This window comes from Fimbriimonadaceae bacterium (assembly GCA_019638795.1).
Lineage (GTDB): Bacteria > Armatimonadota > Fimbriimonadia > Fimbriimonadales > Fimbriimonadaceae > JAHBTB01.
Map to the genome: position 1 here is coordinate 169654 of JAHBTB010000003.1, position 57671 is coordinate 227324.

At 65.1% G+C, this 57671-nt stretch carries 50 protein-coding genes and 1 tRNA gene (1 of these 51 running past the window's edge); 15 read left to right on the plus strand and 36 right to left on the minus strand.

The window, feature by feature from the left end:
* Positions 1-2 precede the first annotated feature (2 nt).
* From KF857_05820 to KF857_05840, 5 genes are read left to right on the plus strand one after another with little or no spacing between them, the layout of a single operon-like run.
* The gene (locus KF857_05820) at positions 3-641 is read left to right on the plus strand and encodes a VanZ family protein (protein ID MBX3111509.1); all 639 of its coding nucleotides are present in this window, start codon (positions 3-5) and stop codon (positions 639-641) included.
* The gene (locus KF857_05825) at positions 619-1776 is read left to right on the plus strand and encodes a hypothetical protein (GenBank protein MBX3111510.1); all 1158 of its coding nucleotides are present in this window, start codon (positions 619-621) and stop codon (positions 1774-1776) included. The genes KF857_05820 and KF857_05825 overlap by 23 nt, the downstream gene beginning before the upstream one ends.
* Complete coding sequence (locus KF857_05830) at positions 1773-2228, plus strand: hypothetical protein (protein ID MBX3111511.1); 456 nt, start codon at positions 1773-1775, stop codon at positions 2226-2228. Before KF857_05825 ends, KF857_05830 begins: the two co-directional genes overlap by 4 nt.
* Before the next feature lie 49 nt (positions 2229-2277).
* Complete coding sequence (hisI, locus tag KF857_05835; protein MBX3111512.1) at positions 2278-2754, plus strand: phosphoribosyl-AMP cyclohydrolase; 477 nt, start codon at positions 2278-2280, stop codon at positions 2752-2754.
* A gap of 38 nt (positions 2755-2792) precedes the next feature.
* Positions 2793-3050 (plus strand): hypothetical protein, encoded by a 258-nt coding sequence (locus KF857_05840; GenBank protein MBX3111513.1) that lies wholly within the window; start codon positions 2793-2795, stop codon positions 3048-3050.
* Positions 3051-3059: 9 nt separating this feature from the next.
* On the opposite strand, the gene KF857_05845 is transcribed toward KF857_05840, so the two are convergent.
* From KF857_05845 to KF857_05870, 6 genes are all read right to left on the minus strand, one after another.
* Positions 3060-3731, minus strand: coding sequence for a hypothetical protein (locus KF857_05845; protein MBX3111514.1), 672 nt, complete (start codon positions 3729-3731; stop codon positions 3060-3062).
* A gap of 308 nt (positions 3732-4039) precedes the next feature.
* Positions 4040-4903 carry a nucleotidyl transferase AbiEii/AbiGii toxin family protein gene (locus tag KF857_05850; GenBank protein MBX3111515.1) on the minus strand — a complete coding sequence of 288 codons (864 nt, stop codon included), beginning with the start codon at positions 4901-4903 and terminating at the stop codon, positions 4040-4042.
* The gene (locus KF857_05855; GenBank protein MBX3111516.1) at positions 4900-5517 is read right to left on the minus strand and encodes a type IV toxin-antitoxin system AbiEi family antitoxin domain-containing protein; all 618 of its coding nucleotides are present in this window, start codon (positions 5515-5517) and stop codon (positions 4900-4902) included. The genes KF857_05850 and KF857_05855 overlap by 4 nt, the downstream gene beginning before the upstream one ends.
* A gap of 264 nt (positions 5518-5781) precedes the next feature.
* Positions 5782-5858 (minus strand) — tRNA-Met (locus KF857_05860).
* A 55-nt stretch (positions 5859-5913) separates the two neighbouring features.
* Complete coding sequence (locus KF857_05865; GenBank protein MBX3111517.1) at positions 5914-6276, minus strand: hypothetical protein; 363 nt, start codon at positions 6274-6276, stop codon at positions 5914-5916.
* 71 nt (positions 6277-6347) lie between these two features.
* Positions 6348-8930, minus strand: a complete 2583-nt coding sequence (locus KF857_05870; protein MBX3111518.1) for a hypothetical protein — start codon at positions 8928-8930, stop codon at positions 6348-6350.
* Positions 8931-8966: 36 nt separating this feature from the next.
* On the opposite strand from KF857_05870, the gene KF857_05875 reads away from it, so the two are divergent.
* Positions 8967-9662, plus strand: coding sequence for a hypothetical protein (locus tag KF857_05875; GenBank protein MBX3111519.1), 696 nt, complete (start codon positions 8967-8969; stop codon positions 9660-9662).
* Here the strand turns inward: KF857_05875 and KF857_05880 are convergent.
* Genes KF857_05880 through gcvPA form a run of 4 tightly spaced genes read right to left on the minus strand, consistent with a single transcriptional unit; the run spans position 9659 to position 13708 of the window.
* On the minus strand, positions 9659-10312 hold the full coding sequence (locus KF857_05880; protein ID MBX3111520.1) for a hypothetical protein: 654 nt from the start codon (positions 10310-10312) through the stop codon (positions 9659-9661). The two genes, KF857_05875 and KF857_05880, sit on opposite strands and share 4 nt — an antisense overlap.
* Complete coding sequence (locus tag KF857_05885) at positions 10312-10884, minus strand: hypothetical protein (GenBank protein ID MBX3111521.1); 573 nt, start codon at positions 10882-10884, stop codon at positions 10312-10314. Before KF857_05885 ends, KF857_05880 begins: the two co-directional genes overlap by 1 nt.
* Before the next feature lie 11 nt (positions 10885-10895).
* Positions 10896-12377, minus strand: a complete 1482-nt coding sequence (gene gcvPB, locus KF857_05890; GenBank protein MBX3111522.1) for an aminomethyl-transferring glycine dehydrogenase subunit GcvPB — start codon at positions 12375-12377, stop codon at positions 10896-10898.
* Positions 12377-13708 (minus strand): aminomethyl-transferring glycine dehydrogenase subunit GcvPA, encoded by a 1332-nt coding sequence (gcvPA, locus tag KF857_05895; GenBank protein ID MBX3111523.1) that lies wholly within the window; start codon positions 13706-13708, stop codon positions 12377-12379. Before gcvPA ends, gcvPB begins: the two co-directional genes overlap by 1 nt.
* A 76-nt stretch (positions 13709-13784) precedes the next feature.
* On the opposite strand from gcvPA, the gene KF857_05900 reads away from it, so the two are divergent.
* Complete coding sequence (locus KF857_05900) at positions 13785-14240, plus strand: OsmC family protein (GenBank protein MBX3111524.1); 456 nt, start codon at positions 13785-13787, stop codon at positions 14238-14240.
* Positions 14241-14396: 156 nt separating this feature from the next.
* On the opposite strand, the gene KF857_05905 is transcribed toward KF857_05900, so the two are convergent.
* From KF857_05905 to KF857_05925, 5 genes are all read right to left on the minus strand, one after another.
* Positions 14397-15224, minus strand: a complete 828-nt coding sequence (locus KF857_05905; GenBank protein ID MBX3111525.1) for a hypothetical protein — start codon at positions 15222-15224, stop codon at positions 14397-14399.
* 7 nt (positions 15225-15231) lie between these two features.
* Complete coding sequence (locus KF857_05910; protein ID MBX3111526.1) at positions 15232-16107, minus strand: DUF488 domain-containing protein; 876 nt, start codon at positions 16105-16107, stop codon at positions 15232-15234.
* A 732-nt stretch (positions 16108-16839) separates the two neighbouring features.
* A complete protein-coding gene (locus KF857_05915) occupies positions 16840-17733 on the minus strand; it encodes a hypothetical protein (GenBank protein MBX3111527.1) in 894 nt (297 codons plus the stop codon).
* 67 nt (positions 17734-17800) lie between these two features.
* Positions 17801-18085 (minus strand): acylphosphatase, encoded by a 285-nt coding sequence (locus KF857_05920; GenBank protein MBX3111528.1) that lies wholly within the window; start codon positions 18083-18085, stop codon positions 17801-17803.
* Positions 18082-19134: a hypothetical protein gene (locus KF857_05925; GenBank protein ID MBX3111529.1), complete on the minus strand. Its 1053-nt coding sequence runs from the start codon at positions 19132-19134 to the stop codon at positions 18082-18084. Before KF857_05925 ends, KF857_05920 begins: the two co-directional genes overlap by 4 nt.
* 104 nt (positions 19135-19238) lie before the next feature.
* Here KF857_05925 and KF857_05930 point away from each other — a divergent pair, with 104 nt between their 5' ends.
* Positions 19239-20495 (plus strand): NAD(P)/FAD-dependent oxidoreductase, encoded by a 1257-nt coding sequence (locus KF857_05930; GenBank protein ID MBX3111530.1) that lies wholly within the window; start codon positions 19239-19241, stop codon positions 20493-20495.
* On the opposite strand, the gene KF857_05935 is transcribed toward KF857_05930, so the two are convergent.
* The 5 genes from KF857_05935 to KF857_05955 all read right to left on the minus strand — a co-directional run bounded on the left by KF857_05935 (position 20461) and on the right by KF857_05955 (position 26813).
* Positions 20461-21321, minus strand: coding sequence for an NAD+ synthase (locus KF857_05935; GenBank protein MBX3111531.1), 861 nt, complete (start codon positions 21319-21321; stop codon positions 20461-20463). The two genes, KF857_05930 and KF857_05935, sit on opposite strands and share 35 nt — an antisense overlap.
* 30 nt (positions 21322-21351) lie before the next feature.
* The gene (locus KF857_05940; GenBank protein MBX3111532.1) at positions 21352-22947 is read right to left on the minus strand and encodes a DHA2 family efflux MFS transporter permease subunit; all 1596 of its coding nucleotides are present in this window, start codon (positions 22945-22947) and stop codon (positions 21352-21354) included.
* On the minus strand, positions 22944-24482 hold the full coding sequence (locus KF857_05945) for an HlyD family secretion protein (GenBank protein ID MBX3111533.1): 1539 nt from the start codon (positions 24480-24482) through the stop codon (positions 22944-22946). The genes KF857_05940 and KF857_05945 overlap by 4 nt, the downstream gene beginning before the upstream one ends.
* Entirely contained in the window at positions 24475-25068 is a 594-nt protein-coding gene (locus KF857_05950) for a TetR/AcrR family transcriptional regulator (GenBank protein MBX3111534.1), read from the minus strand. The genes KF857_05945 and KF857_05950 overlap by 8 nt, the downstream gene beginning before the upstream one ends.
* A 110-nt stretch (positions 25069-25178) precedes the next feature.
* Positions 25179-26813, minus strand: a complete 1635-nt coding sequence (locus tag KF857_05955) for a ribulokinase (GenBank protein ID MBX3111535.1) — start codon at positions 26811-26813, stop codon at positions 25179-25181.
* A gap of 163 nt (positions 26814-26976) precedes the next feature.
* Between KF857_05955 and KF857_05960 the strand changes: the two genes are divergently transcribed.
* Positions 26977-28572: a DUF2961 domain-containing protein gene (locus KF857_05960; protein ID MBX3111536.1), complete on the plus strand. Its 1596-nt coding sequence runs from the start codon at positions 26977-26979 to the stop codon at positions 28570-28572.
* Positions 28573-28745: 173 nt separating this feature from the next.
* Positions 28746-31289 carry a hypothetical protein gene (locus tag KF857_05965; GenBank protein ID MBX3111537.1) on the plus strand — a complete coding sequence of 848 codons (2544 nt, stop codon included), beginning with the start codon at positions 28746-28748 and terminating at the stop codon, positions 31287-31289.
* A 10-nt stretch (positions 31290-31299) separates the two neighbouring features.
* Here the strand turns inward: KF857_05965 and KF857_05970 are convergent, their stop codons facing one another.
* Positions 31300-32871 (minus strand): acyl-CoA dehydrogenase family protein, encoded by a 1572-nt coding sequence (locus tag KF857_05970; GenBank protein ID MBX3111538.1) that lies wholly within the window; start codon positions 32869-32871, stop codon positions 31300-31302.
* 60 nt (positions 32872-32931) lie between these two features.
* Here KF857_05970 and KF857_05975 point away from each other — a divergent pair, with 60 nt between their 5' ends.
* A complete protein-coding gene (locus KF857_05975; GenBank protein MBX3111539.1) occupies positions 32932-33672 on the plus strand; it encodes a hypothetical protein in 741 nt (246 codons plus the stop codon).
* A gap of 21 nt (positions 33673-33693) precedes the next feature.
* Here KF857_05975 and KF857_05980 read toward each other — a convergent pair whose 3' ends face one another.
* Positions 33694-34515, minus strand: coding sequence for a hypothetical protein (locus KF857_05980; GenBank protein MBX3111540.1), 822 nt, complete (start codon positions 34513-34515; stop codon positions 33694-33696).
* A 203-nt stretch (positions 34516-34718) separates the two neighbouring features.
* Here KF857_05980 and KF857_05985 point away from each other — a divergent pair, with 203 nt between their 5' ends.
* Positions 34719-35411 carry a PEP-CTERM sorting domain-containing protein gene (locus tag KF857_05985; GenBank protein MBX3111541.1) on the plus strand — a complete coding sequence of 231 codons (693 nt, stop codon included), beginning with the start codon at positions 34719-34721 and terminating at the stop codon, positions 35409-35411.
* An 80-nt stretch (positions 35412-35491) separates the two neighbouring features.
* On the opposite strand, the gene gyrA is transcribed toward KF857_05985, so the two are convergent.
* The 10 genes from gyrA to KF857_06035 all read right to left on the minus strand — a co-directional run bounded on the left by gyrA (position 35492) and on the right by KF857_06035 (position 49684).
* Entirely contained in the window at positions 35492-37960 is a 2469-nt protein-coding gene (gyrA, locus tag KF857_05990; protein MBX3111542.1) for a DNA gyrase subunit A, read from the minus strand.
* Positions 37961-38059: 99 nt separating this feature from the next.
* Complete coding sequence (locus KF857_05995; GenBank protein MBX3111543.1) at positions 38060-39367, minus strand: S41 family peptidase; 1308 nt, start codon at positions 39365-39367, stop codon at positions 38060-38062.
* The gene (locus tag KF857_06000) at positions 39364-40623 is read right to left on the minus strand and encodes a PDZ domain-containing protein (protein MBX3111544.1); all 1260 of its coding nucleotides are present in this window, start codon (positions 40621-40623) and stop codon (positions 39364-39366) included. The genes KF857_05995 and KF857_06000 overlap by 4 nt, the downstream gene beginning before the upstream one ends.
* A gap of 24 nt (positions 40624-40647) precedes the next feature.
* Positions 40648-41091: a ribose 5-phosphate isomerase B gene (gene rpiB / locus KF857_06005; protein ID MBX3111545.1), complete on the minus strand. Its 444-nt coding sequence runs from the start codon at positions 41089-41091 to the stop codon at positions 40648-40650.
* Between the two features lie 22 nt (positions 41092-41113).
* Complete coding sequence (locus KF857_06010; GenBank protein MBX3111546.1) at positions 41114-43585, minus strand: HEAT repeat domain-containing protein; 2472 nt, start codon at positions 43583-43585, stop codon at positions 41114-41116.
* A 23-nt stretch (positions 43586-43608) separates the two neighbouring features.
* Complete coding sequence (locus KF857_06015) at positions 43609-44445, minus strand: S-methyl-5'-thioadenosine phosphorylase (GenBank protein MBX3111547.1); 837 nt, start codon at positions 44443-44445, stop codon at positions 43609-43611.
* Positions 44442-45305, minus strand: a complete 864-nt coding sequence (locus tag KF857_06020) for an ABC transporter substrate-binding protein (GenBank protein MBX3111548.1) — start codon at positions 45303-45305, stop codon at positions 44442-44444. Before KF857_06020 ends, KF857_06015 begins: the two co-directional genes overlap by 4 nt.
* A gap of 47 nt (positions 45306-45352) precedes the next feature.
* The gene (locus KF857_06025; GenBank protein MBX3111549.1) at positions 45353-47011 is read right to left on the minus strand and encodes a site-2 protease family protein; all 1659 of its coding nucleotides are present in this window, start codon (positions 47009-47011) and stop codon (positions 45353-45355) included.
* Between the two features lie 7 nt (positions 47012-47018).
* Complete coding sequence (gene dxr / locus KF857_06030; protein ID MBX3111550.1) at positions 47019-48125, minus strand: 1-deoxy-D-xylulose-5-phosphate reductoisomerase; 1107 nt, start codon at positions 48123-48125, stop codon at positions 47019-47021.
* Positions 48125-49684 carry a M28 family peptidase gene (locus KF857_06035; GenBank protein MBX3111551.1) on the minus strand — a complete coding sequence of 520 codons (1560 nt, stop codon included), beginning with the start codon at positions 49682-49684 and terminating at the stop codon, positions 48125-48127. Before KF857_06035 ends, dxr begins: the two co-directional genes overlap by 1 nt.
* Before the next feature lie 86 nt (positions 49685-49770).
* Here KF857_06035 and KF857_06040 point away from each other — a divergent pair, with 86 nt between their 5' ends.
* Together KF857_06040 and KF857_06045 are read left to right on the plus strand one after the other, a co-directional pair.
* Positions 49771-50664 (plus strand): FHA domain-containing protein, encoded by an 894-nt coding sequence (locus KF857_06040; GenBank protein MBX3111552.1) that lies wholly within the window; start codon positions 49771-49773, stop codon positions 50662-50664.
* A gap of 2 nt (positions 50665-50666) precedes the next feature.
* Entirely contained in the window at positions 50667-51488 is an 822-nt protein-coding gene (locus KF857_06045) for a serine/threonine-protein phosphatase (GenBank protein MBX3111553.1), read from the plus strand.
* On the opposite strand, the gene deoC is transcribed toward KF857_06045, so the two are convergent.
* From deoC to KF857_06065, 4 genes are read right to left on the minus strand one after another with little or no spacing between them, the layout of a single operon-like run.
* On the minus strand, positions 51485-52201 hold the full coding sequence (gene deoC / locus KF857_06050) for a deoxyribose-phosphate aldolase (GenBank protein MBX3111554.1): 717 nt from the start codon (positions 52199-52201) through the stop codon (positions 51485-51487). The genes KF857_06045 and deoC overlap by 4 nt on opposite strands.
* Positions 52202-52203: 2 nt before the next feature.
* Positions 52204-54864, minus strand: a complete 2661-nt coding sequence (locus KF857_06055; GenBank protein ID MBX3111555.1) for a hypothetical protein — start codon at positions 54862-54864, stop codon at positions 52204-52206.
* A gap of 55 nt (positions 54865-54919) precedes the next feature.
* Positions 54920-55408 (minus strand): hypothetical protein, encoded by a 489-nt coding sequence (locus KF857_06060; protein ID MBX3111556.1) that lies wholly within the window; start codon positions 55406-55408, stop codon positions 54920-54922.
* Positions 55409-55444: 36 nt separating this feature from the next.
* Complete coding sequence (locus tag KF857_06065) at positions 55445-56266, minus strand: universal stress protein (GenBank protein ID MBX3111557.1); 822 nt, start codon at positions 56264-56266, stop codon at positions 55445-55447.
* A gap of 165 nt (positions 56267-56431) precedes the next feature.
* On the opposite strand from KF857_06065, the gene KF857_06070 reads away from it, so the two are divergent.
* On the plus strand, positions 56432-57671 hold the 5' portion of the coding sequence (locus KF857_06070; protein ID MBX3111558.1) for a S8 family serine peptidase. The gene runs 485 nt beyond the window's last position; the window shows 1240 of its 1725 coding nt (coding positions 1-1240); the start codon lies at positions 56432-56434; the stop codon falls past the right edge of the window.

Below are 57671 nucleotides of genomic sequence, written 5' to 3' on the forward strand. Positions count from 1 at the left end.
TTGTGGACCAGCCGACCCTCACCGCCGTCACGGCCGGCGCCGCCGGCGGTGTCGGTGTGTGCTGGGCGCTGGTCTGGGGTAAGCGGGCCTGGTACGTCGCCCCGCTGGTCGCGCTGGTCGTCCTGTCCACCCTCGCGGTATGGTTTCCCTTAGGCCTGGGATGGCTCGTTCTCATCGGGGTCGGCTTCGGGATAGCCGTGGTCCGGGCAAGGCAAGGCGAGGCGAGGGGATCCCACCTCTGGCTCATGGTCGCCAGTGCGTTCGCCGTGTTTGTGGCCGGGCTGAGCAACTCGACGGGGTCGCCTGGCCACCTCCACGAAGTGGTCGCCGCCTGGCTCCATATCTCGCCTCAACAGGCCTGGCATTTGATCGTCGGTCTGCGTAAGTGTGTCCACTTCTCCGCCTATGGGCTTGCCGCCCTCGCCGCCTACCGATGGAGCACGGCCGTCGGTGCACCTGGACTGTGGCGAGGTGTCGCCTTCACCCTTCCGCTCGCGTGTTTCGACGAGTTCCGCCAACATTTCGCCGCCGGCCGCGAAGGATCGGCGTGGGACGTCGCCCTCGACATGGCCGGGGCCGTCACCTTTCTTGTCGTCGTGTGGCTGATCGACCGGAGGCGTGGTGCGACCGCTTCGGCCTGACCGACTCGTCGTCGTCGCCCCCCACCTGGTGGCGGCGGAAGGGCGCGACCAGTTCGCCGTGCCCTTGCCCACCGCATTGGCGCAGATGGCCGGGCGGGCCGAGGTCTGCCGCCTCGACCCCTTGCCTGTCCAGCCCACGCCTGAGTCGGCGTTTCTGGGCCTTGCCCCCGGGGAAGTCAAACTGGCACCCGGCCCGCTCACCGTCGCCGCCTTGCGGCGGGACCCACCGGGCGACAGCGTCCAGTTCCACCTGAGCTTGATGTCGGTGGACGCCGACGGCGTGGCCTCGACGGTGGCGACGCCACTCGACGAAAGGGACGTCCGCGAAGTGATGGAGGCCGCCCGACGGCTGGACACGGCCCGGCTCACCGTCCTGCCCGGTGAGCAGACCGACCACGCATTGGTGTGGGAAGAAGGCTCGCTGGACCTTGGGGTGGCAAGCCCCGCCGATGTCGCCGGCGACCAGGTGCGCCGGCACCTCCCGGAAGGAGACGGTGAGACTCTGCTTCGGCGCTTCATCGACGACTCGGTCAACCTCTTGGACGGCCTTGAGGCCAACCGTCGACGGGAGGGTGAGGGGGCCCCGAAGCTCAACCTTCTCTGGCCCTGGGGCTTCGGGTTCCGTACCGCCGTGCCGAACCTGGGCCTTCGCCGTGGCGAGCCTGCCGTCGTCCACAGCGCCAGCATCCGCCTTGACGGTCTCGCCCGCCTGGTCGGGTACCAGCATGCCCACCGCGCCGCCTTTCGGCGCGGCCTGTTCGCCAGCGAGCTTGCATTGCGGCAGGTGCGTCCCGACGGCAGGCTCCACATCGTGGTGTTCCCCGGCTTCGACGAAGTCCAGCGTCACGGTCGGCTCGACGAGGGTGCGTGGGCTCTCGACATGCTCTCACGGGAGCTTGCCGACGCCTGGACAGGCACGCCAGAGTCACCGACCGAGGTCGCGTTCCTCGCACCGGGTGGCCATACCTCGCCAGACACGCCCCCGGCCGATGCCTCGCCGCTGGGCCTCGCCTTCCACTACCGGTCTTGGGACACCGCGTCAGCCCGGTCCCCGTTCGACCCCAAGGTCCTGGACGACCCCCGAGTCCCACGGAAGGCGACATGGGACGCGGCCCGCGCCATCATGGAACCATGACCACCGCCATCCATCGCTTTGTCGAGGCCTGCGAAAACGGCACCCACCCCAGCCTGGTGGCCCGGGTGCCCAGTGGATGGGTGGTGATGGGCGAGCAACAGGTCCTGCCCGGCTATTGCCTGCTGTACCCCGAGCGGGTCGTGCCCGACCTGAACGCCCTCACCGGCGACGAGCGTGCCCGGTTCCTGGCCGACATGGCCCGCGTCGGCGACGCCCTCCTCGCCTGCACCGACGCTGTCCGGATCAACTACGAAATCCTCGGGAACCTGGAGCCGGCCCTCCACGCCCACATCGTCCCTCGCTACGCCGACGAACCGGCCGAGCTGCGGACGAGGCCGTTCTGGTTTTATGACTGGCCATCCGCCCGCCGGTTCGACCCCGAGACCGACGACGCCCTCCGCCAGGCCCTTCGCCGGCGGCTGTCCGGCGAAGGCCTGAGCCCCGAAGACTGACGGGTGGCCTTAGGCCGACGGCCCCGGCGCGAGTACTCTCTTCGGCCAGATGGACACCCAGCCAGGCCTGTTCCACCCGCGCACGACGGTGGAGGAAGTGGAAGAAGGGCGCACCCTTGCCCCGAAGTTCGACAAGGACGGACTGATCCCCGTCGTCACGACCGACCACGCCAGCGGCGAGCTCCTCATGCACGCCTATATGAACGCGGAGGCGTTGCGGAAGACCATCGAACTCGGCGAAGCGGTCTACTGGAGCCGGAGCCGGGGCGTCCTCTGGCACAAGGGGGCGACGAGCGGCCTCGTCCAAATTGTCAAGGAGATCCGGATCGACGACGACCAAGACTGCGTCTGGTTGCGCGTCGATGTGCAGGGCGGGGCCAGTTGCCACGTCGGCTACCGGTCATGCTTCTACCGCTCGGTGCCGTTCGGCTCCAAGACGGGTGGCGAATTGGCCTTTGAGGAGACCGAAAAGGTGTTCGACCCCAAGGCCGTCTACGGTGACGCGCCGAATCCGACCAAGCTCTGACCCGGGCTTGGCACGGTTTGTGTAGGTTGTCAGACAGGATGTTCTGGTTCGTCACCCCAGTGCCCGCCTCGTCCGTCACCCCGGACCTCACCGTCGTCGCCGTCAAGGAGACCAAGGTCTTTACGGGAAGGCTGGGCAACCGTGTCTTCACCGACGTCACCCTCCGGGCCGCCGACGGGCGGACTCTGTCTGTCCGCATCGACGATATTAGGCACGACCGGTTCCGCCCGCTGAGGCCGGCCTACCAGGTCGGCGACACCGTCCGCATGGTCGACGGTCGCCTGTCCCGCCCCTGACCGGCCCGGCTAGATCCGGAACCCATAGGACACGACGAGGCTGTGCTGGATGCCGGTGGCTTTCTGCCCCGGGAATCCCACGCCGACCATCGCCGACAACCCGGGCACCTGCTTGACCGGGACACTGAGCGAGAACCACGTCTGCGACCCCTCGCCCGATATGTGCTCGACCGACCAGGTGCAGTCGGCCATCCGCTTCCAGGGCACAGGGCCGTCGGCCCCGGCGATCAACCGGTTGTCGCCCGTTTGCATGTACCCGGCGTGGAGGCGGCACGTGGGGCTGAGGTTGTACCGACCGACCAGGTACATGTCGCCCGAGCGGTCACCCAGGTTGAGGAGGCCGAAGCTCAGGGCGTACCGACCGTCCTTCTTGTCGTCGAGCAGCAGCACCTTCGCGTTGAGCGTCGTGGCTCCCCGCAAGTCGTTGTCAAACCCAACCTCGAACCGGTCGGCCAAGCCGATTTCGACACCGTGGCTGTGCAGGTACCCCTTGTCGATGTTCCGCTCGTTGCCCACGAAACCGTACAGGTAGAGCACCTCCCCATGGCCCAAGATGTCGGCGATCGGGATGACCATCAGACCGGTGGGAAAGGCACATGCCACCCCCGTCGCCGCCCCCGCCAGACCGGTCAGGACACCCTTGACCCACTTTCGCCCACCCATGTACCTGTTGGATTCCACATAGGGGTTTTGCCGGGGTCGTTAGAATTACCAGATGCTGGTGTGCGTGCTGGCACTGGCAATCGGTCGGCAAGTGCCGGCGATAAAGAGAAAGCCGCCTTTCGGCGGCTTGGAAGATGGGTGCCCAAAGTTCAACTGCTCCGAACTATCGCCCCATCGTGCTGGAGGTTCAGATTCCGCGGTTCGGTGACGAGCGGCGCTTGAAAGGCCATCGAAGCAACCGAATTCGACGAAACGAATGATACTCCTCTTCACGGCGCTGATGGCTGCCCGTCGTCTTTTGGGGACGCCTGAGACAGAGCCGAGCCTCAATGGTCAAGGGTTGGCAGCAGCAGTCCACGCATTTGGGATTGAATGAAATCAAGATCGTCAAAGGGCGCGGTGATGTCGTTCTTTCGGACGAACGCGCGCCATCGAATGCTCACTTGAGGATCGCTTGCAAACTCCTGCTTGAAGCAGATCGGCACCTCGGTGGGAAGTTCAGTCTTGCGGCAGCGAAATGTAGCCTCAACAGCCCTTCGGAGAGTGTCTGCATCGATGGCCATAGAACTAGCCAGCATGGCCACGTCGAAGTAGTCCTTCATGCGACTGTTGTTCAATCCAAGCACCACGATCGCGTGAAACTTCTCTGCAATGGCTGTTTCGACAGGGTAACCGTGAATCCGTGCCTCAGGCACCGTAGAGACAATGCCTGGGATGATGATCTCCACTGGGCCAGGCGTCACAGCATCGCCTAGGCCAACGTCGATTTGAAGCGGAATACGGGCGGTGCCCAGGTAGCCAACCAACTTGATTCTCGCCCCCACATATGCCTGCTCTTCGCGAATCAGCTCGGAAGTAACCGAATGTGAATCAAAGACGACTCCGTCCTCAGCGCAGTCAATTTCGCAGATATTTACGAAGAGGTCTCGGAGCTCGTCAAGGTCAGAATTTGTGAGAGATAGGAGGTCGAGATCGCGTGTTGGACGATGTGCAGAGCCTGTCCAGAACAGGAACATCGTTGCGCCTTTGACAAGGAACTGATCGCGATACGGTGAGATCGACAGCCTGTAAAGCAGCCGAAACCCGACATATCTCGCGAGCAGTGGGTTGAACGGCTCCGAGTTCTTCGCGGCTTCGTTCTTGAGGCGAGCCAATATCGAGGCGGAGACGTTGGACGGAGCTGGTTTCATGCCGTAATCGCCTCGATGTAGGGACGCATGATCCGATCAACTCGGTTGAGCTTGCCGAAGTGGGTCAGTTCGTCGAGCGTGAACTTCCGAAGCCGCCAGCCTTCCCTAAGTGCCTCGACAGCCACATCGTATCCGACCTTGGACCGCAGGCGAAAGCAGTCAGCGACCGTCTTGGCTGCGCCGAAGACCCGAACTGGTACGCCTTCGATTTGATGCACTTCCACTCCAGCAGACAGGTACGGTTCCGAGAGTCGCGTAACGCGGAGCCTGTGGTGATACGTTGGTTTTCTTGCCCCGTCTGGCAGGGCTATCCAAATCTCATGAGGAACCTGTGTGCCGATCTCATGGAATGCAAGCGCTGAGATGAGGGCCACCACCGCTGACGGGATGGCCTTCGCAACTTCAGCGAGATCGTGCCATTCGGTCAGGGGGTGGTCCGCAGATGCGTATAGTCCTCGTCCAAGACGCTGAAGCTCTCCGTTTCTGACAAGTCGAGTTAGCATCACTCGGGGAAAGCCTGCATCGACGATGTCGCGAGTTCGGGCTACTCCACGCTCTGTCACGAATTTCACCAGAGCCTCGGCATTCCCCTTATGTTCCATTTCGTCGATCATTGTACTTCCCTATCTACGTTTCGGAACACAGCTCGGAACCTTAAGGGACGTGCATGAGGCGAAACCGTGCGCGAACGGCACAACAAGTGCAAGCAGTGTGGGCCACGGCCCTTGGCCTGTTGGAGCAAGCCGATGATGATCAGAAGCAGGTCATCTTGCGAGGCTTAATTCAGCGCGTGGAGATGCGCGAAAAGCAAAGAGCAGTGGTCTCCATCTCTCTGTTTTCCTGTTCCGAACCTCAAGGGTTCGAAACAACGGAAAAGATGGGTGCGGGGGCAGGATTTGAACCTGCGACCTCCGGGTTATGAGCCCGACGAGCTACCGGACTGCTCCACCCCGCGATAGCTCCGGTGTTGTACCCCCTTGTCCGGGGCGAGGTGTGGGACCACCGGCCGGTCAGGCCCGGCGGCGGGTGCGGTACGCCGCGAAGATCTTCCCGACTGCGGCGAGGCCCATGAGGAGCGGGGCGAACCGCTCGACAATCTGGACGGCCGGGCCCGCGACCTCGTCCACCAATCGGACGATGCCGGTGGTCCGCGCGCCGACCTCCGTGGTGACCGTCCGGACTTGTTCGGCGATGCCGTCGACCTTCTCCGTCAACTTCTCGACCCGGGCGCCCAAGGCCAGCGTCGCGTGCCTCAAGTCAGCGAGGACCTTGATCAAATACGCCAGGGCGACGACGGAGACGAGGGTCGCGGCCGAGCCAAGGACAAAGAACGCCCCCGACGCGGTCAGCCACCACTCTGGAATCTGGCCCATATGCGAACTCTACCAGCCGCCCACCGGCATTGACGTCGCTCTACCCACCATGGAACAACCGGCCCGGAACCTCACGAGACGACCCTGCCCTTGACGGTGGTCTTGGCCCCCGCCGCCAGTCTGATGGTCACGACCGCCCAGCCGTCGCTGGTCCTGACTCGCTGCCCCTCGACCTCGACCTCCGCCCCCCACAGGCCCCGGACCCGGAGGACGGCGTCCACCGCCTTGTCGCTCGGGTTGTCGACGGTGGCCTCGAACCAGCGTTTACGCTCGTCCAGCCGCACCTCTTCGAAGCACCCGAAGCCGAGATGGAACTCAGCCCCGATCTGCCGCATCACGACGCGGCGTCCGACGCCGTCCCACGGGGTGACCGTGTGCACCGCGTCGACCAGACCGTAGTGGCACCCAAACGTGTAGACCCCTTGCTCGCGGTTGGGCAGGACGTAAGCTCCGGTGCCGCGCAGGTAATGGTAGTAGCCCAACCCTCCGGCACCAGTGAAGGCGTTGAACCCGGCCTGTTGCGACGAGTGGTCGGGGCAGTAGCACATGCTGGCCGCGCCGTCGTGGCGGACCAGCGCCCACGGCCCCAGCATCCCGCCAAAGGCCATCCTCATGTAGGCGTCGGGAAGGGCCAAGTAGTCGCGGTCCATCATGCCGAAGAAGATCAGGGAGTTGGGGATCACGGTCTGGGACAGGCAGGCCTCGCCCCGGTCGACCAGGGCCTTCAGCGGGGTCGAGTCACCGCCGTCCCAGCAACGCTTGTCGCTGCCGTACCACCACCAGCTCGGCGCCATCGACCGAGCGGCGAAGGCACACCGGGCCGTGCGCTCCAGGTGGTCGTCGTCGGCCAGGTACCGCGCCGCGGCGAAGACTTCCTCGAAGCCGCTGGTGTCCATGACGGTCTCGCCGGCATACGGATACTTCTGCTTCATCAACTCCTTGGCCTTGAAATCGACACATGACTGCAACTCCTCGGCCTCGGCCTCCATCCCGTTGGCACGAAGGTCGTCGAGAAGGTCGTAGATGCGGGCGAAGCCGAGGACGCCGACGGTGCGGACGTACAACCGCCACCCGTACTGGAACATCGCGAGGGCGGTCTGCAGAGCCGCCCGCAGGTAGTCCTCGGGTCGCTTCTCCGTCTCGCCGTAGGTGCTGGCCACCCGGAACATCGAGTGGTACAGGTTGAACACGTGGGGATAGTTCAGCGGCCGGCCAAAGTAACTGCTGCCGCCCGCCGCCGAAAGTACGCTGCCGACGGCGTGGTCACCCGGGTTCTGGACGTCGTCCTGCAGGAAGTCGCGGACAAAGGCGTCCAGGGCCCTGATCTCAGCCCGGTCGGGATAGATCGTGTTCTTTTCGGCCAAGAAGAGGGCGTCCGCCATGGCACATTCCAGGCCGCTTGACTCCTGGTACTCCTCCTCCGCCGTCACCTGGTCGCCGGTCGCGATGTTGGTCAGGACGACGGCGTGGTGGAGCGGGCTGCTGGGGTCGTCGACGATCTGGTGCTGGGCGATCCAGGCCGCCCGTTTCTTGATCAGGGCCCTGACCGGCTCCGTCACCATCAGGTGGGCGTGGCACATCTTGTCCGAGTTGTCGCGAAAGCTGACCGTGATCGGCCCGGGCTCGGTCGGCCGCACGAAGCAGAACCCGCCTTCCTCGTCGGTGTCCACCTCGGTCTCGGCGGCACGGCTGACCCAAAACCGCTTCGGCGCGACTCCGGCCACCTCGACCCCGATGCCGACGTCGATGGGCGCGACCGCGCTGGGTAACAGGCGCACGGTCGGCCGGCCGCATGCCGCCAAAGTCGGGTTCACGCCGTCCTGCTTGTCACTCTCCGTCGGGACAAACCGCATCTGAAAGTTTCGGCTGTCGCCGGGCTCCAGGATCAGCGACGAGTGCTCGTTGAACCACGTCGGCCACTCTTCCCGTTCGATCGTCGCCTTGCTGTGGGCATAGACCACCGGGATGCCCTCCCACTGGTAGGGCGTGTTCAGGCTGCTGCGGACGTGGTTATAGAACTCCCAACTGGTCCCCTCGCCGGGAAAGACAAGGAGCCCGGGAGTCTCCGCCGTCATCCGCTGGGCGAACAGCCAGCTGGCCGCCCCGCCGATGAACTTGTGGATGTAGACCCGGCTTTGCCACAGCTTCTTGAGTTGCTCGTCGGACCAACCGAACCCCTCGTACAGGTTGTTGAACGCGAGGGGGAACCCGAGTTCGCCGATCTCGATGCTGATCCGCCCGGCGTTCTTGATCTCGAGGTCCCAACAAATCTGAGGCACGGTGTCGGCGATCTCATAGAACTTCCCCGTCGCCTTGATGTCGTCAAGGAACGGGAAGGTGTACTCGTAGGCGACCTTGGTGGGGTCGAAGCTCTCCGAGTCGATGTCCAAGAGTTGCTTGGCTTGGCCGTTACGGCTGACGACCCAATGGTCGTCGGGGTTGGTGCGCGCCCCGATCAGGATCGTGCCGGGCAGGTAGTCGTCCGCCGACTCCTCGCCAAACTGAAGCGGGGGCAGGACGAACTGGAAGTCTTCGCCTTCTTCGGGCAGGCCAGGGTCGCTGGCCCACAGTTGCTGGATCCTGCCTCCGGGGCCGAACTCGATGGAAACCAGGCTCCCTGACAGTTCGGGACGCTCCTCGTCGAAGGGATCCATGCAGGGCGGCAGGATACCCGGCGGTATGATCGTCTCATGCCCAGCCGTACCGTCGTCGTGGTCGGGGCGGGCAACCTCCGTTGTGCCCCGCCCGTGCTCGCCACCCTGGCCTCGTGGTACCCCGACGTCCCCGCCGAGGTGCGGCTCTTTGACGCAAGCGAGGAGCGGCTCGACCTCTTCGACCGGCTCGCCCGGCTGCTCTTTCAGCACACCGGCAACGAGACCGGCGTCCGGGCGACCTCCGACCTCGCCGAAGCGGTCGACGGGGCGACTGACCTGGTGCTCTGCCTCCACGAGGATTGCGCCAGACGGATGGTGGGCCCCCGCGAGGCGCGATGGCTGGACAACCTGGAGGCCGAGGTCGAGACCCACATCCTCCACCGTGGCGACCCGAACCGGCCCACCCCGGCCAGCCAACTGAGCCGCGCCACGCGCGCGATGATCGAAGTCCCCGTCTCCACCACGATGTCCCGCGACGAGGTGCTGGACGGAGCCCTGGGCCTGGTTTTACGGCAGACTCCTGCTCAGGCCCGAGTCCTGAGCTTGATGCGCGGCGTCGCCATGCCCACCGACCGTGGGAGCATCCACCTGGCCTGGCCCGCCCCCCTGGACGACGCGACCCTCTCCCGAGTCCCGTTCCAGGTGCTCCGCTGGGTCACCGGCGACGACCGGTTGGACGCCATCGTCGAGGCCGGCAAAGCCAACGACTTCCGCGACTGGCTCGAAGCCTAGGCGCGGGCGGTCAGCGGCGCGAGCCGGGCTTCCAACGCGGCCCGGAACGTCGGCGCCTCCAACCACGACCACCGTTCTCGGGCCGGGGCCGTGTACACCGTCGCCAGGTCGACCAAGGGCGGCCCGGCGGGGACAGACGCCTGCAAGAGGACGGCCTGGGCGGTCAGCTTGAGGGCGCACCCGCACACCTTGCCGCCGTCGGGGCCCACCACGTCGTTCGGGGCGACGTGGGCGAAACAGTCCGCCACCTTCCCCACCGACCGGACGAACGGGGTGTCCTCCGCCAAGGTCGCGGGCACGCCGCAGTCGGCCAAGGCCCCGACCAGGGGCGCGACCACCGCCCGGTAGACGTCCCCCAGGCGGCGCGAGCCGTCCGGCAGGCCGAGCAGGGCAAGGGGCACGGCCAGGCCAACCGTCACGTCGTGGCCGTGGAGGACGGCCTTACCCCCCGTCGGGCGCACCACCCAGGGCACCGTGCAACCGGGGGCCAAGGCCGTCTCCGCCCGTTGGTGGCGTCCTAGGGTCACCCAGGCCCCCGTCCAGGCATACACCCTCGCCCCCAAGGCACCGCCTTCGGCAGATTCGAGCAGGGCCACGTCGGCGGCCATGTTGGCCGGCCCGTCGGCGGGGGCGTCCAGCCGGACCAGCATCAGCGGAACCGGCGGTACAGGTCGATCTCGTAGCTGGGGCGGGGCGGGACGGACTGGTGGAACGCCGACGACACGCTCCAGAAGCCCAGGCCGAGGACTTGGTCCTCCACCACGAGGGACTTGGCGATCATCGCCCCTTCAAAGCCGGGGATGACGCTGACTTCGCGGAAGTTGTCACCCAGCTTCTCCACCCAAGCGTCGCCAAAGCCCAAGTCCATGGCCCGCAGGCTGACGCTCAGGAGGGCGGACTGGTGGACGGACGCCGCCGTCACCCGCATCGACCAGGAGGGTTGGAAGTGTTGCACGTCGGGGATGCCGTGCAGCCGTTCGGCGGCCTGTTCGACCAGGCGCGTCCGCACCAGGTGGTCGACCAACGCGTCCTTCACCTCGACCGACGGCAACGTGGAGAGTTGGAGGAACCGGTGGTCGTCGTCCTCGCAACGCCACAGGCTGGACTCGACCCCCGGCGCGACGCGCCGGACTTCTCCCTGAAGCTCCAGGAAGGTCGGTTCGACCTCGACCAACGCGCCTCTCCCGACGTTGATCCGCGTGATGCCAATGATTCCGACCATCGCGGGCTAGCTTACACCTTGGCGGGCTCGCGCGCCGGCGTCCAGCGGACGTCCAGGTTCTTCACCGCCGCCGCCTCGTCCAGCCGTCCGACCACCTGGGTCACCGGAGCGTTGTGCAGGGCCTCGGGGTCGGTCTTCGCCTCTTCGCAGATCGCGACCAAGGCGTCGCAAAAGGCGTCGAGGGTCTCCTTCGCCTCCGTCTCCGTCGGCTCGATCATGAACGCCTCGGGGACGATGAGCGGGAAGTAGTTCGTCGGCGGGTGGAACCCGTGGTCGATGAGCCGCTTGCTCAAGTCCAGGGCCCGCACCCCGAGTTTCTTGTACGGCGTGGCGGTCAGGACGCACTCGTGCATGCACGGGCGGTCGTGGGCGGGGGGCAGGTGGTCGCGCAACCGTGCCTGGACGTAGTTCGCGTTGAGGACGGCGTACCGCGAGATGTCGGGCAAGCCCTCCTTGCCGTAGGCCAGCAGGTAGGTGAGGGCGCGAACCGCCATCAGGAACTGGCCGTGGAACCCGCTCACCCGGCCGACGCTCAGGGGCCGGTCGTGGTCATAGACGGCGACACCGTCCACCCGCTTCAGCACCGGCCCAGGCAGGAACGGCTCCAGATGCGACCGCACCCCGATCGCCCCGCACCCCGGCCCACCGCCGCCGTGCGGCGTGCTGAACGTTTTGTGCAGGTTCAGGTGCATGCAGTCGAACCCATGGTCGGCGGGGCGCGTCGTGCCCACCATCGCGTTCATGTTCGCCCCGTCGCAGAAAACTTGCGCCCCCGCCTCGTGGACAAGACGGCAGATCTCCGCGATCTCGGGCTCGAAGAGGCCGAGGGTGGAGGGGTTGGTCACCATGAACGCGGCGACCGAGCCGTCCAACGCCGCCTTCAGCGAGTCGATGTCGCAGTTCCCTTCCGCGTTGGTCGAGACCGACTTCACGTCGTAGCCGCACCGGGCCGCGCTGGCCGGGTTGGTGCCGTGGGCGCTGTCGGGGATCAGCACGGTGTGCCGCTGGGCCCCCTCGCCGCGAGACTCGTGATAAGCCTTGATGAGCATCAGGCACGTCATCTCCCCGTGGGCGCCGGCGACCGGTTGCATCGAGACCTCGTCGAAGCCCGTCACCTCCGCGAGGATGTCCTCGACCTGCCGGACCACCTCCAGGTTGCCCGGGACGGTCGCCTCGGGCTGCATGGGGTGGGTGTGGCTGAAACCGGTCAGGGCCGCGGTCTTCTCGTTGATCCGCGGGTTATATTTCATCGTGCACGAGCCCAGCGGGTAGAAGCCGGTCTCGATCCCGTAGTTGATGTGGCTCAGGTTGACGAAGTGCCGCATCACGTCGAGCTCGGCGATCTCCGGCCAGGCGACCGAGTCCCGGACCGCGCCGACCGCCGCCGCCACGTCCACCTCGGGAGTGTCGGTGCGGGGCAGGTTGCAGCCGATGCGCCCGGGCACCGACTTCTCAAAGACCAGCTTCGGCTGGGGGACAGACTTGGTCGGCATTACTTCAACACCTCGGCGAGGCAAGCGGCATAGTGGTCGATCTGCGCCTTCGTGCGCGTCTCGGTGACGGCGACGAGGAGGTCGTCCTCCATCCCCGGGTAGTACGGGCCCAGCGGAAGTCCCGCCAGGACGCCGTGGTCGAGAAGGGCGTCCCGGACGACCGCGGCGGGCTTGGGGAGCGACAGGACGAACTCGCCGAACACCTTGCCCGCGAACTTCAAGCGGCCACCGGCCTTAGTCAACACGGAAATCGCGTACTGGGTGTTCCGCACCGTGTCCTCGGCGACGCGCCGGACACCGTTCTTGCCCACGCTCGTCATGTAGACCGTCGCCGCCAGCGCCATCAGCGCCTCGTTCGTGCAGATGTTCGAGGTCGCCTTTTCGCGGCGGATGTCCTGCTCCCGGGTGCGCAGGGTCATCGTGAAGCCGCTGCGGCCCGCCGCGTCGTGGGTGCGCCCCACGATCCGCCCCGGGATGGAGCGGACGTACTCGCGTTTGCAGGCGAAGAGCCCGGCCATCGGGCCCCCGTAGCCCATCGGGATGCCGAGCGGCTGGCCCTCGCCCACCACGATGTCCGCGCCGAAGGAACCCGGCGTCGGCAACAGGGCGGCGGCGGTGGGGTCCGCCACGACCACGAGCATCGCGCCCGCCGCGTCTGCGGCGGCCCGGGCGGCGGCGAGGTCTTCCACCACCCCAAAGAAGTTCGGCGTCTGCACGACCAGACAGGCCGACGCCTCGTCCAGGCCGGCGAAGCCGGTCGTCGCGCCGGAGTCGGCGGCCAGTTCCACCACCTCGACCCCCAGCGACCAGCAGTACGTCTCCAGCACCTGCCGGTAGTGCGGGTGCACCGCCCGGCTGACGACGACCTTGTCACGCCCGCGCAGCCCGTGGGCCATGACGGCGGCCTCGGCCATCGCCGTCGGGCCGTCGTACATGCTCGCGTTGGCCACGTCCATGCCGTACAGCTCGGCGACCATCGTCTGGAACTCGTAGATCGTCTGCAGGTAACCCTGGCTCAGCTCCGGCTGGTAGGGGGTGTACGCGGTGAGGAACTCGCCCCGCGAAAGCACCGCCCCGACCGTCGAGGGCACGTACCGGTCGTAGATCCCCGCGCCCAGGAAGCAGGTCGTCTTCGTCAGGTCGACGTTGCGCTCGCTCAGCTCCTTCAGGTGGGAGTAGAGCTGGGCCTCGTCGAGGGCGGAGGGGACGTCCAGAGGCCGCTTCAGCCGCAGGTCGTCGGGAATCTCGCGGAAGAGTTCGTCGATGGATCGCACGCCGATGGTGGCGAGCATCGACCGGGTGTCCTCCTCGGTATGAGGAATGTAGGGCATGAAGGCCCTGATTCTATCCCTGCGCGGGGGCGCGAAGGGCCCAACGATGGCCTCTGCCGGGTCTCTCGGCCCCTCTATGATCGTGGAAGAAGAGATGGTCACCGTCCACTGGAAAGAAGGCCTCGCGTTCGCCGCCGACGTGCCGAGCGGCGCCCCGTTCGTCATGGACCAATATCCCGAGGAAGGCGAGGTCGGCCTGGGCCCGACGCCGTTCGAGGCGTTCACCGCCTCCATCGCCGCCTGCTCCGCCTACGACGTCATGGTCGTGATGGCCAAGAAGCGGCAGAAGGTCACCAGCTACCGGGTCGAGATCGAGGGCGACCGCGGCCCCGCCGGGGTTTATCCGCGCCCGTACACGAATCTGCGCCTGCGGCATATCCTGGTCGGCGAGGGGCTGGACGAGGCCGCCGTGGCGCAGGCCGTCCGGCTCAGCGACGAGAAGTACTGCTCGTGCATCGCCACGCTGAGGGAAAGCCCGGCGGTGGCGTCGGTGTACGAGGTGCATGAAGTGTCGGCGGCGACTGGTTCGTAGGGAGACTATCGCAACGGCCCGGTGATCGCACTGGTTGGCACCAGTGGCACCCAACACCCTGAAGTCCGGCGGTCCGACCACCCGACCCGACCAATGTCCAGAGAGTCTAGATCGAGAATTCGATGTCCCAGGGGAGTGTCAGGCATGGCTTAGTGGTCAGGAATCAAACAGGCTTCCTTGGGCTTCGTGGGGGATCGGCAAGACTCCGATGATGACCCACGGGTTGGGGGCGACGAAGTGAAACTGCTGGGTCGTTCCCAGATAGAAGTGCAAGTCCTTGGTCAGGAACTCTTCATAGTATTTCTGACGTACCTTTGCCAGAGCTGCAGGCTCATCGCCGTCGGTTGAGCGGAGGCAGTTCCAGTAGAGGGCTCCTGCTTCCCAGTCTAGAACCTGCATTTCGCTCTGTCTTCCGATTGAATCTTCAAACTTATACGAGAAGCTATAGGGCAGTTTGGGAATGACATTAAATGTCTTGCGCCATTCGTTGTCTTCAAATAGATGATGTTGGCTATAGAGAACTCTCATCTCTTCGAGTTTTTTAGCGTCCCATTCCCGTTCCTCTTGCTCCCAAGTAAAGTCGAGAACCCGGGAAGGCTTGAAGACCGCCAGTGAAGTCATGTTGGACTTGGCTTCCGCGATAAGGTCGTCCATCCGGTCGTATACCTTGGCGGTCTTGAGCAACAGTTGCCTCCTCTCCCGCCATAGATGATCGGTTCCGATACGTCCCGCCCGAACCAGTTGCGCGGCATCGGTGGGACGGAAGGTTTCGGGGCGAGGGTCGCTTGTGTTGCGAACCAGGTCGCATTCGACCCAATCATATTTTTTGTATTGCTCTTCTTCTTCAAGCCGTCGAAACGGAACCGGATACATCCGAACCCATGAACCGTCTTCGCGGATCCCAGCGGTACAGACAGTCTCTCCATATTTGCGGGAGAGCGTCGGATAAGTCTTTACGGTGATGAGAACGCGCTGCTTTGCCAATCCTTCCTCACAAGTGCCGCGCCTCTAACCGGTTCTGGGACATGGCTTCCAGTTTTTCGGAAACACAATGACGATGGCACTGGTGAGGGTGCAGTTCGTAGCAGGTCAATGCGACTCGTTGGCCCACTTCGATCCAAGATTGAATCTTTGCAAGGGCATTGTCCTGCTTGGGCAGGTAGTCGCTCTCATATGCGGCAAAGAGGGCGTCGTAGTCTTCTTGGGAATTGAGTTCCTGGCGTTGTTCCGACGCGATTCCCAGTTCGGGCAGATGCTCGTACAGAATCCCAACCCCAGCGCAAGCGTTGCCCAAGGTACTCTTGGAAAATCCATATTTGCGGCTGATGGGATTGCGCCGAACATCGCAGAGGATATTCACTCCCGCTTGGATCAGCAGGTTCAGGTACGCCTCCAGGGATCGTCCCTCATAACCGATTGTCTGGAGCGGATGCGGACTGGCTTTCGCCTTCTCAGATTCGATGCGGGCAAGGGCTTCATCGTCGCCCTTCAGTACCTTCTCGGCAATCTCACTCCGAATCGCGTAATACGGGAACCGCCGGTAGGTGTCAGCTACCAATTCATCGCCTTGAAGTCCGTTCAGATTTTTCACGAAGTCTTTCAAGAAAATGTCAGCCTCCGTCGCTTCGCCGCCTTGATCGGTGAGCTTCCAGTGATGTTCGCTGTCCTCGATCAAGCCATAGGAGATGAGCTTACGCCGGTCGGCATAGGACGTGAATGAGAACGCACCCCGCTTATAGGGCACAAAGTCATAGGGTTGGCCAGAGTCGCATTCCTGGCAGTAGAGAAAGAGAACCTTCTGGAAGTCGAGGTTTCCCGCTGTTCCGCCAAGGGCATCCAGAAGCCCGAGCAAAAGTCGCTGGCGCACAGTAAGGCTAACATCCCGGTGGGATGCTTTCGTCACGCTAGGCATCTGAACGGCCACCCTACCTATCCCTCCCGCAATACGTCGACGCAACTGTACCTGATGTAGCTATGCCAGCATCCAGCGAATGGCTAATATTCGAGACACATCCATCTTTTGTCTACGAAGTTTGAAGATATCATCTAGGAACGTGTCCTTCTGGCGACCACCTCACGGGACGCCAGGTCGAACGTCCGCCACGCTTATTCCCATTTGGTCTCCAAGGTTAGGACGAGGCGTTGATTCTCAAACAGGTCTCCGGCAATCCGCGCGGTCTTCAACGGCTCCTTTTAGCTTCAACCAGAATCCAACTCCCACCTCGACGAAGTTTGATGAGTGTCCAAATAGGCCACATAGTGCGACCGTCCGAACCCCTGACACGGGTAACCATTTGGGACACCGAGTGGTCTCGCGTAAACAACTCGTCAACAAAGAGCAAGCCCGCGCCCGGCTCGCGGGCCGGGCCGGAGGGGAGGGGCTGGGGCCGGTCATTCGTCGCGGACCAGAGGGCAAGACGCGGGCAGGGACACCGGGAGGAACATCGTAGGCGGAAAGCTCGAACGCTCCCCAGCCCAGCCCCGCAATGTCCAGGTCAGGTGGCTTGGCCGGGCATCGGCCGGCGGTCACCGGCCGACCGTCGGCGCGTCGCCCCGCCTGCCTCCCCGGCCTTCCCTGTCCGGCCCAAGAAGGCCAGACTCATCCCGAAAAAGGGCGGACTTCTTTCCATAAATGCCGGCATTCACTCTTTGAAATGCGGCATTCTCTCTTTGAACGCCGCCATTTACTCTTTGAATTGCGGCATTTTTTCCTTGAATTGCGGCATTCATTCCTTAAATTGCGGCATTTATTCTTCAATATCTCATTGGGACCTTTAAGAGTCGCGTCAACCATGAGGGTGGGAAGGGTGCTGTTGTTCGGTTTAAGCTGAGTTACCTCCAAGTACCCGCTCATGCCTGCCAATTCAATCGGCTCTGCGCCTCTGGCTTTAATCGCGGGAATCATTTCGTTGAACACATCCAATGCTTCCTTGGTCGGATTCTTTGAATAGAGAATCGTCAGCTCATTCCCATCCTTGGTCAATGTCCTTACCATGGGGTCATTGGGCGAAACAGCCTCCAACTTCCACCCATCAATTTCGAGGGTAGACGGCTGGGGTGCCCAAGACAGCAATAAGCATCTGACAACCTCACTAAGTCTATCGCGGGAGTTCGCTTCGCGTGACTCGTGCTTAATTACGAGAGTAAGGCAGTATAGGCCCTTATAGCATGTTAGTACAGAAGTGCTCCGCCCTTCGCGTTGTGTTTCCTCAAGATACACCTCCCACCCTCCAACGTTCTTAGGTGTCCCGAAACGAGCGGCATCCTCTTCATAGGCTGTCTTGCGACTTGCGTCAGTAGTAAAGATGCCACTGCTCAGCGTTACGCTATCGCCCGAACCCACCGAGAAGTTCTTGTTATTGTGAACAGTAACGTGGTAAGGCACATAAACGCTTGCAGATGGAAACATCATATCAGCCATTGCTGGTCGGTCAGACGAGAGCACAACCTCTTTCAACAGCTGGTCTGCTTGGAGAGTCTGACCATCAATCATGCCGCTATGCCTGCAACCGCAGATGACGACAACCGCAGTTCCCAGTAGCAATAGCCTGAGTGAGGGGCTATATGTTTGGTGCCACATATCCAATGTAGTCACACTCCTTTTCTGCCTCGGCCTGGCATGCGAGGACAACCTTTCCTGGGCATAGACCATCGACTATGCCTTCCCAGCCGCTGGGCCTATTTAGAACGTCGTCGTCGCCGTGCACCGCGACGATCTCCACTGCGCCGTCGGCCCGGCTCCACACTTCCCCGGCGAGGCCGCGGCCCCGGGCCAAAGACAGGACGTAGGCCCGGAAGCCCACGCCCTGCACTTTCCCCTTGACGACGACGCGCCGGGCGTTCACCGGGCGTCGATGTTCAGGGTGAACGAGCCGCCGCGGTAGTTGCCGGAGAGGCTCACCGAGGTGATCCGGTCGCGGTTGCCGCTGCGGAACCGGGCGGAGCCGGAGCCGGACATGCGGTCCTTGCCGAGCCCGTCGTTGACGGTGAGGCGGTCGGTGTCGCCGCGGCCGGAGCTGCGGGTGCCGAGGATGTCGTACCGCTTGCCTTCGGTCGTCCAGATGACGAGGCGGTAGCGGTTGCCGTCGGGGTGGTACTCGACGCGGGTGACGCTGCGGGTGTTGTTGTCGAAGCGCAGGCGTCCGGACCAGGAGGACGGGAAGCCGGGAAGCTCGGGCCTGTCCCGCCCGCCGTCGTCGGACCGCCACCGGATGTCGAAGCTGAACGAACCGCCGCGGAAGTTGCCCCGGCCGCTGGCGCTGGTGGCGCCGCTGCGGTCCGTGCGGACCCTGCCGCTGCCGTCGACCCGCTCCTCGCCCAGGCCGTCGTCGAAATCAAGGTCGTCGCCCGCGCCCGTGCTGCGGCGGCGCCCGACGAGGTCGTAGCGTTTGCCGTCCTCGGTGTAGAAGATGAGGCGGCCGGTGTTGCCGGTGGTCTGGTATTCGGCGCGGTCGATCCGGTAGCGGAGCCGGCCGATGTTCAGGCTGCCCAGCCGCCCGGTGCCGTTGCCCGGGTTCGGGCGGTGTCCGTTGCCGCCGCCGTTGTCAGCCTGGAAACTCAGGTCGAAGGTGCCGCCGCTGAAGCGTCCGCTCGCGGTGATGTTCTTGAGCGTCGTCCAGTCGCGGGTGTAGATGTTGGCGAACCCGGTGAGCCCCCGCTCGCCAAGGCCGTCGTCGATGCGGACACGGTAGCTGTCACCGTCGCGGGAGCTGTCCCCGACGAGGTCGAACCGCTTGTCCGACGTCGTCCAGACGATGATGCGGATGCGGTTACCCCCCGGCTCGGTGCGCACCCGGTACACGGGCATGTGCCGGCCCGCGATGGTCAGGGTGCCGGAACCGTCGGTGGAGAACGACTGCCCCAAGGCGAACGCGGCAAGCGTGAGCAGGAGCAAAAAGAGGCTAGATCGAAGTGTGTGTCTACCCATGGCCCTAGTATTCACCATGACGGGCGGCGCGGCGGCCTTGTTCCCGAGTCCCGGGGCAATGATGAGTCAAGATGGGGACAGTCTTGGCGAAAAAGGTCGTGATCCTCGGGGCCGGTTTTGGGGGCATGAAGTGCGCCCAGGCCCTCGCCCGGGCGGACGTCCGCGTCACCGTCATCGACAAGACAAACCACCACCTGTTCCAGCCCCTGCTCTACCAGGTGGCGACGGCGGGCCTCTCGGCGGCGAACATCGCCTGGCCCGTGCGCAGCATCCTGCGGCGGCAGGCCAACGCCTCGGTCCTGATGGCCGAGGTCCTGTCGGTGGACACCGACGCCAAGGTCGTCCACCACAGCGAGGGGGAGACCCCCTACGACGTGCTGGTCGTCGCGACCGGTTCGCGCAACGCCTACTTCGGCCATGACGACTGGGCGGCGCACACCCTGGGCCTGAAGGACGTGGACGACGCCCTTGCCCTGCGCAACTCGGTCCTGCGGTCATTCGAAGAGGCGGAGGCCAAGCCCGACGGGGACGCCCGCCTTCCCTACCTGACGTTCGTCATCATCGGCGGCGGGCCGACCGGGGTCGAGATGGCCGGTTCGCTGGCTGAACTGGCCAAACGCGCCATGGCGGGCGACTTCCGCCGCATCGACACGACGCGGGCGCGGGTCGTCCTTGTCGAGGGGGGCGACCGGGTCCTGCCCACTTTTCCGCCCGACCTTTCGGCCAAGGCGGAGCAGTCACTGCGCCACCTCGGGGTCGAGGTGCGCCTGGGCAAGCGGGTCGTGGCGATCGGCGACGGCTACGTCTGCCTGCCCGACGACCAGATCTTCAGCCGGAACATCGTCTGGGCCGCGGGGATGGCGGCCACCCCGGCGGCGGTTTGGCTGGGGGTCTCGCCCGGGCGTGGGGGCCGGGTGGTGGTGGACGACCACCTGCGCGTCGTCGGTTTGGACGGGGTCTACGCGATCGGCGACGTGGCGGAGGTGCGGGACGGTGACCTGCCCGGCGTGGCCCAGGTGGCGATGCAAGGTGGCCGGCACGTGGCGGGCGAGATCGTCCACGGTGCCGGGAAGCCATTTGTCTACCGTGACATGGGGACGATGGCGACGATCGGGCGCAAGGCGGCCGTCGCCGTCATCGGCGGGGCGAAACTCAGCGGCGCGGTGGCGTGGGCGGCGTGGCTCACCCTGCACCTGGCCATGCTCGCCGTCTTCCGCGACCGGCTGATCGTCTTCCTGCAATGGGTCGCGGCGTACTTCACCTTCCAACCGGCGGCGCGCCTCATCACCTCGGTCAGAAGTCGACGGGCCGCAGATAGAACTCGTTGATGGCGGTCTCGCTGAGCATCGCCACGGTCGGCAGGTGCCGCTTCCAGTGCGTCCGGGCGACCCGTGACCGCACGGTCTCCACGTCTTCGGGACGGTAGCCCTGGGCGGCCACGTCTTCGGGCGACAGGCCATGGAGGAGGAGGACAAGGATCTCGTCGGCAAGTTGGTAAGAGATGCCGAAGTCGCCTTCGTCGGTCTGGCCCTTCACCAGGTCGGCGGTCGGAGGCTTGTCGACGATCACCGAAGGCACGCCCAGTTCGCGGGCGAGGGCCCACACTTGGGTCTTGAACAGGTCGCCGAGCGGGTTGATCGGCGGGGCGTCGTCGGCATGCCAGGTGAAATAGCCAAAGAACCGCTCGGTCTTGTTGCCGGTGCCGATCGGCAGGCCGCGGAACTTGGCCGACTGGTCGAAGAGCACGGTCATCCGGCACCGGGCGCACACGTTGCCGAGCCGAGTGCCGTCCATGTCGGGCTCGGCCGTGGCGACGTAACCATCGACCATCTGGGTGATCTCGACGGTGCGGTCGTCCAGGCCGAGGTCGTCGACGACAAGCTGGGCGTGGGTGAGGCTCTCCGGCGAACTGACCTTGTAAGGCATGCGGACGGTGTGGACGTTCTGGGGGCCGAAGGCGCGGGCGCACAGATAAGCGGTGACGGCGGAGTCGACCCCACCGCTGAGGCCGACGACTGCGTGGGTGACCTTGCGCCGGCGCACGCACTCGTCGCGGAGGAAGGCGACCAGCCAGTCGGCGATCAGGGCGGAGTTCATCGCGAGCAACCGCCGGGCCAAGGGGGCGGAGGGCGCAGGCCGCACGACGCGCAGCATGGGCGCGACTGTACCTGCCTGGCGGAGGGGCTAGTGCGCCTCGGCCAGGGCCGCCGCCCCTGCCCCACCCTTCTTGCGGCTGCGCAGGAGGAGGATGGTGGGCGACGCCGCGACCGACGCGACAAGGATGAGCATGAAGCCGTTGTTGTACGCCCGGGTGGCGGCCTGGGTGCCGAGCGCGGCGTCCACGATCTTGTACGACCCCAGCTCCGCCCGGTCGGGAGAGTAGCCCCGGCTCTGGAGGTACGCCTTGGCCATGGCGAGCCGTTGGACGGTCGCCGGGCTGACCGCCGTCACGTCCTCGACCAAGGTCGCCCGGGCGAGGTGGAGTTGGTGGGTCACCATGCTGCCGATGACGGCGATGCCGAACGAGCCGCCCAGTTGCCGGGCGAGATTGAGCATGCCCGCCCCTTGGGCGATCTGGGGGCCCTTGAGGGTGCTGAACGCGGCGAGGTTGATGGGGACGAAGAGCATGCCCAACCCCAGGCCGCGCAGGAGAAGGGGGACGAGCACGTTGTCAGCCCCGGCCGTGGAAGGCATCATCGCCAGCTCACCCATGGACACGAGGTAGATGCCGAGCCCAGCGACGATCGACACCTTCGGCTCGAAGATCGGCTTTTCTCCCCCCAGGAGTCGGCCCGACATCACCGCGGCAAAGCCCGTCATGATGCCGCCGGGCAGCAGGGTCAGGCCCGTCTCGGTGGGCGAGAGGTGCATGACGTTCTGGGCGAACATCGGGTAGATGAAGACCCCGCCGTAGAGGCCGAACCCGAGGACCACGAAGAGCACGATGCCCGCGGTGAGGTCTCGGTTCGAGAGCACCTTCAGGCTGACGACGGGCACCTCGTTGCGCGGGGACGTCTGCCACCAGACAAACAGGGGCAAGATTACGCCGGCGACCACAGCCAGGGTGACGATGAGCGGACTGTCGAACCAGTCTTTGGCGTTCCCTTCCTCCAACATGTACTGCAGGCAGCCCAGACCGACGGCGAGGAGCGCGATGCCGAGCCAGTCGACTTTGCTCACCTTCATCGCGAACTTGGAGTCGCGCAGGAACAGAGTCACCAGGGTGAGCGACACGAGCCCGATGGGCAGGTTGATGAGGAACACCCAGTTCCAACTGTAGGTTTCGGTGATCCACCCGCCCAGGGTCGGGCCGAGGGTCGGGGCGACGATGACGCCGAGCATGTAGATGGACTGGACAAGCCCCTGTTGCTCCATGGGGAAGATCTCCCTGATCGTGGCCTGGGCGGTCGAAAGGAGCGCCGCCCCACCTGCACCCTGGACGATCCGCCACCCGACCAGGGCGGGAAGCGACGTCGAGAACCCGCACATCGCCGACGCGGCGATGAACACGAAGATCGACGCGCCCAGGTACCGCTTGCGGCCAAACCGCGAGGAAAGCCAGGCGGTGAGCGGCAAGACGATCACGTTGCTGAGGATGTAGCCGGTGGATATCCAGCCGACTTCCTCGGACGTCGCCCCCAGGTTGCCGGCGATCTGGGGCAGGGACACGTTGACGATCGTCGTGTCGAGCACCTCCATGACCGCAGCGGTGATGAGCCCGACCAAGATCCACCAGCGCCACGGGTTCAGCGGCTCGCCGTCCGCGCCGACTTTGCTCACGAGGTTTCCACGGTGGCGACGACGGAAAGCCCGACCCGCAAGCGGTCGGACATGTCGGACTTCTCTATGGCGATCTTCACCGGCACCCGCTGGACGACCTTGACAAAGTTGCCCGTCGCGTTGTCGGGGGGCAAGAGGGCAAAGGTCGCGCCGGTGGCGGGCGACAGGCTCTCGACATGTCCATGGAGCTTCTTGCCGGGGAGGCCGTCGATCTCAATCTCGACTTTGTCGCCCGGTTTCATCTTGCTGACCTGGGTCTCCTTGAAGTTCGCCGTCACGTAGAAGGCGTCGTCAGGCACCAGGAACATCATTGCCGAACCGACCTGCACGAGGCTCCCCACCTCGACCGAACGCTTGCTGACCCGGCCGTCTACGGGGGCGAGGACCACGGCGTGGGCGAGGTCGATCTCCGCCGCCCGGAGGGCGGCGCGGGCCTGCTCCACTCTCGCGAGGGCCTGTTTCTGGTCGGCGCGCGTCTTGGCCACGCCGATCGTCTGGGCCTGCGACCCCTGGGCTTGCCCTTGGGCGGTGGACTTGTGGGCGACGGCCGTGTCGACCCGGGCCGCTGTCGCTTGGGCCTGGCGGTCGGCGACGTCGACACTGGCGGCCGCCGACGCGGCGGTCTCGGCAGCGATCTTGATCTTGGTCTGGGCCTGGCCGACGAGGGCCTGGTTCTGGTCCAGCTGGGTTTGGGCGGCCTGGACGGCCGATGCCCGTTGCTTGACGGCGGCTTGGGCCGCGACGACCCCGCTGGCGGCGGAGGCGACGGCCTGTGCCGAGGTCGCCTCGGCGGCCCTCGCGTTGTCCAGGTCCATCTTGCTCGTCGCCCCTTGGTCGAAGAGGTTCTTTGTCCGCGTCAGCTGCCGGACCGCCAAATCGTGGGTGGCCTGGGCCGAACGGAGGGCCGACTGGGCCTGGGCGACACCGGCGCGGGCGAGGTCAAGGTCGGCCTGGGCCGAGACGAGCCCTGCCCGGGCGCGGTCGACGGCATGGTGGGCGACGTCGAGGTCAGCCTTGGCCGACTGCACTGCCGATTGCGCGGCCCGGGCATCGGCCTGGGAACTGCGCACGGTGGCCTTGGCCGCGGCGGCGGCTAGCTGAGCGGCCCGTATGTCGGCGTCGGCTTCACCCAAGACGCCGGCACTGGTCGAGACCCCGGCCTGGGACGTTGCTTGCGCATAGTCGACGGAAACACCAGCGGCGGTCGCGTCGGCCTCAGCAGCGGCGAGGTTAGCGTGTGCCTGGTCGACTGCAGCCTGAAGCTTGTCTGTGTCGAGGCGGACAAGAGGTTGCCCCTTCTTGACCACGGCGTTGTCGGCGACCAAGACCTCCGCAACCGTGCCCTGGACGAGTGGAGCGACAAGGACGACGTCCCCGGCCACCTGGGCGTTGTCCGTGGACTCGTGACCACGGGACCACAACCAGTTGTGCACACCGAAAGCAGCCCCGACAAGGACGAGGGCGACGATGACGATCCGGCCGTACGGCCGCTTGGGGCCGGACTCGGGCTCAGGAGGGGTTGGTTCATCAGGCATGGGTTCTTTCGATGGCACGGACAAGGAGGCGGGCAAGCGCTTCCGCTTGCAGATGGACTGTCTCGCGGTCGGGGACCTCTTCAGGTCGGCGGCGGTAGAAGACCAGGCTGTTGGTGGCGAGGACCATCAGCCGTGCGTCGGCCAGCGGGTCGAGACTGTGAAAGACGCCGGCTTCATTGCCTTCCTTGATTTGGCCCTTGATGAACTGGGCCTCACGCTCCAGGAAGGCGGCGATGTTCTCTTGGACCCGGGGGGCCAACTGGTCGAATCCCTCCTCAAAACTCCGCCGGAACCGGGTGAAGAGGTCATATCGCACCATGACCCGGGTGGTCAAGAACGCCACGATACGGTCAGCCGAAGCCCCACGCACGGACTCCATCAAAGCTTGCCAGATCTTTTCCTGCAAGCTAAGCCCCCAGGCCACGCCAAGGTCCGCTTTGCTGGCGAACCGCAGATACACCGTCCCTTTGCCGATACCGGCCTCTTGGGCGATGTCTTCGATCGTCGTCTTCCGATATCCGAACCGTTCAAAGAGGACGGTCGCCGCCGTGAGTAGGCGCTCTTGTTCGCTGTCAAGGACTTGCATGATAATGACTAGATGACCTCATGACTAACTAGGTCAATCGGTCACTTCCCGATACATTTGTACCACTATACGTCTTGGGGCCTAGGCACAAGCGAGTGGGACAGTCTTTCCTACGAAGCGGACTCTCGGATGGCAAAGAGCCGCTTCATCACTGGTTGCAGGTCGATTTGCGCCCCGGCGATGCCAAAACTGTCGTGAATCATTAGGTACAGCTTATAAAGCTCACGGTAGGTCTCGACATTCTTTAGATTTGGCTTATACACTGTGTCTTTGAGCCCGGCCATGGCCCTCTGGGCGGCCAAGGTGTCGGCGTGGGCACCAGCGACGACCGCGCCAAAGATCGCCGAGCCCAACGCACACGTTTGATCAGATTTCGCGACATGGAAGGGTCGGTTGAACACGTCGGCGTAGATCTGCATCGCCAGCGGGCTCTTGTCGGCGATGCCGCCGCAACCGACGACGCTCTCCACCTTCACGCCGTATTCCTCCATGCGGTCGACGATCCGGAGAGCCCCGAACGCCGTGGCTTCGATGCACGCCCGATAGAGGTCAGCCGGCTTCGTATGCAGGGTCAATCCGACGACGAGACCGCTGAGCATGGGGTCGACGAGGATGGTCCGGTTGCCGTTATGCCAGTCGAGGGCAAGGAGGCCGCACTCGCCCGGCTTCAGTCTCAGGGCCTCCTCCGTGAGTTCTTCGTGGGACTTCGAGGTGAACCGCGACACCCAGTTGAAGATGTCGCCCACCGCCGACTGGCCGGCCTCGAGACCGTAGTATCCGGGCAGGATCGAGCCACGCACGATCCCGCACATCCCGGGCACGTCGGCGATCGCCTCGTCCATCGGGTGGACCATGCAGTCACAGGTGCTCGTCCCCATGATCTTGACCAGCACACCGGGCTTCGCCCCGCTCGCCACGGCGCCAAAATGGGCGTCGAGCGCCCCGACGGCCACCGGCGTCCCTGCGGGAATCCCGGTTTGGGCGGCATACTCCGCCGACAACCGGCCGGCCGCCTCGTCACTCGTCGAGACCGAGTTGTAGAGCCGGGAGCGGAAGTCAGCCAGCCGCGGGTCCAGGGTCGCCAAGAAGTCGGCTCCCGGCAACCCGCCCCACTGCTCCTCGAACATCGCCTTGTGGCCCGCCGCACAACGGCTCCGCTTCGTTGCCGACGGGTCCCGCACACCGCACAATTGGGCAGGGATCCAGTCGCATACCTCGGTCCAACTCGCCGCCGCCTCGACCACCTCGGGTGCGACGCGCAGACAGTGGAGCAACTTGCTCCAGTACCACTCGCTCGAATAGGTGCCGCCACACTTGGCCAGGTAGGGTCGGCCCTGGTCGGCCGCCTTCTTCGTGATTTCGGCGGCCTCCTCATGCGACGTGTGGTCTTTCCAAAGCCAAACCTGAGCGTTCAAATTGTCCTGGAAGCCAGGCGACGATCCAAGCGCGGAGTTGTCCGCCGTGACCGGCATGGGCGAAGAACCGGTCGTGTCCACCCCGATCCCCACGACTTGGGACAGGTCCACCGCCTTGCCCACCTCGCGGGCCACCGTGACAAACCCCACCAGGTAGTCGGCCGGGTTCTGCCTGGCCAAGTGGGGGTCCTTGGCGTCGAGCAAGATTCCCGCCTCGCCCGAAGGGTAGTTGAATACGGCCGTCGCCACTTCTTCGCCGCTGTCGACGTCGACGACCAGGGCGCGCACCGAGTTCGTGCCGTAGTCCAGACCAAGGGACAACCTAGCCACGGCGCCCTCCGACGGCGGTCGTCATGTCGGCCAGTCGGCCCTTGTCTCTGATCGTCTCAGCGAAGGCGCGGGAGTGCGGGCAAGTCACGTCCATAACTGTAGACCGTCGGGGGCCACCGCCGCCACAGTGCCCGCGCCGATGCTTGTGGCTAAAATGCCGGTCATGACGACCTTGCTTGCAATGGTGGTGTTGGCTTCGGTGCCCCAGCAGGGCCCTCTCGGAGGCTTGGCCCAGCGGATAGACGGCAGAAGCCGCCGGGTCTCCTCGACAAACCGCGTGGGACCCGACGGTAAGCGCAACCCCTTTGGCAAGCCGGTCGGTGACCTCCTGGAACGGAGCAACGCCGACAACTACCGGGTCCCGCCGGGGGCCACCCATGTCGTCATGGATGAGAAAGGCCCCGGGATCATCACCCACATGTGGTTCACGTTCCTCGGCCCCGGGCCGCAGGACTGGGCGCCACAGGGCTCGGCCGACCACCAGGACATGCTCCTGAGGATCTACTATGACGGCGAGCCTCGGCCCGCCGTCGAAGCCCCCCTGGGGGACTTCTTTGCCAACGCCTTCGGCAAGCGCTCCGAGGTCAAGAGTCTGCCCGTCGTGGTCGAAGACGCCGACTCCTACAACTGCTTCTGGCGGATGCCCTTCCGGAAGTCATGCCGGATCGAGGTCGTCAACCAGGGCACGAAGAACATCAACCTGCTCTACTACAACATTGACTGGATCGAGAAGAAGTCTCTCCCCGCCGACACCCCCTACTTCTATGCCCAGTACCGGCAGGAGTATCCCGTCGAGCACGGCAAAGACTACACCGTGCTCGAGACGACGGGCAAAGGCCACTACGTCGGCACCGTCCTCTCCGTCCGCACCCGGTCCCCAAGCTGGTTTGGCGAAGGGGACGAAAAGATCTACATCGACGGCGAGAAGGACGCCTCCATCTGGGGGACGGGGACAGAAGACTATTTTCTGAGTGCCTGGGGGCTTCAAACCACGTCGACCCCCTACTTCGGGGTGCCGTACTTCGACCATTGGGGCATTGTCGGCGGCCACACGAGTGCCTATCGGTGGCACATCAACGACCCCGTTGTCTTTGAGAAAGGCATCAAGGTCACCTTCGAGCACTTTGGATGGATAAGTCCCGACGAAAACAAGGACAACAAGAGCATGAGCTGGAACGAGCGTGAAGACGACTATTCCAGCGTCGCCTACTGGTACCAGACCGGCAAACCGACCTTCACCGCCCGGGCCCCCTCCGGAGCGGCTCGGAAACTGCCCAGCCTAGAACGGGTCGTCGTCCCTGCCTCGGAAAACAACACCCACGGCCCGGGCGAGGCGACGTCCCAACGCCTTGACGTCCACGAGAGACCCCAACTCCTGTACATGCCCACGCGGGCCGAGGGTGCGTTTGTCGAGATCCCGTTTGAAATCAAGGAGAAAGAGCCCCTTCGCCTCCTCCTCAGCGTCACAAAGTCGTATGACTTCGGCCGGTACCAGGCTTACGTGGACGGCGTGAAGGTGGGCGGCCCGTTCGACCTCTACGACAAGGACATCAAGGCCGACGAGGTCCACCTGCTCGACTTTTGGCCTGAGCCAGGCAAGCACGTCGTCCGCCTCGTTTGTGTCGGCAAAAACAAGTTGTCCGACGGCTTCTACCTGGGGATCGAGTCCGTGCGGCTCCGCGAGCGCCGCCCCCGGGTCAAGCAGATGGGTTGGGACAAAGAGAAGGACTGGAGGAAAGACCCCAAACTCTACGGCTGACGGCTTGTGGCGGGCCGAAAGGCTCGGGGTAAACCTGTCCGATGCGACTTGGGGTGGCTCTTGCCCTTCTTGGTCTGGCGGTGCCGGCGATGACACAGGTGGTCCCCATAAACCAGTACGATTGCCTCCGATGGCGGTGCATCGGCCCCTTCCGCGGTGGACGCACCGTCGGGATGGACGTCGTGTGGTCGAAACCGAACGTCTGGTACATCGGCGTCAACAACGGCGGGGTTTGGAAGACCACCGACTATGGCCACACCTGGACTCCCGTCTTTGACGACCAGCCGACCGGCTCGGTCGGTTGCCTCGCCGTCGCCCAGAGCCGGCCCGACACAGTCTACGTGGGGTGCGGGGAGGGACTGCACCGACCCGACCTCAGCGTCGGCGACGGGGTTTACAAGACCACCGACGGCGGCAAGACCTGGACCAACATGGGTCTGCGGGACGGGCAGCAGATCGGGGGCGTCAGTGTCGACCCGCACGACCCCGACCGCGTCTTTGTCGCCGTCATGGGGCACCCGTATGGGCCGAACAAGGAGCGGGGGGTCTACCGCTCACTGGACGGCGGCAAGTCCTGGAAGCAAGTCCTCTACATCGACCAAGACACCGGCGCGCCCGCGGTCGCGATCGACCCGGCCGACCCGAACGTCGTCTACGCCGACATGTGGGCCAGCCGCGAGGGCCCGTGGGAGAACGGTGAATGGCAGGGCACGACGAGCGGCCTCTACAAGTCCATCGACGGCGGTGACCACTGGACCAAACTTGGCGGCCTTCCCGACGTCGACGACAAGGTCGGGCGGATCGGCTTCACCGTCTGCAAGGCCGACAACCGGCGTGTGTACGCCACGGTGGACTCGCCGACCAAAGGCGGCGTTTACCGCAGCGACGACGCGGGGGCGACCTGGAAGTTTGTCGCCGAGGAGCGGCGGCTGTGGGGACGGGGCGGCGACTTTGCCGAGGTGCGCGTCGACCCGACCAACCCTGACCGCGTCTATGCCGGGAACACCAGCACCTATCGGAGCGACAACGGCGGCAAGGACTGGGTGTGCATCAAGGGCGCGCCAGGCGGGGACGACTACCACACGATCGTCGTCCATCCCACCAACCCCGATCTGATCGGCCTGGCCGCCGACCAGGGGGCGACGATCAGCGTCAACGGCGGCGAGACGTGGAGCAGTTGGTACAACCAACCCACCGCCCAGTTCTATCACGTCAGCACCGACAACCAGTTCCCCTACTGGGTTTACGGCGGTCAGCAAGAGAGCGGCTCCGCCGCCGTCGCCAGCCGGGGCAAAGACGGACAGATCACGTTCCGCGACTGGCACCCGGTGGGAGCGGAAGAGTATGCCTACGTGGCCCCCGACCCCCTGGACCCGAACATTGTCTACGGAGGAAAGGGCACCAAGTTCGACCGCCGGACCGGAAAGGTCGAGGGATTCCGCAACAAATTTGAAGGTGCCCGGTTCATCCGGACGATGCCCGTCATCTTCTCACCCAAGGACCCGCGGATGCTCTTCCAAGCGGCGCAGTTCCTCTACCGCTCGACCAACGGAGCGGAAACGTGGGAAAAGATCTCGCCCGACCTGTCCCGACCGTCGTGGGACGTGCCCAAGTCCTTTGCCGTCGGTGAAGCCGAGGGAAAGACCATGGCTCGGCGCGGCGTCATCTACGCCGTGGCACCGTCACCGCTCGATGTCGGCGTCATTTGGTGCGGCACCGACGACGGCCTGGTCTGGCTGACCCGCGACGGCGGTGCCCACTGGGCCGACGTGACGCCACCGGGGACGACCAGCTGGAGCAAGGTCAGCCAGCTGGACGCGGGCCACTTTGCTGAGGGGACGTGCTATGCCTCGGTCAACCGTCTGAGGTGCGACGACCAGAAGCCGTACGTGTACGTGACCCACGACTTCGGCGCGACGTGGCGGCTGGCCGTCGAGGGCCTGGAGGAGCAGCCGGTCAACGCCGTCCGCGAAGACCCGGTGAGGCCCGGCCTGCTCTACGCGGCGACCGAACGGTCAGTCTGGTTCTCGCGGGACGACGGCCACCACTGGAACCCGTTGCGCCTGAACATGCCCGCGACCAGCGTGCGCGACTTGGTTGTGAAAGACGACGACCTCGTGGTCGGCACCCATGGCCGCGGCTTCTGGATCTGCGACCAGATCGGTCTGCTCCGCCAGCCCGACACCGTCCTGGCCAAGCCCTCCGTCGCGTACCTTGTCGAGTGGAACCTGAACACCGACACCCCGCTTCCGCCCGAAGAACCGGCGGGGAAAAACCCGCCCGACGGGATCTGCATCGACTACGTGTTGCCCCATGACGCGAAGCTGGTGACCCTGGAGGTGTTGGACGCCAGCGGCAAGGCGGTGCGAAAGTTCTCCAGCGAGGACCCCTTGGCTCCGCTCGACCCCAAGTCCCTGACCGTGGACCCACGATGGGCGCGGCCTGCGGCCGGCCTTGGTGTCACCCGGGGGGCCCACCGGTTCGTGTGGGACCTCCGCTTGCCCGGCAGGCGGCCCGGCCTCTCCATGCAGGCGATCTGGCACGACACCCCGACGTCGCGGGGCGCGTTTGTGGCCCCCGGGAGCTACCGGTTGCGCCTGACCGTGGACGGGGCCGCCCACGAGGTGGAGCTGACGGTCAAGCCCGACCCCCGGGGCGGCCAAGGCCACCACCTCAACTGGGCCGACGTCTACAGCGAACCCGAGCCCGAACTGTAAGCGAGGGACATCAGACCGGGGCCCGCTTGTCCAGGACCCATGCCGCCAGGTCGTCCACGTGCCCCGCACTCGGGGCTGGCAACGAGACGGTGCCGCCGCAACACACCTGGCGGGCCCGTGCGGCCAGAATGTTCGCCCAGTCCTCGAACCGGGCTGCCGCCCACTGGGCCGCCTCGCCGGCCCGCGCGGCACGGGCCCGGCATGTCTGGACGGCAAAGGTGAGCATGAGCAAGTCGCTCTGGGCACCGACGACGGTCTGGTGGCCGGGCGTCACCGCCAGTCCGGCGGCGAGGCATTCAAAGACGAAGCCGTCTCCAGCCGGCGGTTCCGCCCGGCCCTCTTTGACCCGGCGCAGGTACCGGGACGAGATGAAGACCCGGTTGATCTCGTTAGTGCCCTCGTAGATCCGGCTGACGCGGGCGTCCCGGTAAATCCGGGCGAGGGGGAACTCCTCGGTGAACCCGTAGCCACCGTAGACCTGTAAGGCTTCGTCCACGATCCGGCTCTCCGCCTCCGTCGCAAGCACCTTGCACACGGAACACTCCACGGAGAACTCCTCGCTCGCCGCCTTGGTGCCCTCGATTGTCCCGTCGCCGGCGGCGAACGCTCCGTCAATGAGGGCCCCCGTGCGCACCAGACACGACTCGGCGGCGAAGTATAAAGCCGCCATGTCGGCGAACTTTTGGCGCACCAGGCCGAACTCGCCGATCCTTTGGCCGAACTGCCGCCGTTCGGTGGCATAGCCACTGGCCTGATAGAGTGCCTCGCGGGCCGGGCCAAGGGACATCGCGCCCAACTTGTACCGGCCGATGTTGAGGGAGTTGAACGCGACCTGGTGGCCCTTCCCCACTTCGTAGAGGAGGTTCTCCAGGGGCACCTCGGCGTTCTCCAGGGTGACCCGGGCCGTTGACGAACCTTTAAGTCCAAGCTTATGTTCTTCACGGCCCACGCTCACACCGGGAAAGCTGCGCTCGACCAGAAACGCGCTGACCTGGTCGCCGTCCACCTTGGCCATGACCAAGAAGAAGTCGGCCCACTGGGCGTTGCTGATCCACATCTTGGTGCCGTTGAGCACCCACTTCGACCCCTTCTGTTCCGCCCGGGTGGTCAGAGACAGGGCGTCACTGCCGCTCTCGGGCTCGCTAAGCGCATAGGCCCCGATCCATTCGCCACTGGCAAGGCGGGGCAAGTACTGCTCCTTTTGGGCGCGGGTGCCAAAGGCGGTGAGACCGAACTGGGCGATCCCGCTGGTGATCCCCACGGTGACGGAGAAACCCGCGTCGAGGGAAAGGCGGTTCAAGATGGAGGCCGCGAGGTTCTTGCCCAGTCCGAGTCCGCCGAACTCCTCGGCGGTGTCGATGCCGCAAAACCCCAGCTCGCCAGCCTGCCGGACCAGCCGGGGCATCAACCCCTCCTCTTGGGCGTCGAGCCGGGCGGCAAGGGGCAAGACTTCTTTGCGGCTGAACTGCTCGGCCGTCTCGATCATCAAGTGCTCGTCACCCGAAAAGTCTTCGGGGATGAAGACCGTCGTGGGCTCGCGAGAAACGAAAGAACATCCTCGTTCTTGGTTGGTCACGCTCATGGGGCCAAGGGCGATTATACGGAAGAGGACCGATATTCCTCACGTCGTACAATGAATGTCATGTGGGTCGCCGCCACGTCCTTGGTCTTTGCCGCCTCCGCCCCGGCCATCCAGGCCCCTGCGCCGCTTGACCGGTCGGGAGAGGGTTACTTGGTCCAGCTTCTCGACCGTTACAGCAAACTACCGCCCTTCTACCTTTGGTTCGACCGCTACTCCCGTGATTCGGGTGAAGGCTTCGACAAAGGCGGGACCGTCCAGCTCTGGTACGGGGGTGGCAAGAAGTTCCGGGTCTCTTCTTGCGGCGCCTTCGGTGACGAAGTGCTCGGCGTCTCCGACGGCCACACCCTGCTCGTCGACTCGATGGACTTGGGCCGCCCGGTCACTTTGGCCGACATGCCGGCCAAGTGGCAAGGCTTGACCGACCAGGTGGCACCCAACCAAGGCGGGAGCCTGGTCCTGTGGCTTCTGGACGGGCCCGGTTCCCTGGACCGGCTCGCGGAAAGAGACAAGCCGATCACCTTGCTCCGCCGAGGCAGCGCGTTCGTCGTGACCTTCACCAACAAGGCCCTCGGCGAAATGCAAGCGGAGATCGTCGACGGTTGGCTCGTGGCCGACCAAATCGTCCAACGGTTTGATTTCGACGGCGAAAAGTTCGAATCCGTCAGCCGAAACGAGTACCGGCCGTTCAACTTTGCGCCCCGATTTGGCCGTGACACCTTTGAGACCAAGGTCGCCCCGGGCCTTATGGTCATCGACGAACGCACGAAGCCCGGCCACAAGACAAAACCGCCCCGGAGCTAAGTGCCGGGGCGGTCGGTGTGCTCAGCTTCCGCTGGGCGGGGTCGGCGGGCCGTCGTCGGTCGGAGCCGGGCCGGGCGACGTCATCATCGCCGACACGTTGTTGTGGACTCCCACGTAGACGACGTCGCGGTAGACCAACGCGATGGCGAGCATCGCCAGCGGCACGGTGAAAAGCAGGCCGACACCGCACGCCACGGCCCCGATGCCTGCCACCAAGGCGGAGACGAAGTAGAACACCGCCGCCATTAGCCACTCACCCTTGAGGGCGTTGAAACTAGCCTTGATGGCGTCCACCGGGCCCATCTCCTTGTCCACCATGAAAAGTGGAGCGATCATGAGCAGTCCGGCGACGACAAAGGTGCCGACAATACATCCGATCAGCCCGATATAGGTGCACAGGGTGTAGAGGAAGCCGAAGGCCATGAACAAATGGGCCTTGGGGAGCACCCGGAAGAAGTGGTTCACCGTCACCGTCTCGCCCCGGAGCAGGGCGATCGTCATGTGGCCGAACCCGCCCATCAAGACACCCATCAGCAGACTGCCCACCAAGCTCGTGACGAGTTGCATCGGCAGTTGGGCCATCAGCAACGCCGTCGGGTCGCTTGTCGATGTCTGCACCGCCATCATCGTGGCCATGAACGGCAACGAGACGACGAGCGTGACGACGTAGTACGCCACGCCGGCGATCAAAGTGGCCAAGACGAACGGTGTCCAGTTCGCTTTCATCAGCTCCCACGCTTCACCGATCGCGCCAAGGTCGACGGCCCCGCGTGGTGTGCCACGCAACGGCCCGCCGTCTCCGCCCATCGGTCCACGCGGATATTCCGCATAAGGTGATCCCATATTTGTCCCTCCAGTAGCTCTAGGACGGTCCACGGGGCCGGTTTGCCTCTGGGCCGCTCCTACGACGCCATCTTAGCGGTCATGCTGTTAAAAGTGCTGGGTTCTGGTGAAAAACTGTTGCCCCAGAGGTCCTTCCGTTAACCTTAGGTTAATATACTGGGCTGACAATCCTCCCAGCCTTGATTGGAGTCCTTGACATGAAGATGAGAAACCTCGTTACCCTCGCATTGGTCGTCGTCGCCGCCGCGTCGCAAGCGACCGTCATCACCCAATGGAACTTTAACTCCCTGTCGGCCGACGGCGACACGACCACCGGCACCACCGACCCTTCCATCGGATCAGGCACGGCGAGCCTCGTCGGTGGGACGACGAGCACCTTTGCCAGCGGCAACGGGAGCTCTGACCCCGCGGCCACCGACGATTCTTCCTGGAACTCGGCCACTTATCCGGAGCAGCAAGTCGGGTCGGGCACGGCCGGTGTGCAGTTCCTTGTGTCCACCGCCGGCATGAAGGACATCACGGTGTCGTTCGACCAGCGGCACAGCAGCACGGCCTCGGCCTGGACCATGCTCCAATACACCACGGACGGGTCCACCTGGACGAACAGCGACAGCTACCAAGTGGCCGACACGAGCTTCCACAATGGAAACACGGTCGACCTGACCGGAGTCACCGCCGCCAACGACAACCCCAACTTTGGCGTCCGCATCGTCTCCATCTTCGTGCCGGGGACGAGCGAGTACGCTCCGACCTCCTCGACTGCCACCTACAGCATCAACGGCACGATCCGTTACGACATGGTGACGGTCAGCGGCACCGAGTCGGTGCCCGAACCGGCGAGCATGGCCGTCCTCGGCCTCGGCGCCCTCGCCTTGGCCCGCCGCAAGAGGAAGTAAGCCTCCACCAAAGGAAAAAGACAAAGGCGGCCCTGCCCAGCAGGGTCGCCTTTTTGTTTGTCCATGGCCGACGGCCAGGGTCACTCGCCGTCTTCGTCGTCGGACTCGTGGTCGTCGCCTTCGTCAGGGTTCATGACCAGCCGGGCCATCGAAGCGATGGTGTCGCCGTCGGCCAAGTTGATCAGTTTCACCCCTTGGGCGATGCGCTTGACCAGCCGGATCTCTTTGACCTTGACGCGGATACCCTTGCCCAAAGTCGTCAGGAGGATCAGCCGGTCGTCGTCCTCGACTACCTCGCCACTCACGATCGGCCCGGTCTTGTCCGTGACGTTCATCGTCAGGATGCCCATGCCCCCACGGGTCTGGACTCGGTACTCCTCAAGCTCGGTGCGTTTGCCGAAGCCATGTTCGCCGACGACCAGCAGGGTCGACCCGGGTCGGACGATGTCGGCGCCGACGAGGACGTCCCCATCACGCAGGCGGATGGCGCGGACACCGCCCGCGGCGCGTCCTCGGCCACGGGCGTCCGTCTCGTTGAAGCGGATGGACATGCCGTTGCGGCTGACAAGCACGATGTCTTCGTTACCCTTGGTGACCAAGACCCACCCGAGCTCGTCGCCGGCCTCGATGTCAAAAGCCCGGAGCCCGTTCGAGCGGATGTTGCTGAACGACTCCAGCGCGGTGCGCTTCACCTCGCCCTGGCGTGTGACCATGGTGAGGTACCCCTCGCCCTTGATGTCCTTGACGCTGACGGTCGCCGTCACCCGCTCGTCACTCTCGATGGCGATATAGTTGATGACCGGCATACCTCGGGCGTACCGGGTGCTCTCGGGGATATCGTAGGCGCGGAGGCGGTAGACCCGGCCCCGGTCGGTGAAGAACAGGATGAAGTGGTGGGTGTTGACCTGGAAGAGGTGGGCAGGTTCGTCGTCCTGCTTCATCACGCTCTTCAGGCCCTTGCCGCCCCGCTTCTGCTGGCGATAGCTGTCCAGGCTGATCCGCTTGATGTAGCCGTCGCGGCTGACGCTGACGATGGCCTCCTCGTCAGGGATCAGGTCTTCCTCGGTGAAGTCGCCGACCTCTCGGCCGATGATCTTGGTCCGTCGCTCGTCGCCATGCTTGTCGCGCATCGTGACGACTTCCTCGCGCATCACCGCGGTCAGGCGGACCGGGTCGGTGAGGATGTCCATGAGGTCCTGCATCTTGCGCAGGGCTTCCTTGTAGTCGGCCTCCAGCTTGCTCTGCTCCAGCTGGGTCAGGCGGCGCAACGGCATATTGAGCACTGCGTTGGCCTGGTAGGGCGACATGTCGAACTGGCGCACCAACTGGACACGGGCGGCGTCGGGGTCGGACGCCTCGCGGATGACCTTGATGATGTCGTCGAGGAACCGCCGGGCGATTTGGAAGCCTTCGAGGCGGTGGACTTCTTCGAGGATGCGGTACAGCTCATACCGCGTGCGGCGCTCAATGACGTCCCGGCGGTGCTTGATGTACTCGTCCAGGACGGTCAGGAGCGGCGAGACGCGGGGCGAGTTGCCGACCAGCGACAGCATGATGCAGCCGAACGTCGTCCTCAACGACGTGTGTTTGAGCAGGTAGTTCAGGGCCCGGTTCGGGTTGACGTCGCGGCGGATGTCGATCTCGATCCGCATACCGCGCTTGTCCGAATAGTCGTTGACCGCGACGATGCCGTCGAACTTTTTCAGCTTGGCGATCTGGGCGATGTTCTGCACCAGGTTCGTCTTGTTGACCTGATACGGCAGTTCGGTGACGACGATGGTGCTCTTCCCCGCGTCGCCGGGCTCGATCATCGTCTTGGCCTGCATCACGACGCTGCCACGGCCGGTCTCGTAAGCCTCGCGGACTCCCTTGGTGCCCATGATCAGGCCAAGGGTCGGAAAGTCGGGGCCGGGCAGGTGGGTCATGACCGCGTCGAGGTCGCACTCCGGGTCGTCGATGCGGTGCAAGATCGCGTTGCAGACTTCGGTGAGGTTGTGCGGCGGCATGGAGGTCGCCATGCCGACGGCGATGCCTTGGCTGCCGTTGCAGAGCAGGTTCGGGAACTTGCCGGGGAAGCACATCGGCTCCATCTGCTCGTTGGTGTATGTCGGCATCCAGTCGACCGTCTCACGGTCGAGGTCTTCCATCAGTTCCATCGCGATGGGGCTTAGGCGACACTCGGTGTACCGTTCCGCGGCGGGCGGGTCGCCGTCGATCGAGCCGAAGTTCCCCTGCGGCTGGATCAGCATGTAGCGCATCGTGAAGCTCTGCCCCAACCGCGCCAGCGTCGGGTAGATGACCTGGTTGCCGTGGGGGTGGAACTCGCCCGAGGTCTTGCCCGTGACCTGGGCGCTCTTTTTGAACGGGCCGTCGGGGGTCTGACCCATCTCCCGCATCGCGTAGAGGATCCGGCGCTGGACCGGCTTCAGCCCGTCCCGGATGTCGGGAAGGGCGCGCGCGATGATGACCGACATCGCGTAGTTGACGTAACTCCGCGACAGTTCTTCTTCGATCGGGACAAGAGAGATTTGGGGGTCTTGTTCGGGCACTGAGACTCCTAGTCGGCAAGTTCAAATTGAGCTTGCACGGCCCCATATTTTACCCGGAACGGGTGGGCCCGGGCCGGGAAGTCTCCGGCCCGGGATCGCTCAGCACACAGGTTCGAAGCGCCCGGGCCAGACTAAACGGGTCTCCAGGTTGGAGACCTGGGCCGCCGGAGGGGTCTCACCCTTCAGCACCTCGATGGCCCGGGCGAGTTGGTTGTCCTTGGCGGGGTCGCCAAGGACGGTGTCGGGCGTCACATTGAGCTCGACCGGCACGTCGGGGACAAGGCCGCCCTTCACGTATGTCCCGTCGTCGTCGACCTTGCGCGAGTAGTCCTCGCCACTCGGAACGTAGTACTTGGCGATCGTCACCTTCAGACTGGCCATGTCCTGCGGGATGGTGTGCACCGTTTGGACGGACATTTTCCCGTAGGTGTGCTCGCCGACCAGTTTCGCCTTGGCGAAGTACCGGATGTCACTCGCGAAAATCTCGCTCGCGCTCGCCGACTCCTCGTTGACCAAGACGACGATGGGGCCCTTCACCGGCCAGACCGAGCCAGGCGGGGTCTTCTCCTCGACGACCTTGCCGCCACGGACCTTCATCGTGACGACCTGCTTGGCGTCGATAAACCTGCCCAGCATCGCGCTCGCCGTGGTCAAGAGGCCGCCCGGGTTGCTGCGGAGGTCGATGACCAAGCCCTTGGTGTCCTTGTTCATCAACTCCTGCAGGGCGTCGTCGAACTGGCCCGGGGTGTTCTCGGCAAAGGTCGTCACGGAGATGTAGCCGATGTTGCCCGGGAGCACCTTGGCCTCGGCGGTCGGGATGAACACCTGGGCGCGCGTCGCGACCAGCTTCAGCAGGCCCGCCGTCCCAGGGCGTTGGACGGTGAGTTTGACCTGGGTGCCCGCCTCGCCCTTCACGTTCTTGACGATCTTGTCGACTTCCCAGCCGGCCACCACCTGGTCGTTGACGCCGACGATGACGTCGTTGGCCTTCAGCCCCGCACGGTCGGCCGGGCTGTTCCGGAAGACAACGGCGACCTTGGCCCCTTGCGGGTCCTCCCCCAGCCTCGCGCCGATGCCGACGAAGTCACCATGGGTCTCCATGTTGAAGCGGTCGGCGGTCACCGGCTCCAAGAACGCGGTGTGGGGGTCACCCAGGCTCGCGACGGCCCCTTGCATGGCCGCGTAACGCAGGTTGGTCGGGTCGACCTTGCGCCAATACTTACGCTGGATCAGGTCAAAGTTTTGCTGGAAGATCTCCGTCGGCGTGGGCTTGCCGCCGCTCGCGGCAAGAGCGGCCAGGGCCGTCCCGCTGGGAGCGCGGCCCGCGCTCACGTCACGCAGGAAGAATCCAAGACCAAACCCGCCGGCGCACCCCAACAGGACGACGGGCACCTTCCACCACTTCACTTGGCCACCTCCTTGCCGATCGGCCTGAACTTACCGACCGCCAGCGTGTAGCCACTGCCTCCGGGGAGGGCGTGCTCTTCGATCCACTCCATGTCGGGGTACGTCTCGCCTGTCAACGTCGCGTAGCCTGCGGCGGCGAGGGACTGGGCGAAGACGGCGGCGGCACCGGCAGTCGAACTGTCCACGACCAACTCGACATGGGCGGCCTTGATGCCGGGGCCACGGGAGACCACGTCGGTGGTGCGGGCGTCGTCTGTAGCGATGACCCCGACCTTTTGCGCGGGCAACAAGACGTCGAGGCATTTCTGCATCACGGCGAAGTCACCTTGGGTGGACTGCCGCAAGTCCAGGGTCACAGGCCTGGACCAGTCCAACTTCGCCAGGGCCTGGGCGGCACCCTCGACAAAGCGGAGCTTGGTCGGCCCCTGCGGGGTCGCTTCTACGGCGGGGATGGTGTAACGCTTCTTGTCGATTTTGACCTTGACTTCTTTCCCCTCCCGGTCCAGGGTCAAGTCCACGCTGCCCGTGTCGCCCAGGGTCAGCTGGTCGCGCACTTTGACCGGCGGGATGTTGGCCTTGATCCGGGCCTCGATCACCTTGCGCATCGCCTCAAGGACTTCGGGCTTCTCCTTCTTTTCGTTGACCAGCTTTTGCGTCTCGCGGATCTGCTTGATGTCTTGGGCGGTCACGACGAACTTGTCGCCGACACCGCGGACCTCGTCGCCGACCTTGACGCCGGCCGCCTCGGCCGGGCCACCGGGCAACACCGCCGCGACCATGACTTTGGGAAGCAACAAGAGGGTGTCGTAGCCCTTGGCCCCGCTCTGCGCCTTTTGGATCGTCTCTTGGTCGAACACGTAGCGGATCTCGATTCCCACGCCCTCGACTTCTCCCTGCCGGACATGGTGGTACTGGGTGTATGCCGCCGGGGTCATGAACATCGAGTCCGGGTCAAGCAGGCTGTTCACCATGCCCTTCACCGCCCCGACCGCCATCTTGTCGTCCACGTCGAACGGGTCGACGTATTCGCGGTGAAGCAGGTCGGTCACCAGGTAGAAATACTCGCCTTCGGTCAGCGGCTCCTGGTTGGTCAGGCTGGCGCGGAGCCCAGGTCTGCTGATGACGCGCGACAGAGAGTCGGACGCGACGCTGCGCCCCATGTCGACGCGAGTCCGGGCGTTATGGCCCAAGGCGACGCTCCCGACCACGGCCAGGACCCCGCAGGCCGACATCAGGATCCGAAAAGTCTTGTTCATATGGCGATGCTTCCGACTAGTGTATCAACAAACACGCTCGGCGTCCAGTTTCCCGACCCTCTTCACATGTCGGTCTCCCGGGTCTTCCGGGCTTTCTAGGAATCTTGCCGTGATTTGCTTGGCCTCGTCCGGCGACAGGATCCTCGAGCCCAGGCAGAGCACGTTCGCATGGTTGTGCCCCCGGGCCAACTCGGCCATCGTCGTGCTGGTGCACTCGGCGGCGCGGACCCCGGGATAGCGGTTGGCCCGGATGCTCACGCCGATACCCGTGCCGCAGACCAGCACGCCGAGGTCGGCCTGCCCACCCAGGATATGACAGGCGACGAGGTCAGAGGCGTCCGGATAGTCGTACCGCTCGGTGCTCGTCGCGCCCAGTTGCACGACTTCGTGGCCAAGGCCGCGCAACCAATCGGCGAGCGACGAGGCGAGGTCGAAGCCTGCGTGGTCGGCACCGACAGCTAGTTTCATGTCACTTGTTCCTACGCGGAAATCAGCCGCCGACACCACGGGCCGCGTGGGCGACCGCGTAGTCCGGGCTTGCCTTGAGCTTGGCCAAGACGTCGGCCGGAAGGCTGAGCTTCCCTGCCGCCGCCGCGTGGGCCAGGGCGAGTTGGACCAGGGGGTCGGGGTCTGCCATCAGGTTTTGAACCTCCGGGATAGTGATCGCCTTCTCTTGGGTCTTCAGCGCCTCGACCGCCGCAGAGCGGATCTCCGGCCTCGGGTCCACGACCGCTTGCAGGAGGGCGGGACGGTACTCAGGCTTGGGCGACCCGGCCATCGCGTCCAGGACGGCCAGGGCGACGGCCAACGACTCGTTCCGGACCGAAGCGAAGGCTTCGCGGCGGACCGCTTCGACCTTTGAGTCGATCAGTTTGATGAAGCTCTTCGTGCGGACTTCCTCGCTGGGGTCGTTCACCGCCCCGTAGAGCAGCCGCTTGGCGCTCAGTTCGTCGTCGGCGTCCGCGGCCTCGACGACGGCGGCTCTGACGCGTGGGTCCTCGTCTTGGAGCATGGTGATGATCTGGACCGCCTTGTTGGGCATGTCGATCTTCACCATCGCGCGCAAACCGGCGAGACGACCCATCCACGAGCGTGAGACGACCAACGACTGGATGTCTTTGAGCGTCAGCTTGGTGACGTCGTCGCCAATAGCTTCCATGGCGAGGCGCCGGTTGATCTCAAACGGGCCAAAGTCGAGGACGGTCTTGAGCCCGGTGAACGCCTCGTCGGTACCTTGCGCTTTGAGGGCACGGCAGGAGGCATAGACCACCGCGGCGTCGGCACCCTCCGCCTGCGCGATCAAGGTCGTGACCAAGGTGGGCACCTTGACTTGGGCGCAGAACCAGGCTGCTTGCGCGGCCAAGACGACATCGGGCCCGTTCAAGTCGGCGGTCAGCCGCTTCAGGTCGTCGGCCCCCAGGTCCGTTTTGCCCCTCAAGTCGGCATAAGGGTCGGTCACGGGCTTGGGCCTCACTGCTTTGGCCGGGTCGCTGACGATCTTCAGGTCGGCAATTTCAACGCTGGTCTCGGCTTGGTCCAGACGCTGGGCGTCGGCGAGGAGGAAACTGACTTGAGAGGCGACGGAGCCGGACTTGGTGACAGGTAGCGAAACCGTCTCCCACGAACCGTCGAACGCCATCTGGGCGACGACCACGCCCCGGCCCAACCCGGACCGGGCGTCGGCCAAAGTCCATGACTCTTGACCCAAGGTGACCGTCCAAGGCTCCCTAGACCTTGACCTGAACCGGAAGGTCAAGCTAGAGCCCGGCTCCAAGGACGCGCCCTGGCCCTCGACCGGTAGGGTGGCCATGGCTCGGTTGTAGGCCGCCTTCGGCAGGTCGATGCGGTACCGCTTCCCCTCGGCGTCGTCAAGGCTTTCAACCTTCAGTTCACCCGCACCTGCCGGTGTGCCGGCAGAGCCTGCCGGCGCCGACACTTGGCCGGGGTCAGGCAACCCAAGTTGGGCGGCCAGGCCCTTCGGTTTGGCCGGGTCGTACAAGAAGACGGTCTGGCCCTTGGTGGTGACAGGCTTGGCCGATTGCCCGGTTTGGCCCTGCACCCAAGCCACCAGACTGGGTGCGACCGCCAAGGCAGGCTGGCCGTCGAACGTCGTCTCCGTGACCCCGCCGCTAGCGGTGGCGAGGTACGGGGCCGTCTCGGGCTGCTCGACCGCGCCGCGAAGGATTCCCTGCACACGACCGTCCGGCGTGCCACCCAGGCTCACGAGCAGGGCGGCGCCAAAGGGAAGGTACCGGCCTCCTGTCGTCGCCCGGTACGGGACGACCCCGCAGGGGCGCGAACCATGGACGAGGGTGCCGACCTCGCCAAGTCCGGGGTGGATGACGATCGAGCAGGCGTAAGGCCCCCAATAGCTCCCGTCGTCAGTGGCGAACGGGCTACGGTTCATCACCGGCCCCAAACCGGTGCTGTTGGTCAGGTCGTCGAGGTCGGTGATCTTGCCACCACGTTCGACCTGGATTGTCGTCGAGGGGTCTGTCGTGACGGAGTATTCGACCTGGACCGTCCCGTTACCCGCGACCTCAAGCAGCGCCTTCAGCTGGGCCAGCCCGCCGTCGATCTCGGCGAGCTCGCGGGAGGTGAACCCGACCCGCTCCGCGCGGACCTGGGCGCCTTCGTACAGGCAAAGCGCCGACGTGGCGAGGACCACTTTGATGTGAAGCTTGCGCGCGGCGGCGAGGTTGAGGGTAGGCCAGGCCGACAGTTCCGACCAGCCTCCTGCGACGCGGTAAGGCTCGCTGAGGCTGCTTGGCGACAGCCACGCCGTCTTGCGCCCGTCGGGTAGGGCCACCGTCTTGCTCGACTCATAGATGCCGGCGGTCGTCGGCGCGACGAGGGGGACCTGGTGCCCTCCGACGTCGACTTGTCCGAGGACGTTCCCCGCCGTCTGGGCCGAGGCGGACACCACGGCCGACAACGCGAGCCAAGCGCAAGCAAACTTCACGGTAATCCTACAGACGGCGGACATCACTCAAAAACACGGACGTCCAGGTCGGAGGCCGCGTGACCGTCGCCGCGCGTGTACCGAAGGGCCTCTCGGGCCCCGAGCGCGTCAAGGTCGGCAGGCATCCGCTTGATCAAGTCGAGGACGACGCCGCGGATCTTCTCGCTGTTGCTCTTGAAGACCTCAAGCACGTCATGGGCGGTCACTGCCGACGTGTCGGCGACGACACCGCTGTCGAAGTCGGTCACCAGGGAGATGTTGACCACGCTCATCCCCAACTCCCGGCACAGGTACGCCTCCGGATACTGGGTCATGTTGATGATCTGCCAGCCGTTGTTGGTGAACCAGGTGCTCTCCGCCTTGGTGCTGAACCGGGGGCCCTGGATGACGACGACGGTGCCGCCGTCGTGGGCGACGATCCCGTGCTCTGTGATGACCTCGACGGCCAGCTTGCGAAGGACGGGGTCGTAGGTCTCGGCCGGGGAGACATGGGTGACGATGGGTCCGTCGAAGAACGTGTCGTCGCGGCCCTTGGTGCGGTCGACGAATTGGTCGGCGACGAGAAAACTTCCCGGCTCAATGTGCCTCTGGAGCGACCCCACCGCGCAAGGGGAGATGACGGCCTTGACCCCCAGCTTGTGGAACGCCCAGACATTGGCACGGTACGGCACCCGGTGGGGCGGCAGGGTGTGGTCTCGGCCGTGCCGGGGGAGGAAGGCGACCTTGCGCCCGCCGACTTCGGCGAGCATGATCCGGTCGCTCGGGGGCCCGTACGGGGTGTCGACCTTGATCTCCTGCACGTTTTCGAGGAGGCTGTAGAAGCCGGAACCCCCGAAGACGCCGATCTCGGCGGCGCTCACTTCGACTCACCCGCCTTTTGGATCTCCGCGCCCATGGCGGCGATCAGCTTGTCCACCCGCGACCCCGCCCGTAGCAAGATGTCGGCCTTGACCGGGAGGACTTCCCGGTTCTTCACGGCCCGCAGGTTGGCCAACCTTGGGTCCTTACTGATTGTGGCGTAACTGTCGTCAGGGCAAAAAATGATGTCGGGGTCGGCGGCGATGACCTCCTCGATGTTGACGGGCATAAACCGGTCGCCCTTGGGGCCGATGAGATTGCCGCCCGAATTGCGTACGAAATCGGCCAGGATGGACTCCGTGCCGGTGGCGGTCAGGTCACCACCACCACCGCCCATCAGCACCATGACCTTGATGTCCTTCCCTGCCACCGGGCCCTTGGCGTTGGCCACGGCGGCATAAACCTTGTCCATGTACTCGCTGGCGTTGGTCTCGCCCCCGACCATGACGCCGAGTTGGCGTAAGTAGGCCTCGTACTCGTCCAGGTTGTGGACGCTGAACGGCAGCATTTCGGCCCCCAACTCCTTGATCTTCGCCACTTCGGCGTCGGAATAGAGCGACGTGTCGTACAGGATGAGGTCAGGCTTGATCCCGGCGAGCATCTCGTAGTCGATCTTGGTCTGATGCACGACGACCGGCACTTTGGCGGCCTGGTTCGGGAACGTGTCGGCGTCCGTGCGGCCCACCACCGGCGCCCCGTAGTTGGTGATGAAGACCAACTCCGTCGTGTTGGGGCTCAGGCTGACCACCCGCTTTTTAATCTCGGCCGCAGTACGTGGCGTGCCGCCGAACGGGGCGTCATGCTTGCAGCCCCCGAGGGCCACGGCCGTCAGCACGGCCAGGGCGGGCACGATGAAACGCATAGAGGTCATTTTGCCCGGTCCCACCGTGCCGCCGACAGGACGCAGAGCTACTTCTTGGGAGCGGCCACCGGTGGCGTGGACGGGCCGCCGACGATCCGCCCCATATCGACCGAAAGGACGGTCAGGGCCAAGAGAAAGATCAGCAGCGTCCCCACGTTGGTCACCAGACTCTGGAGGGCGGGGCTGATGCGTTTGCCCCCCCGGAACATCTCGATGAACGCGACCGCCATTTGACCGCCGTCCAAGGGCACGATGGGCAAGAGGTTCATCATGCCGAGCGAAATGCTCAAGAGGCCCGCCAGCTTCACGACCGGCCAAAAGCCGCTCTGTGCGGCCGACGTGGTGACTGCCGCGACGGTGCCGATGCCGCCGACATTGTCCTTGAACTCATTGACAGTGCGGAGCTTGAGCATCCCCACCACCGCCTCGACCGGGGCCGCCGCCGCGGTGACGAGCGCTTCCCCAGCATGGACAGGGACGTAAGTCGGACGGAACACGACACCGATGCGTGCCACGTGCCGATGGTCGACGATCTTGCCCTCGCTGTCGGGGATGTCCTCGGCCTGGGGCGACACCATGGGGACCACGGTGATATCGAGCGACCGAGAGCCGCGTTCGACGGTGACCCTCACCGGCTGCCCGACGAGTTTGCCGCCTTGCTCCTCATAAGAGTATCGGATCGCCTCCATCGCCTGTTTGGCCTCGTCCACCGGCTTCCCGTTGACGGCGACGAAGACGTCGCCGGGCTTGATGCCGGCCTTGTCAGCCGGCGAACCATGTTGCACTGCGTCGGTGACACGGCTGGCCGGCCCGGGCTTGCCCTGCCCGACCAAGCCGACCCAGATCAAGAACACGCCCAGCAACAAGCTGAACGCCGGGCCGGCGGCAAAGACGACGAACCGCGCGAACGGCCCCTTGCTGAACTGCCCCCCGGGAATGTCCACCTCGCTGCCGTCGTCGCGCGGATGGGCCCCGTGGATCTTGACAAACCCCCCGAGAGGCAGGATGTTCAGGGCCAGCTCAGCGCCGTTCTTGAGGGTCTTCGACCATACCGGTCGGAACCGCACCGGAACCATGCCGTCGCCAACCGACACCGCGCCATGGCCCATCGCCTCGTCCTGCGCAGGGTCGCCAGTCGGGTCTTGGGTCCGCAGGAACGTCGGCGCCCAATAGGTGGACATCACACCGCACCATGCGCCCAAGGCGGCGGCGGCCAAGACGGTCAGCAACCAACTCTTGGCCGCGTCTGGCCCCGTCGTCGGCATCGAACCACGGGAGAACATGACCACAGCGAAGCCGAGGACGCCCGCTCCGATCGCGACGCGACGGACACCGCCCCCCGGCCCCATGTGGTAGAGAAACTCAAGGCGCCGGGCGACCCAGACCGGCACGACCAACCCCACGACAGCCAGTCCGGCGACGGTCAGCGAGACATTAGACAAAAACGAGCCGACGACCGCCACGGCGAGCCCGGCGGCGCCGACGGCCCAGACCGCCCGGGCGGGGCGGAGCGGCCACGGAAGGTGGCCGGTGAGGTCGGTCTGGCGCAGTCCACCGAGGAACACGGCGAAGGCGTCGACCTTCATCCCGTACATACGGGCCGCCAAATAGTGGCCCAACTCATGGACCGCCACCAAGACGGTGAGGACGAGCACAAACGCCACGCCACCGCGCACCACGTTGACCAACTGCTCGACGGGCGTCATAAGTTAACTATCCTAACCCCAATTCTCGGCTGACGGTTGCACGGGCCCAGGTGTCCACCCGCTCGACGGAGTCGAGGGTGACTTCCTCGGGCTCGTGCTGGTCGAGCACCGACTCGACCACGTCCGCAATCTGGAGGAACCCACACCGCCCGTCCAGGAAGGCGGCGACCGCCGCCTCGTTCGCCGCGTTGAGCGCCGCCGGCGCCGTGCCACCGGTCTCGCCGCTCCGCCTCGCCAGGGCCAGGCATCGGAACGTCTCGACGTCCGGCTCTTCAAAGGTCAGGTTCGGCGTCTTGGTGGGGTCCCACGGCTTGAGCCCGCTGTCCAGCCGGTCGGGATAGACGAGGGCGTACTGGATCGGCAGGCGCATGTCAGGCCATCCCAACTGCCCCAAGGCGCTACCGTCGTTGAAGAAGACGAAGCTATGCACCACGCTCTGGGGATGGACGACGACGTCGACCTGGCTGTATTCAAGATCGAAGAGCCACTTCGCCTCAATGATCTCGAGCCCCTTGTTCATCAGGGTGGCGCTGTCCACCGTGATCTTTCCGCCCATGCTCCACGTCGGATGGGCCAAGGTCTGGCCGCGGGTGACATCCTTCAGTTCCGCCCTCGTCATGCCCCGGAACGGGCCTCCGCTTGCCGTAAGCACGACCTTCTGGACATGGCTCCGGTCGCATCCTTGCAGGCATTGGAACACGGCGCTGTGCTCGCTGTCGATCGGCGTCAGGAGGGTCTTGTGACGCTTGAGGAGCGGACCGAAGAGCTCGCCGGCGGCCACGAGCACCTCCTTGCTGGCAAGGGCGACCTGCTTGCCGGACTCCACGGCGGCGAGGGTCGGCCGCAGGCCGATGACACCGGCCACGGCGACGACGACGAGGTCGGCCTCCGGCAGGGCGGCGAGGTCGGTCAGGGCGTCAAGACCGTCACGCCCCATCAGGACGGCGTGCTCGACACCGAACTCGGCGGCCTGGGCGGCCAGGGCGTCCTCCGAGGACCGGGCGGCGAGACCCACGACCTCCAGCCGGTCAGGCAGGCGGCGGCAGACGTCCAAAGTCTGCCGCCCGATGCTGCCCGTCGAGCCCAAGATGACGACGCGCTTGCGCGGACCCATCAGCCGTTCGCCGAGCGGAGGACCTTGGGTCGGTTCGCGTCATTGCCCAAGCGATAGCCCAGACCATAGACCGTCCGCGCGACCTTGGCCATCTTCTCAAAGTCGATCTTGCTGACTTCGTCGCCCGGCCGGTGGTAGTCCACGTGCACGCCGTCGAACCAAAAGATGATGGGGATGCCCTTCACCGCGTAGTTGTAGTGGTCACTGCGGGTGAAGATCGACTCGGGGTCGTTCGGCTCGTCGTAGTGGTAGTTGTACTTCAGCTTGTAGAGGTCGTTGTTGGCGGCGACGCTGGCATTGTACAAATCGTCGCTCATACGCTTGCTCCCCACGACGTAGATCTCGTCGGGGCCGGTAAGCATCCGGTCCTCGGGGTCCGTGTCACCCGGAGCCTTGCTCCGACCGATCATGTCGATGTTCAACTGGGCCACGACCTTTTCGAGGGGCACGGTCGGGTTGTTGGTGAAGTACTGGCTGCCCCACAGGCCCTTCTCTTCGCCGCAATGCCAGACAAAGAGCATGGAACGCTTCGGTTTGGGGCCGACGGCAAAGGCGTGGGCGATCTCAAGGATCGAGACCGTGCCCGAGCCGTCGTCGTCGGCTCCGTTGTTAATGCGGTCCACCCCGTTGTTGCTGATGCCGATGTGGTCCATGTGCGCGCCAAACGCGACATATTCCTTGCTGAGGACAGGGTCCGTCCCCGGGATGACCGCCACGACGTTCTGGGTGTGCAGGGCGGGCGGGTTCATGACGACGTCGGCGTCGGCCTCGGCAGTGAGTTCGAACGGCCCGGGTTGCGGCGTGCTGGAGGCGACCAGCTTCGCGCCGTCGTCGCCGAGCACCTTGCTCATGGACTCCGGCTTGACCACCACGGTCGGGACTCCGCCAGACCGGGCCTGCATCGAGGCCCGCGACGGGGTCTTCCCAATCATTCGGTCCCATGAGACCAGGTCGACGTCGCTGGCGACGCGGACGACGCCGGTGGCGCCGAGTTTGGTCACCGCGTCATCCGGGGACAGGTAGTCGACGCCCGACTTGCCGTTGCGCATCAACTGGCGGAAGCCGCGGGGGTTGCCCCCCGCCACGACGATCACCTTCCCTTTGACGTCCATGCCCTTGTAGGGGTCGATGTTCTCGGACTTGATCATCCATCCCTGACCGACAAAGACCATCTTGCCGTGGAACTTGCCGGTGGCACCGGTGGCGACAAAGTCGTCGCCAAACTTCAGGTCGTGCCCGGCGATTTTGCAGGTCGTCCGGGTTGCGTCCGCCACGGCCGCCCCCAGGGCGATGTGCTGGAAGTACGTGCCGTTGTCTCCGGCCGGTTTGACCCCCCACAGCTTCAATTGGGTGCTGATGTAGAGCGCGGTGATGTCGAGTCCCCGAGACGGTGTGTCGCGCCCCTCCATCAGGTCGTCGGCGACGAGTTCGAGGTGGGCACGGAGGCGGGACGGGGTGATGGCGGTCGGTTCGCCATAGAGGCCGTCAAGACCAGCGACGGCCGGGCATGAGGCGACGACAGCGACGGCGAGGAGTGCGACGGGTGCGCGGTGGACCATGGCTTCAGGGAACTATACATGTGCGAGGCCCCGCTCCTCGCGGTTTTGTGGTGAAATGAGATTCGCCCTGGCAAGAGCAGCCCGACATGGACCCGAACAAGACTCAGATGGGGTCGGCGCCGGTCGCCGACCCGAACCGGACCCAAATGGGTTCCGTCCTTGACCCCAACCGCACGATCATGGGGGTTGGGCCCAGCATCAACGCCACCCAAACGATCAAGCCGGTCCAGTGCCCGGTCTGCAAGTCGTTCAATCCGCCTGGGACGGCCTGGTGCGTCGACTGCGGGTTGATCTTCGAACTGGCCCTTGACGGCGACGCCTTCGGCGCGCCCGCCGTCCAACTGCCCGTCCTCGTCGATGCCAACGGCCGCGAACACGTCCTGCGGCCGGGGGACAACGTCGTCGGCCGACAGGGTGACGTCTTGGTCGAGGACACCCGCGTCAGCCGTCAGCACGCCCGGGTGACCCTGGACGGGCCGGTTGTCACGGTCGAAGACCTCGGCAGCACCAACGGCACGTCGGTCGGTGGCACGCGCCTCGGCCCCGGAGAAAAGAAGACCCTGGGCAACGGGGACAAGGTGAGCCTGGGCGGCTTTGAACTGACCGTCAGCATGCCGGGCGAGACGAACAAGACCCTCGCCGCTATGGGCGGCAAGACCAGCGCGATGCAGGCCGCCCCCACCACAAACACGGCGGTGGTCTGGCTAGTCCTGCCTGACAGCGAAATTCCCCTGGGGTTGGGGACCCACGTCTTCGGGCGCAAGAGCGACAACACCGTCGTCATCGCCGACCCTTATGTCAGCGGGAGGCACGGCGAGATCGAAGTCACGGAGTCGGAGGTCTGGCTGACCGACACCGGGTCGACCAACGGCACCCTGCTCAACGGCGCCAAGCTGAACCCCGGCCAAAGAGTCCAACTGACCAAGGACGATGTCGTCAAGCTCGGCGCCGTCGAGGTCCGCGTCCGGTTCAGGTCGTGACGATGGAAGAGATCACCGCCGAGTTCGCCCCCGACCAGTTGGTCGCCCCGGTCGTCCTCCACCACCGCCCCGTCGTCACGGTGGGGGCGAAGTCCGACATGGGCCGCGTACGCGAGAACAACGAGGACAAGCACGAGTTCTTTGTCCCCGAAACGGAACAGGAAGTCGCCGCCAAGGGCCTTGTCTTCGTCGTCTGCGACGGTATGGGCGGGCACGAGGCGGGACAAATCGCCAGCGAAATGGCGACGAAGACCTTCATCGACGTCTATCGCAACCATACGGCGGAGACCGAAGCCGCCCTGCGCGGCGCGGTCGCGGCGGCCAACCGGTTCGTCCACGACGTCGGCCGCTCGGTGCCGTCACGGCGCGGCATGGGTTCCACCCTTTCCGCCCTCGTCCTCCTTCAGGACCAGGGGTACATTGCCCAGGTCGGCGACTCGCGGGTCTACCGGCTCCGAGACGGCGAGACCCAGCAATTGACGGTCGACCACACCTGGGTCGAGGAGACGGTGCGGGCAGGCATGATGGACCGGGCCTCCGCCGAAGCAAGTCCGTACCGCCATATGATCACCCGGGCCATCGGGCCCGAGCCTGACGTCATCCCCGACATCTTCCAGATGACCCTGGTAAGGGGCGACGTCTTCATGCTGTGCTCTGACGGCGTCACCAACCACGTGGGGGACGCCGAGATCCACCAGTTGCTAGCTGACCACGGCCCCAGCGAGGCGGCATGGCGGCTTGTCGGTGCCGCCTTGGTCGGCGGCGGGTCGGACAACGCGACCGTCGTCGTCGTCAGAGTCGACGACGTGGTCGAGGTGTCCTAGTACCCCGCCGACGCGCTGAGCCCGATAGGTTCCATGCCGAGTTCGACGCGCCAAGCGTCGAGCACTTCGGCGGTGCGAGACATGCCGACCCGGGTCACGCCCATGTCGTGGCACTGCTTGAGGGTCGCAAGGTCACGGACTCCGCCGGCCGCCTTCACCTGCACCGGGGCCCGGCAATGCTTGAGCATGAGGGTCAGGTCCTCGACCGTCGCCCCACCCGAGGCGAACCCTGTCGAGGTCTTGGCCCAGTCCGCCCCGACCTCGTTGCAGACATGGCACAACCGCACCTTCTCGTCATCGTCCAGAAGAGCGTTTTCGAAGATGACCTTGACCTTTTGCCGGGCGGCATGGACGAGGTCGACCACGGCCCGGACGTCGTGCTTCACCTCGTCCCACCGGCCGCTCTTGACCAGGTTGACGTTGACGACCATGTCGAGTTCTTCCCCGCCGTCTGCCAGGGCCCTCTGGGCCTCATAAACCTTGACGTCGGTCCTTTGGCCGCCGTGGGGAAACCCGACCGTCGTGCTGGCCTTGACCCCGGTGCCCTCAAGCCGAGAAGCGGCCCGCTCCAGGTAATGGGGCATGATGCAGACGCTGGCGCACCCGTAGGCCACCGCCGTCTCCAAGCCCGACTCCAGTTCGTCCACCGTCAGGGACGGCTGGAGCAACGCGTGGTCGATCATCTTGGCGAGGCTTTCGTACGTACCGGCCACCCTCAACTCCCCTTCAAAGGCAGGACTTCGAACTTGCCTTCCGCCTTGTGTTCACCCAGGGTCAGTTTGACGGTGTAGACGCCGGGCCTGACGTTCATCTGCTGAAGCATCGGCTCCTCGCCCTTGTCCGCCAACTGCAGCCACTTCTCCGGCACCAGGTCCCAGGTGACCCGGTTGTAGCCTGGCGCCCCTGATCCGCTGAGCGACTTCACCGGATTGCCGCCCGCGTCTTCGATGGAGACCTTGATGTCCTCGCCCTGGTACTCGCCGACCCAGTAGTCGATACGGACTCCGGTCGGGGGATTGGCCGCCCGGAACACCTTGTGTGTCCAAAGGCCGGGATAGTCGATGAAGTACTGCGGCCGCGCCGGTGGGGTCTTGAAGAGGTGGAGCGGCGACGCCAGGACCTCGGGGGTGAGTTCGCTGATCCAGGCCGCCCCGTCTAGTATCCAAATGGAGCGCCCGTGGGTGCCCAAGACCAGGTCGGTCTCGCGCGGATGCTGCTGGATGTCGTCCACCGGGACGGTGGGCAGGGCCTTGCCTCGCATGTCGACCCACGACGTACCTCGGTCGAGGCTCAAGTACACCGCCTTCTCGGTCCCCACGTAAAGGACGTCGGGGTTCGACCGGTCCTCCCGGACGCACTTCACGCTCCGGCCCTTGGGTAGGTCACTGGTGATGTCACGCCAAGTCCGGCCGTAGTCGTCGGTGGCCAGCACCAGGGGGTCCATGTTGTCACTGCGGTGCCCGTCGACGCTCACGTAGGCACGGCCTTTGGCGTGGTGACTGGCCTCGATGCGGCTGATGTACAGCCCTCCCACTTGAGCCGGGGTGACGTTGGCCCAAGCCTTGCCGTCGTCAACGGTCACGTGGACCAGGCCGTCGTCGGAACCGGCCCAAAGGACGCCCTTCTCGACCGGCGACTCGGCCAGGCTCACCAAGGTGCAGTGCGCCTCCGCCTTGCTACCTTCGGTGTCCATCTTTGCCGGGTCGTTGGTGGTGAGGTCGGGGCTGATGCAGGCCCACCGCGCTCCGCGTCCGGTGAGCTTGAAGACCTTGTTACCTGCGTGGTAGATGACGCTGCCGTCGTGGGGGCTGATGAAGAACGGCGAGTTCCAGTTGTAGCGGTGACGTGACTCGCCTTCCCTGGCCTCGGGGCTCAGATACCGCTTGTCGCCCGTGGCGATGTTGACCCGGGTGATGTGCCCGCCTTGCCATTCGGCGTACACCACGTCATGGTCTTCGGTGTCGAAAGCGGCATGGAAACCGTCGCCCCAGAACACGTCGTACCAGTCAGCGTTTGAGATGCTGGTCGCGGGGACTTTCTGGCTGTCGTCCTTCGGTTGGAGTTTGTTAGTCGCGCTGGGCCCGACCCACGTGCCGTTGTCCTGGAGGCCGCCGATGATCCGGTATGGCTCCGACATGTCGAGGCCAAGGTTGTAGAACTGTCCCGTCGCCATGGTGTTCAGGAAGTCCCAAGTCGCTCCTTTGTCAAAGCTCTGGTACACGCCGCCGTCGGTGCCGATGACGAGGTGGTCGCTGTCGACCGGGCTCACCAAAATCGCGTGGTGGTCGGCGTGCAAGATGTTGCAGACCCCAGAGCGGAACGTGTCGCCGCCGTCGTCGCTGACCTCGGTCGTCCATCCGAGCATGTAGACGCGGCTGTCGTCCTTGGGGTCGAACTTGACCTTGCTGAAATAGAACGCCCGGGGTGACCGGTGACTCTTCCGCACCCAAGTCGCGCCTCCGTCGTCGCTGCGGAAGACGCCCCCGCCGCGCATCCGGTCGTCGCGGATCGAGTTGGCCCCGTCCTGGGTGCTCTCGACGACAGCGACCAGCTTCTTGGTGTCACCAGCATAGATGTCCAAGCCGATCCGACCGGTCGCTCCGGGCAATCCGCCGGCGAGCTTCTTCCACGTCTTGCCCCCGTCCGTGCTCTTGTAGATCCCGCCCTCCGGACCGCCGCTCCGGAAACTCCACGCCGTTCGTCGGCGGTCGTACATTGCCGCATAGACCGTGTCCGGCTCCTTGGGGTCGAGGATGACGTCGCAACACCCGGTCTGGTCGTTGATCTGGAGCACCGGCGTCCACGTGGCCCCGCCGTCGACGGTCTTGTAGAGGCCCCGGGTCGCATTCGCGCCCCACAGGTGGCCCAGAGCGGCCACGTAACAAACGTCCGGGTCGCGGGGGTCGACGGCCAACCGCGGGATGTCGTGGCTGTCCTCCAGGCCGAGGTGCGTCCACGTCTTGCCGCCGTCGGTGCTCCGGTAGACCCCGTGGCCCCAACTGCTGGAGTTGCGACCGTTGCCTTCGCCCGTGCCGACCCAGACGATCTTGCCCCGACCCTGCTTCTTCCGGTCATCCTTGGCGGTCGCCCTGTCCCAACCCTTCCAATCGACCGGCGCGTCGCAACAGACGACACTGCCGACCGAACTCGTCTCCTCCTTCTCAAAGACGGGTTCAAACGTCGTGCCCATGTTGGTGGTGCGCCAGAGGCCCCCAGACGCATAGGCGACGTAGTAAGTCTTGGTGTCACCGGGCTTGAAGCAGAGGTCGGCGACCCGACCTCCCATGCTGGCCGGGCCGATGCTCCGCCAGGGGAGGCGTTTGAGGTCGTCGGAAGTCAGGCGGCGCGATGGGGTGTCGGGGACTTTGCGCGGCATGCCTGGCAGTATAGCCAGGGCCCGGCCCCTTGTCGGCACGTGGGCGCCCGCCCGTTCAGACGATCTGGTTGTGGCCGATCCGCCCGGCCATACGCCGCCGCAGCGCGGCCTCGCGGTCGGCGCACCAATAGCCGCAGTCAAGCTCTAGGAAGACGCTGGTGTAGGGCACCTGCAGCGTGGACTTGACCATCAACACTTTGAAGGCCCGCGAAGTCTGGTCTAGGCGTGCGAGGATCTCCTCGTGCGGTGCGGTCCGCGTCTCGACCCCCTTCAGCCCGGCGGCGATGGCCCGGCGGCACTCCTCGACCCCCTTGGCGGCCGCCTCCTCGACCAGTTCGAGTTCGGCGTCCAGCCAGGCGACCGGTTTGACTTGGCTGCCTAGGCTCTTGAGGACAAAGGAGAGCACGTCAGGAAGTGACGCCTCGGCGAGCACGACGTCATATCCCGGCGACGACGAGACCGGCATGGCCGCGTCACCGACGACGATCCAGTTGCGGTGCCCGAAGGACTTCCCCGCCTCGGCGACTGTCTCTTGCCAAGTCATGGGGGCTATTGTGCCCTACCGGCCCGGCGGCCGTCCTCAGACCGAAGCGCCCGGGACACGCATGACAAGCACGTTGTGCTCGGTATGGGCGACCTCGTTGAACGAGACACTGCCGAGCAACGCCCGCTCGATAAAGCTGTGGCCTGCCGCGCCGACCACGAGAAGGTCACCGGGCCCCATCGCCTCGCGCACCGCTTGGCTGAGCTGGTGGTCGACGAGGCTGGAGGTGACCGGGCAGCCCAGGTCGCTGAACAAACCTTTGAAGTCCTCTATCTCCTGTCGCGCGTCCAAGTCGGCGTCGGTGAGGGCGTGAAGGAGGTGCACTTCACCGACTCCGGTGGGCCCCCAACTGACAAACTGCCGGGCGCAGGCCGCGTTGTAGGCCGACAGGTCGGTCGCCCACACGACGCGCAAGGGCCCGGGTTTGATGTCGCCCTTCCCCACGAGGACGCTGGTCGGGCAATGGACGGCCAAGTAGCGCGTGACACTACCGAGGAACAGGTTGGCCAAGAACCCCTTCTTCTCCGCCCCAAGGACGACCAGGGAGATCTCCTTCTCGTCAGCGTACTGGGCCAACTCCGTGCCGGGGTCGCCCAAGAGGACGACCTTTTCCCGCACCGCCATGCTCGCGCCGAGCTTGGCGGCCGCCTCGTCGTTGTGGTGCTCGGCGTCCTGGACAAAAGAACTTGTCAAGTCGTACAGGGGGTGCCCGGGCGTGAGTCCGGGAAGACCTTCGGAGACGGCTGGCTCGACGACATGGACCAGCGTGGTCTGCAGGTCGACCGGGGCGAGTCGGGTGACAATGGCGGCACCCCGCTCATACAACCCGCGAAAATCGACGCCCACCGCGCATTTCATAGTGGTTTGAGCATACATGGTGGTCAAGAAACCACTTGGGGCGAACCCTGCACGGGAAGCCGGACGTCGTCATTATGTATACTCAGGGGCGGACGTGTCGTGCGTCCTGCTGGAGTCGGGAATATGTTGAAACCGATAGCTTATCGCTTGATTACTTTTGCGGGGGTGGCCGCGCTCGCGGCGTCAGCTCTCGCCCAATCTCAATTTGGTCAGTTCGGCAGCCACGTCAAGTCAGCCCTGAACGGCAATCAGTCCGCCCGGAGCCAGAGGGCCAGGGACATGATGTATCCGCCCAACGCCATGGCGACCCCGAAGGCCGTGCGCACTCTTCTCGTCGGGATCAAGCCCGGCACGCCGATCAGCGCGTTCACCAACGCTCTGCCGCAAGGCGCGGCGGTCCTCCGCGAGATCCCGCGGTTGAACTTGGTCTCGATCATCTTCTCTAGCGAAGCCGCCGCCAAAGGAGCCATGGCCAAGGTGAAGGCCATGCCGATGGTGCGCTACGTCCAGCGCGACGGCGTCCAAAAAATCGACGCCTTCCCCAACGACCCGATGTACAAGAGCCAGTGGTCGCACCGCCGCACCGCCGCGACGTTGGCCTGGGGCATCACGACGGGCGCTTCGACCACGATCGCGGTCGTCGACACCGGCATTGACTTGGCCCACCCCGAGTTTGCCGGCCGCATCGTCAACCCGATGAGCTTCACCACCCCGACCGTTGCCGACGTCCAGGGTCACGGCACACACACCTCGGGCATCGCCGCGGCCGCAGGCAACAACGGCATCGGCGTCGCGGGCGTCTCGTGGCGCAGCAACATCATGCCGGTCAAGGGCCTCTATGACGACGGAACCGGTTCGGACAGCGACCTGCTCGCCGCCCTGACCGCGGCCGCCGACGCCGGCGCGGACGTCATCTCCTACAGCATCGGTGGCTACGCCGACGGCGCCTCGGACTTCCCCCAAGCATGGATCGACTGCGTCGACTACATGCACAGCAAGGGTTGCGTCTTTGTCGGTTCGGCCGGCAACAACTCGATCAACGTCGATACGGTCCGCGAAGTCTACGGAGTCTGGCGGATCCCCGGCAGCTACTCGGAAGTCTTTGACGTCGCCTCCTCGAACAGCCGCAACCAGCGGTCGGGCTTCAGCAACTACGGCCTGATGGTCGATGTCACCGCACCGGGCGAGGACATCTTGTCCACGCTGCCCGACGGCTACGGCATCGAGTCCGGCACGTCGATGGCCTGCCCCTATGTGTCGGGCGTCTCCGCCCTGATCAAGTCGGTCGGCGGCCTGACGATGCCGCCTGCGGACGTCCAGACCGCGATCACGAGCACGGCCAGCGCCCTGCCCACCGGTTGTGCCCACGGTCTGCTCAACGCCTACCTCGCCGTCAACGCGGTGA

What these genes read in the sequence shown, in the direction of transcription:
- KF857_05830 (MBX3111511.1), top strand. Translation starts at nt 1,773, where the DNA reads ATGACCACCGCCATCCATCGCTTTGTCGAGGCCTGCGAAAACGGCACC.
- hisI (MBX3111512.1), top strand. Translation starts at nt 2,278, where the DNA reads ATGGACACCCAGCCAGGCCTGTTCCACCCGCGCACGACGGTGGAGGAA.
- KF857_05840 (MBX3111513.1), top strand. Translation starts at nt 2,793, where the DNA reads ATGTTCTGGTTCGTCACCCCAGTGCCCGCCTCGTCCGTCACCCCGGAC.
- KF857_05850 (MBX3111515.1), bottom strand. Translation starts at nt 4,903, where the DNA reads ATGAAACCAGCTCCGTCCAACGTCTCCGCCTCGATATTGGCTCGCCTC.
- KF857_05855 (MBX3111516.1), bottom strand. Translation starts at nt 5,517, where the DNA reads ATGATCGACGAAATGGAACATAAGGGGAATGCCGAGGCTCTGGTGAAA.
- KF857_05865 (MBX3111517.1), bottom strand. Translation starts at nt 6,276, where the DNA reads ATGGGCCAGATTCCAGAGTGGTGGCTGACCGCGTCGGGGGCGTTCTTT.
- KF857_05870 (MBX3111518.1), bottom strand. Translation starts at nt 8,930, where the DNA reads ATGGATCCCTTCGACGAGGAGCGTCCCGAACTGTCAGGGAGCCTGGTT.
- KF857_05875 (MBX3111519.1), top strand. Translation starts at nt 8,967, where the DNA reads ATGCCCAGCCGTACCGTCGTCGTGGTCGGGGCGGGCAACCTCCGTTGT.
- KF857_05880 (MBX3111520.1), bottom strand. Translation starts at nt 10,312, where the DNA reads ATGCTGGTCCGGCTGGACGCCCCCGCCGACGGGCCGGCCAACATGGCC.
- KF857_05885 (MBX3111521.1), bottom strand. Translation starts at nt 10,884, where the DNA reads ATGGTCGGAATCATTGGCATCACGCGGATCAACGTCGGGAGAGGCGCG.
- gcvPB (MBX3111522.1), bottom strand. Translation starts at nt 12,377, where the DNA reads ATGCCGACCAAGTCTGTCCCCCAGCCGAAGCTGGTCTTTGAGAAGTCG.
- gcvPA (MBX3111523.1), bottom strand. Translation starts at nt 13,708, where the DNA reads ATGCCCTACATTCCTCATACCGAGGAGGACACCCGGTCGATGCTCGCC.
- KF857_05900 (MBX3111524.1), top strand. Translation starts at nt 13,785, where the DNA reads ATGATCGTGGAAGAAGAGATGGTCACCGTCCACTGGAAAGAAGGCCTC.
- KF857_05915 (MBX3111527.1), bottom strand. Translation starts at nt 17,733, where the DNA reads ATGATTGATGGTCAGACTCTCCAAGCAGACCAGCTGTTGAAAGAGGTT.
- KF857_05930 (MBX3111530.1), top strand. Translation starts at nt 19,239, where the DNA reads ATGGGGACAGTCTTGGCGAAAAAGGTCGTGATCCTCGGGGCCGGTTTT.
- KF857_05935 (MBX3111531.1), bottom strand. Translation starts at nt 21,321, where the DNA reads ATGCTGCGCGTCGTGCGGCCTGCGCCCTCCGCCCCCTTGGCCCGGCGG.
- KF857_05945 (MBX3111533.1), bottom strand. Translation starts at nt 24,482, where the DNA reads ATGCCTGATGAACCAACCCCTCCTGAGCCCGAGTCCGGCCCCAAGCGG.
- KF857_05950 (MBX3111534.1), bottom strand. Translation starts at nt 25,068, where the DNA reads ATGCAAGTCCTTGACAGCGAACAAGAGCGCCTACTCACGGCGGCGACC.
- KF857_05960 (MBX3111536.1), top strand. Translation starts at nt 26,977, where the DNA reads ATGACGACCTTGCTTGCAATGGTGGTGTTGGCTTCGGTGCCCCAGCAG.
- KF857_05965 (MBX3111537.1), top strand. Translation starts at nt 28,746, where the DNA reads ATGGACGTCGTGTGGTCGAAACCGAACGTCTGGTACATCGGCGTCAAC.
- KF857_05970 (MBX3111538.1), bottom strand. Translation starts at nt 32,871, where the DNA reads ATGAGCGTGACCAACCAAGAACGAGGATGTTCTTTCGTTTCTCGCGAG.
- KF857_05975 (MBX3111539.1), top strand. Translation starts at nt 32,932, where the DNA reads ATGTGGGTCGCCGCCACGTCCTTGGTCTTTGCCGCCTCCGCCCCGGCC.
- KF857_05980 (MBX3111540.1), bottom strand. Translation starts at nt 34,515, where the DNA reads ATGGGATCACCTTATGCGGAATATCCGCGTGGACCGATGGGCGGAGAC.
- KF857_05985 (MBX3111541.1), top strand. Translation starts at nt 34,719, where the DNA reads ATGAGAAACCTCGTTACCCTCGCATTGGTCGTCGTCGCCGCCGCGTCG.
- KF857_06000 (MBX3111544.1), bottom strand. Translation starts at nt 40,623, where the DNA reads ATGAACAAGACTTTTCGGATCCTGATGTCGGCCTGCGGGGTCCTGGCC.
- rpiB (MBX3111545.1), bottom strand. Translation starts at nt 41,091, where the DNA reads ATGAAACTAGCTGTCGGTGCCGACCACGCAGGCTTCGACCTCGCCTCG.
- KF857_06020 (MBX3111548.1), bottom strand. Translation starts at nt 45,305, where the DNA reads ATGCGTTTCATCGTGCCCGCCCTGGCCGTGCTGACGGCCGTGGCCCTC.
- KF857_06025 (MBX3111549.1), bottom strand. Translation starts at nt 47,011, where the DNA reads ATGACGCCCGTCGAGCAGTTGGTCAACGTGGTGCGCGGTGGCGTGGCG.
- dxr (MBX3111550.1), bottom strand. Translation starts at nt 48,125, where the DNA reads ATGGGTCCGCGCAAGCGCGTCGTCATCTTGGGCTCGACGGGCAGCATC.
- KF857_06035 (MBX3111551.1), bottom strand. Translation starts at nt 49,684, where the DNA reads ATGGTCCACCGCGCACCCGTCGCACTCCTCGCCGTCGCTGTCGTCGCC.
- KF857_06040 (MBX3111552.1), top strand. Translation starts at nt 49,771, where the DNA reads ATGGACCCGAACAAGACTCAGATGGGGTCGGCGCCGGTCGCCGACCCG.
- KF857_06045 (MBX3111553.1), top strand. Translation starts at nt 50,667, where the DNA reads ATGGAAGAGATCACCGCCGAGTTCGCCCCCGACCAGTTGGTCGCCCCG.
- KF857_06055 (MBX3111555.1), bottom strand. Translation starts at nt 54,864, where the DNA reads ATGCCGCGCAAAGTCCCCGACACCCCATCGCGCCGCCTGACTTCCGAC.
- KF857_06060 (MBX3111556.1), bottom strand. Translation starts at nt 55,408, where the DNA reads ATGACTTGGCAAGAGACAGTCGCCGAGGCGGGGAAGTCCTTCGGGCAC.
- KF857_06065 (MBX3111557.1), bottom strand. Translation starts at nt 56,266, where the DNA reads ATGAAATGCGCGGTGGGCGTCGATTTTCGCGGGTTGTATGAGCGGGGT.